Source organism: Methylocella tundrae, assembly GCF_901905185.1.
In the GTDB taxonomy this organism is placed as follows: Bacteria; Pseudomonadota; Alphaproteobacteria; order Rhizobiales; family Beijerinckiaceae; genus Methylocapsa; species Methylocapsa tundrae.
The window spans coordinates 1-55,072 of the sequence record NZ_CABFMQ020000073.1 but is presented as its reverse complement, the minus strand read 5'-3'; the positions used below and the strand labels follow the sequence as shown (position 1 = coordinate 55,072).

Annotated in this window: 58 protein-coding genes, 1 tRNA gene and 4 pseudogenes (1 of these 63 cut by a window edge); 32 read left to right on the top strand and 31 right to left on the bottom strand. The window is 58.7% G+C overall.

Going from position 1 to position 55,072, the window contains the following annotated elements:
* From MPC4_RS06780 to MPC4_RS06765, 4 genes are all read left to right on the top strand, one after another.
* On the top strand, positions 1-1,124 hold the 3' portion of the coding sequence (locus MPC4_RS06780; RefSeq protein ID WP_174511849.1) for a coiled-coil domain-containing protein. 52 nt of this gene lie to the left of the window's left edge; 1,124 of the gene's 1,176 nt are visible here — the last part of the coding sequence; the start codon falls outside the window, past its left edge; the stop codon is at positions 1,122-1,124.
* Between the two features lie 257 nt (positions 1,125-1,381).
* Entirely contained in the window at positions 1,382-3,262 is a 1,881-nt protein-coding gene (locus tag MPC4_RS06775) for a glycoside hydrolase 5 family protein (RefSeq protein WP_174511848.1), read from the top strand.
* 626 nt (positions 3,263-3,888) lie between these two features.
* A complete protein-coding gene (locus MPC4_RS06770; RefSeq protein WP_174511847.1) occupies positions 3,889-5,112 on the top strand; it encodes a hypothetical protein in 1,224 nt (407 codons plus the stop codon).
* 633 nt (positions 5,113-5,745) lie between these two features.
* Positions 5,746-7,110 carry a S53 family peptidase gene (locus tag MPC4_RS06765; RefSeq protein ID WP_174511846.1) on the top strand — a complete coding sequence of 455 codons (1,365 nt, stop codon included), beginning with the start codon at positions 5,746-5,748 and terminating at the stop codon, positions 7,108-7,110.
* 44 nt (positions 7,111-7,154) lie between these two features.
* Here the strand turns inward: MPC4_RS06765 and MPC4_RS06760 are convergent, their stop codons facing one another.
* Positions 7,155-8,027 carry a sulfotransferase gene (locus tag MPC4_RS06760; protein WP_174511845.1) on the bottom strand — a complete coding sequence of 291 codons (873 nt, stop codon included), beginning with the start codon at positions 8,025-8,027 and terminating at the stop codon, positions 7,155-7,157.
* Positions 8,020-9,039, bottom strand: coding sequence for a sulfotransferase family protein (locus MPC4_RS06755; RefSeq protein ID WP_174511844.1), 1,020 nt, complete (start codon positions 9,037-9,039; stop codon positions 8,020-8,022). The genes MPC4_RS06760 and MPC4_RS06755 overlap by 8 nt, the downstream gene beginning before the upstream one ends.
* 51 nt (positions 9,040-9,090) lie before the next feature.
* Between MPC4_RS06755 and MPC4_RS06750 the strand changes: the two genes are divergently transcribed.
* Positions 9,091-9,825 carry a glycosyltransferase family protein gene (locus tag MPC4_RS06750; RefSeq protein ID WP_174511843.1) on the top strand — a complete coding sequence of 245 codons (735 nt, stop codon included), beginning with the start codon at positions 9,091-9,093 and terminating at the stop codon, positions 9,823-9,825.
* A gap of 7 nt (positions 9,826-9,832) precedes the next feature.
* Positions 9,833-10,852 carry a hypothetical protein gene (locus tag MPC4_RS06745; RefSeq protein WP_174511842.1) on the top strand — a complete coding sequence of 340 codons (1,020 nt, stop codon included), beginning with the start codon at positions 9,833-9,835 and terminating at the stop codon, positions 10,850-10,852.
* 151 nt (positions 10,853-11,003) lie between these two features.
* Here the strand turns inward: MPC4_RS06745 and MPC4_RS06740 are convergent, their stop codons facing one another.
* Together MPC4_RS06740 and MPC4_RS06735 are read right to left on the bottom strand one after the other, a co-directional pair.
* Positions 11,004-11,900, bottom strand: coding sequence for a glycosyltransferase family A protein (locus tag MPC4_RS06740; protein WP_280514752.1), 897 nt, complete (start codon positions 11,898-11,900; stop codon positions 11,004-11,006).
* Between the two features lie 399 nt (positions 11,901-12,299).
* A pseudogene (locus tag MPC4_RS06735) lies at positions 12,300-12,607 on the bottom strand (integrase core domain-containing protein); the annotation flags it as partial.
* Between the two features lie 48 nt (positions 12,608-12,655).
* On the opposite strand from MPC4_RS06735, the pseudogene MPC4_RS06730 reads away from it, so the two are divergent.
* A pseudogene (locus tag MPC4_RS06730) lies at positions 12,656-13,849 on the top strand (IS256 family transposase).
* Between the two features lie 18 nt (positions 13,850-13,867).
* Here the strand turns inward: MPC4_RS06730 and MPC4_RS21165 are convergent.
* Positions 13,868-14,748: pseudogene (locus MPC4_RS21165) on the bottom strand (transposase); the annotation flags it as partial.
* A 193-nt stretch (positions 14,749-14,941) separates the two neighbouring features.
* Between MPC4_RS21165 and MPC4_RS06720 the strand changes: the two are divergent.
* Positions 14,942-15,991, top strand: a pseudogene (locus MPC4_RS06720) (IS630 family transposase).
* 73 nt (positions 15,992-16,064) lie between these two features.
* On the opposite strand, the gene MPC4_RS06715 reads toward MPC4_RS06720, so the two are convergent.
* Entirely contained in the window at positions 16,065-16,868 is an 804-nt protein-coding gene (locus MPC4_RS06715; RefSeq protein ID WP_174511840.1) for an ABC transporter permease, read from the bottom strand.
* Positions 16,869-17,371: 503 nt separating this feature from the next.
* Here MPC4_RS06715 and MPC4_RS06710 point away from each other — a divergent pair.
* The 10 genes from MPC4_RS06710 (at position 17,372) to MPC4_RS06665 (ending at position 31,076) form a co-directional block, all read left to right on the top strand.
* Entirely contained in the window at positions 17,372-18,640 is a 1,269-nt protein-coding gene (locus tag MPC4_RS06710) for a class I SAM-dependent methyltransferase (protein ID WP_210253607.1), read from the top strand.
* A gap of 181 nt (positions 18,641-18,821) precedes the next feature.
* Positions 18,822-21,893: a glycosyltransferase family 4 protein gene (locus MPC4_RS06705; RefSeq protein WP_174511838.1), complete on the top strand. Its 3,072-nt coding sequence runs from the start codon at positions 18,822-18,824 to the stop codon at positions 21,891-21,893.
* Positions 21,894-22,018: 125 nt separating this feature from the next.
* Positions 22,019-22,942: an NAD-dependent epimerase/dehydratase family protein gene (locus MPC4_RS06700; RefSeq protein WP_210253606.1), complete on the top strand. Its 924-nt coding sequence runs from the start codon at positions 22,019-22,021 to the stop codon at positions 22,940-22,942.
* Positions 22,943-23,195: 253 nt separating this feature from the next.
* On the top strand, positions 23,196-24,161 hold the full coding sequence (locus MPC4_RS06695; RefSeq protein ID WP_174511836.1) for a UDP-glucuronic acid decarboxylase family protein: 966 nt from the start codon (positions 23,196-23,198) through the stop codon (positions 24,159-24,161).
* A complete protein-coding gene (galE, locus tag MPC4_RS06690) occupies positions 24,158-25,138 on the top strand; it encodes a UDP-glucose 4-epimerase GalE (protein WP_174511835.1) in 981 nt (326 codons plus the stop codon). Before MPC4_RS06695 ends, galE begins: the two co-directional genes overlap by 4 nt.
* 192 nt (positions 25,139-25,330) lie before the next feature.
* Complete coding sequence (locus MPC4_RS06685; RefSeq protein WP_174511834.1) at positions 25,331-26,581, top strand: sulfotransferase; 1,251 nt, start codon at positions 25,331-25,333, stop codon at positions 26,579-26,581.
* A 183-nt stretch (positions 26,582-26,764) separates the two neighbouring features.
* The gene (locus MPC4_RS06680) at positions 26,765-28,654 is read left to right on the top strand and encodes a hypothetical protein (RefSeq protein WP_174511833.1); all 1,890 of its coding nucleotides are present in this window, start codon (positions 26,765-26,767) and stop codon (positions 28,652-28,654) included.
* A gap of 511 nt (positions 28,655-29,165) precedes the next feature.
* On the top strand, positions 29,166-29,420 hold the full coding sequence (locus MPC4_RS06675) for a zinc-finger domain-containing protein (protein WP_174511832.1): 255 nt from the start codon (positions 29,166-29,168) through the stop codon (positions 29,418-29,420).
* 15 nt (positions 29,421-29,435) lie between these two features.
* The gene (locus MPC4_RS06670) at positions 29,436-30,683 is read left to right on the top strand and encodes an FAD-dependent monooxygenase (RefSeq protein ID WP_174511831.1); all 1,248 of its coding nucleotides are present in this window, start codon (positions 29,436-29,438) and stop codon (positions 30,681-30,683) included.
* A 54-nt stretch (positions 30,684-30,737) separates the two neighbouring features.
* Complete coding sequence (locus tag MPC4_RS06665) at positions 30,738-31,076, top strand: hypothetical protein (protein WP_134487427.1); 339 nt, start codon at positions 30,738-30,740, stop codon at positions 31,074-31,076.
* A gap of 78 nt (positions 31,077-31,154) precedes the next feature.
* Here the strand turns inward: MPC4_RS06665 and MPC4_RS06660 are convergent, their stop codons facing one another.
* From MPC4_RS06660 to MPC4_RS06650, 3 genes are read right to left on the bottom strand one after another with little or no spacing between them, the layout of a single operon-like run.
* Positions 31,155-31,889, bottom strand: a complete 735-nt coding sequence (locus MPC4_RS06660; RefSeq protein ID WP_174511830.1) for an NUDIX hydrolase — start codon at positions 31,887-31,889, stop codon at positions 31,155-31,157.
* Positions 31,886-32,458, bottom strand: coding sequence for a DUF2478 domain-containing protein (locus MPC4_RS06655; RefSeq protein ID WP_174511829.1), 573 nt, complete (start codon positions 32,456-32,458; stop codon positions 31,886-31,888). The genes MPC4_RS06660 and MPC4_RS06655 overlap by 4 nt, the downstream gene beginning before the upstream one ends.
* Complete coding sequence (locus tag MPC4_RS06650) at positions 32,455-32,697, bottom strand: sulfurtransferase TusA family protein (protein WP_174511828.1); 243 nt, start codon at positions 32,695-32,697, stop codon at positions 32,455-32,457. The genes MPC4_RS06655 and MPC4_RS06650 overlap by 4 nt, the downstream gene beginning before the upstream one ends.
* A gap of 376 nt (positions 32,698-33,073) precedes the next feature.
* On the opposite strand from MPC4_RS06650, the gene mobB reads away from it, so the two are divergent.
* From mobB to MPC4_RS06630, 4 genes are all read left to right on the top strand, one after another.
* Positions 33,074-33,613 carry a molybdopterin-guanine dinucleotide biosynthesis protein B gene (gene mobB / locus MPC4_RS06645; protein ID WP_210253605.1) on the top strand — a complete coding sequence of 180 codons (540 nt, stop codon included), beginning with the start codon at positions 33,074-33,076 and terminating at the stop codon, positions 33,611-33,613.
* Between the two features lie 11 nt (positions 33,614-33,624).
* Positions 33,625-34,899, top strand: a complete 1,275-nt coding sequence (locus MPC4_RS06640) for a molybdopterin molybdotransferase MoeA (RefSeq protein ID WP_174511827.1) — start codon at positions 33,625-33,627, stop codon at positions 34,897-34,899.
* A gap of 387 nt (positions 34,900-35,286) precedes the next feature.
* Positions 35,287-35,538 (top strand): hypothetical protein, encoded by a 252-nt coding sequence (locus MPC4_RS06635; RefSeq protein ID WP_174511826.1) that lies wholly within the window; start codon positions 35,287-35,289, stop codon positions 35,536-35,538.
* Between the two features lie 62 nt (positions 35,539-35,600).
* On the top strand, positions 35,601-36,119 hold the full coding sequence (locus MPC4_RS06630; RefSeq protein ID WP_174511825.1) for a hypothetical protein: 519 nt from the start codon (positions 35,601-35,603) through the stop codon (positions 36,117-36,119).
* Positions 36,120-36,139: 20 nt separating this feature from the next.
* On the opposite strand, the gene MPC4_RS06625 is transcribed toward MPC4_RS06630, so the two are convergent.
* Positions 36,140-38,023, bottom strand: a complete 1,884-nt coding sequence (locus tag MPC4_RS06625; protein ID WP_174511824.1) for an ABC-F family ATP-binding cassette domain-containing protein — start codon at positions 38,021-38,023, stop codon at positions 36,140-36,142.
* Between the two features lie 419 nt (positions 38,024-38,442).
* Here MPC4_RS06625 and MPC4_RS06620 point away from each other — a divergent pair, with 419 nt between their 5' ends.
* Both MPC4_RS06620 and ahpD read left to right on the top strand, forming a co-directional pair.
* Positions 38,443-38,997 (top strand): peroxiredoxin, encoded by a 555-nt coding sequence (locus tag MPC4_RS06620; RefSeq protein WP_134487453.1) that lies wholly within the window; start codon positions 38,443-38,445, stop codon positions 38,995-38,997.
* A gap of 5 nt (positions 38,998-39,002) precedes the next feature.
* Entirely contained in the window at positions 39,003-39,539 is a 537-nt protein-coding gene (ahpD, locus tag MPC4_RS06615) for an alkylhydroperoxidase, AhpD family (protein WP_174511823.1), read from the top strand.
* A 29-nt stretch (positions 39,540-39,568) separates the two neighbouring features.
* Here the strand turns inward: ahpD and MPC4_RS06610 are convergent, their stop codons facing one another.
* Positions 39,569-40,486, bottom strand: a complete 918-nt coding sequence (locus MPC4_RS06610) for a LysR substrate-binding domain-containing protein (RefSeq protein ID WP_174511822.1) — start codon at positions 40,484-40,486, stop codon at positions 39,569-39,571.
* Between the two features lie 152 nt (positions 40,487-40,638).
* On the opposite strand from MPC4_RS06610, the gene ndk reads away from it, so the two are divergent.
* The gene (gene ndk / locus MPC4_RS06605; protein WP_174511821.1) at positions 40,639-41,061 is read left to right on the top strand and encodes a nucleoside-diphosphate kinase; all 423 of its coding nucleotides are present in this window, start codon (positions 40,639-40,641) and stop codon (positions 41,059-41,061) included.
* A 119-nt stretch (positions 41,062-41,180) separates the two neighbouring features.
* On the opposite strand, the gene purN is transcribed toward ndk, so the two are convergent.
* Both purN and purM read right to left on the bottom strand, forming a co-directional pair.
* Positions 41,181-41,831, bottom strand: a complete 651-nt coding sequence (gene purN / locus MPC4_RS06600; RefSeq protein ID WP_174511882.1) for a phosphoribosylglycinamide formyltransferase — start codon at positions 41,829-41,831, stop codon at positions 41,181-41,183.
* 2 nt (positions 41,832-41,833) lie between these two features.
* The gene (purM, locus tag MPC4_RS06595; RefSeq protein ID WP_174511820.1) at positions 41,834-42,895 is read right to left on the bottom strand and encodes a phosphoribosylformylglycinamidine cyclo-ligase; all 1,062 of its coding nucleotides are present in this window, start codon (positions 42,893-42,895) and stop codon (positions 41,834-41,836) included.
* A gap of 227 nt (positions 42,896-43,122) precedes the next feature.
* Here purM and MPC4_RS06590 point away from each other — a divergent pair, with 227 nt between their 5' ends.
* From MPC4_RS06590 to MPC4_RS06575, 4 genes are all read left to right on the top strand, one after another.
* On the top strand, positions 43,123-43,671 hold the full coding sequence (locus MPC4_RS06590) for a CDP-alcohol phosphatidyltransferase family protein (RefSeq protein ID WP_174511819.1): 549 nt from the start codon (positions 43,123-43,125) through the stop codon (positions 43,669-43,671).
* Positions 43,672-43,794: 123 nt separating this feature from the next.
* On the top strand, positions 43,795-44,943 hold the full coding sequence (locus tag MPC4_RS06585) for an AI-2E family transporter (RefSeq protein WP_174511881.1): 1,149 nt from the start codon (positions 43,795-43,797) through the stop codon (positions 44,941-44,943).
* 1 nt (position 44,944) lies between these two features.
* Complete coding sequence (locus MPC4_RS06580) at positions 44,945-45,679, top strand: P-loop NTPase family protein (RefSeq protein WP_174511818.1); 735 nt, start codon at positions 44,945-44,947, stop codon at positions 45,677-45,679.
* Between the two features lie 132 nt (positions 45,680-45,811).
* A tRNA-Pro gene (locus MPC4_RS06575) sits at positions 45,812-45,889 on the top strand.
* A 128-nt stretch (positions 45,890-46,017) separates the two neighbouring features.
* On the opposite strand, the gene MPC4_RS06570 is transcribed toward MPC4_RS06575, so the two are convergent.
* The 18 genes from MPC4_RS06570 to MPC4_RS06485 all read right to left on the bottom strand — a co-directional run bounded on the left by MPC4_RS06570 (position 46,018) and on the right by MPC4_RS06485 (position 54,249).
* A complete protein-coding gene (locus tag MPC4_RS06570; RefSeq protein WP_244628888.1) occupies positions 46,018-46,980 on the bottom strand; it encodes a tyrosine-type recombinase/integrase in 963 nt (320 codons plus the stop codon).
* Between the two features lie 71 nt (positions 46,981-47,051).
* Positions 47,052-47,378 (bottom strand): helix-turn-helix transcriptional regulator, encoded by a 327-nt coding sequence (locus MPC4_RS06565; RefSeq protein ID WP_166795862.1) that lies wholly within the window; start codon positions 47,376-47,378, stop codon positions 47,052-47,054.
* On the bottom strand, positions 47,371-47,970 hold the full coding sequence (locus tag MPC4_RS06560) for a phospholipase D-like domain-containing protein (RefSeq protein ID WP_244628887.1): 600 nt from the start codon (positions 47,968-47,970) through the stop codon (positions 47,371-47,373). The genes MPC4_RS06565 and MPC4_RS06560 overlap by 8 nt, the downstream gene beginning before the upstream one ends.
* Positions 47,967-48,179 carry a hypothetical protein gene (locus MPC4_RS06555; RefSeq protein ID WP_174511816.1) on the bottom strand — a complete coding sequence of 71 codons (213 nt, stop codon included), beginning with the start codon at positions 48,177-48,179 and terminating at the stop codon, positions 47,967-47,969. The genes MPC4_RS06560 and MPC4_RS06555 overlap by 4 nt, the downstream gene beginning before the upstream one ends.
* Positions 48,176-48,313 carry a hypothetical protein gene (locus MPC4_RS06550; RefSeq protein WP_174511815.1) on the bottom strand — a complete coding sequence of 46 codons (138 nt, stop codon included), beginning with the start codon at positions 48,311-48,313 and terminating at the stop codon, positions 48,176-48,178. The genes MPC4_RS06555 and MPC4_RS06550 overlap by 4 nt, the downstream gene beginning before the upstream one ends.
* 17 nt (positions 48,314-48,330) lie before the next feature.
* On the bottom strand, positions 48,331-48,822 hold the full coding sequence (locus MPC4_RS06545) for a hypothetical protein (RefSeq protein WP_174511814.1): 492 nt from the start codon (positions 48,820-48,822) through the stop codon (positions 48,331-48,333).
* 11 nt (positions 48,823-48,833) lie between these two features.
* On the bottom strand, positions 48,834-49,292 hold the full coding sequence (ssb, locus tag MPC4_RS06540; protein ID WP_174511813.1) for a single-stranded DNA-binding protein: 459 nt from the start codon (positions 49,290-49,292) through the stop codon (positions 48,834-48,836).
* The gene (locus MPC4_RS06535; protein WP_174511812.1) at positions 49,289-49,735 is read right to left on the bottom strand and encodes a hypothetical protein; all 447 of its coding nucleotides are present in this window, start codon (positions 49,733-49,735) and stop codon (positions 49,289-49,291) included. Before MPC4_RS06535 ends, ssb begins: the two co-directional genes overlap by 4 nt.
* A 38-nt stretch (positions 49,736-49,773) precedes the next feature.
* Entirely contained in the window at positions 49,774-50,769 is a 996-nt protein-coding gene (locus MPC4_RS06530) for a DUF2303 family protein (protein ID WP_174511811.1), read from the bottom strand.
* A 21-nt stretch (positions 50,770-50,790) separates the two neighbouring features.
* Positions 50,791-51,132 (bottom strand): hypothetical protein, encoded by a 342-nt coding sequence (locus MPC4_RS06525; protein WP_134487498.1) that lies wholly within the window; start codon positions 51,130-51,132, stop codon positions 50,791-50,793.
* Between the two features lie 4 nt (positions 51,133-51,136).
* Positions 51,137-51,745 (bottom strand): hypothetical protein, encoded by a 609-nt coding sequence (locus tag MPC4_RS06520; RefSeq protein WP_174511810.1) that lies wholly within the window; start codon positions 51,743-51,745, stop codon positions 51,137-51,139.
* The gene (locus MPC4_RS06515) at positions 51,742-52,146 is read right to left on the bottom strand and encodes a hypothetical protein (RefSeq protein ID WP_174511809.1); all 405 of its coding nucleotides are present in this window, start codon (positions 52,144-52,146) and stop codon (positions 51,742-51,744) included. Before MPC4_RS06515 ends, MPC4_RS06520 begins: the two co-directional genes overlap by 4 nt.
* On the bottom strand, positions 52,136-52,387 hold the full coding sequence (locus MPC4_RS06510) for a hypothetical protein (protein ID WP_174511808.1): 252 nt from the start codon (positions 52,385-52,387) through the stop codon (positions 52,136-52,138). Before MPC4_RS06510 ends, MPC4_RS06515 begins: the two co-directional genes overlap by 11 nt.
* Positions 52,384-52,608 carry a hypothetical protein gene (locus MPC4_RS06505; protein ID WP_174511807.1) on the bottom strand — a complete coding sequence of 75 codons (225 nt, stop codon included), beginning with the start codon at positions 52,606-52,608 and terminating at the stop codon, positions 52,384-52,386. Before MPC4_RS06505 ends, MPC4_RS06510 begins: the two co-directional genes overlap by 4 nt.
* The gene (locus MPC4_RS06500; protein WP_174511806.1) at positions 52,608-52,820 is read right to left on the bottom strand and encodes a hypothetical protein; all 213 of its coding nucleotides are present in this window, start codon (positions 52,818-52,820) and stop codon (positions 52,608-52,610) included. Before MPC4_RS06500 ends, MPC4_RS06505 begins: the two co-directional genes overlap by 1 nt.
* Positions 52,820-53,065 carry a hypothetical protein gene (locus MPC4_RS06495; RefSeq protein ID WP_174511805.1) on the bottom strand — a complete coding sequence of 82 codons (246 nt, stop codon included), beginning with the start codon at positions 53,063-53,065 and terminating at the stop codon, positions 52,820-52,822. The genes MPC4_RS06500 and MPC4_RS06495 overlap by 1 nt, the downstream gene beginning before the upstream one ends.
* A 104-nt stretch (positions 53,066-53,169) precedes the next feature.
* On the bottom strand, positions 53,170-53,490 hold the full coding sequence (locus MPC4_RS06490; RefSeq protein WP_174511804.1) for a hypothetical protein: 321 nt from the start codon (positions 53,488-53,490) through the stop codon (positions 53,170-53,172).
* 51 nt (positions 53,491-53,541) lie between these two features.
* The gene (locus tag MPC4_RS06485) at positions 53,542-54,249 is read right to left on the bottom strand and encodes a helix-turn-helix domain-containing protein (protein ID WP_174511803.1); all 708 of its coding nucleotides are present in this window, start codon (positions 54,247-54,249) and stop codon (positions 53,542-53,544) included.
* A gap of 94 nt (positions 54,250-54,343) precedes the next feature.
* Here MPC4_RS06485 and MPC4_RS06480 point away from each other — a divergent pair, with 94 nt between their 5' ends.
* From MPC4_RS06480 to MPC4_RS21465, 3 genes are read left to right on the top strand one after another with little or no spacing between them, the layout of a single operon-like run.
* On the top strand, positions 54,344-54,619 hold the full coding sequence (locus tag MPC4_RS06480) for a helix-turn-helix domain-containing protein (RefSeq protein WP_174511802.1): 276 nt from the start codon (positions 54,344-54,346) through the stop codon (positions 54,617-54,619).
* On the top strand, positions 54,616-54,819 hold the full coding sequence (locus MPC4_RS06475) for a hypothetical protein (RefSeq protein WP_174511801.1): 204 nt from the start codon (positions 54,616-54,618) through the stop codon (positions 54,817-54,819). The genes MPC4_RS06480 and MPC4_RS06475 overlap by 4 nt, the downstream gene beginning before the upstream one ends.
* Positions 54,816-54,950 (top strand): hypothetical protein, encoded by a 135-nt coding sequence (locus MPC4_RS21465; RefSeq protein WP_280514749.1) that lies wholly within the window; start codon positions 54,816-54,818, stop codon positions 54,948-54,950. The genes MPC4_RS06475 and MPC4_RS21465 overlap by 4 nt, the downstream gene beginning before the upstream one ends.
* The last annotated feature ends 122 nt before the right edge of the window (positions 54,951-55,072 follow it).

Genomic DNA, 55,072 nt, shown 5'->3' with positions numbered 1-55,072 from the left:
CGAACAAGGACGCGTCAGGCGGCGAAAAGCTGCCCCGTCACCCGCGTGAAACCGAGCGCAAATCAAAGCAAACGCGTTCAGAAGCCAAGTCGTCTGGTGACGCCAGGAACCATGTAATTGAGATTGAAAATCAACTCGCGCAAATGCGCCAGCGGGTTTTCTCGTTAACCGGCCAGATTGATGAGACCGACGCCTTATTGGGAGAGGTCATACAGGTCTCCGCCGACCTGGAGGCCACGCTCATCGAAATGAAGGAGCGGCAAGCTGAAAGCGACGCAAGAGAAGGGGCGCTGGAGCGAGCGCTGGATCTGGCGGAGAGAGCGAGCCAAGCAGGGAAGCAGCAAATCGCGGACCTCCATCTGGCCCTCTCAAGGGAACGTCAGCGGGCGGCAGAAACAGGCGATATGCTTGCGGCCCTTCAAGATAAGCTAGCGGTCGAGCAGGAGCACAGATCTGCCTTGACAAATCGAGCCGCGGCCGCGGCTGCGCGTTCAACGCGAGATCGCTTACAGCTTGAAAGCTTAACCGCCCATCTGGCCGCGACCGAAGTCAAACTCGCGGAAGAACAAGTTCGTTCGTCGGCTCTGGCGCAAAATCTTGAGACCGCGCGTCAGGCTGAGATGAACCAGAGAATGCTATTGGTGCGTCATGAGCGTGAAATCGATGCTCTGTTGAATAGCATGTCGTGGCGGCTCAGCGCGCCCTGGAGGGCGTTCAAGAGGCAATTGTCACGCATCCGACGGTTGTTGCGCGGCAAGAAGGCCAATCCCTTGTTCAACCGCCGTTGGTATCTGCAACGATATTCAGATGTGAAGGAAGGCGAAATCGATCCTTACGATCACTACCTGAGGCATGGCGCCCTCGAAGGGCGTGACCCTAATCCCTATTTTGACACCGATTGGTATTTACAACAGAACTCGGACGTCAAAAGCAGCGGCATAAATCCGCTCGTTCATTTTTATTTCCACGGCGCCGCCGAAGGTCGCGATCCACATCCCTTATTTTCAAACAGCTGGTTTGTCGAACGGTATTCTGCACTTCGCGCTAAAGGTGCGGTGCGAATGCCGGCTTTGCTGAAAATGAGAAAGGGCCAGGCTGATAAGCAAACAAATCTTTCGGCATGAGAATATCGGGGCGCCGCCACGCAGCCCGGGATCGAACGGCAAGACAGACGGGTGATAAACTCTGGGCCGGTCTGTGACCAAAAAATGCGCCGGGCTTAACGTCCTTGCGTACTCGAAAATTGTGTCATTCCCGCAGTTGGCCCTTGCAAAGCCGTTTCGTTTATATACAAGCTGCTTGGCCCACGCGCGCGACATATGGTATATCGTCGCTGATTATCAATATATTGCAAAAAATAGCTTTTCAAAGGGAGATTGAGTTGTCGCTTCGCAAGGCTTTATACTTCGTAGCATGGCTGCTGGCCGTCGCGCCGCAAACAGGGTTGGCGGCATGTATCGCGCCGGTCTCCAATCCGCCACTCAATGCGGTGAATGGCGTTTATCCCTCTCTGCCGGCGCTGCCCTGGACGGCGCCGTCCGGCTGGACACAGACATCGACGTCCTGGGCGGACAAGGGCGTGGCCATCAAGTTGACAACCGGCGGCGGCGCGCCGCAGACGTTCATTGCTCACGGCGTCAATTACGAGCCGACCCAGATTGGCGGCGGCGCGGGCGTCAGCCCGTCAAACGATTTTTTCTATACCAATGGCTCCAAAACGTGGCTGCCCCTGTGGCAGCGCGATATTCCTCTGTTGCAGGCCCTGCACGTTAACAGCGTTCGCACTTATGGCGTGTGGAAGTGGGAGCCCGGCTTCTTAAGCGCGAGCAGCGGGGCCGACGGAGTCGCCACCTTCTGGAGGCAAGTTGATTTCTCGGTCCAGACGCAGGACAACACGCCTTTCTGCGATCCCGGCAATGGCGCGCTGACATACCCGCATCCAGACCACACCCACTTCCTCAACAAGATGTGGAATAACGGAGTCAACCCGATCTATGTGTGGATTGGCATTGCGCTCCCCGTCGAATTGTTCGACGCAAATTTCGATAAGACGCGGAAGGAAAATCTGCGGCAGTTTTATAAATACACCGCGCGCTGGCTCGCGCAGAAATATGGCAACCATCCCGCGGTGATCGGCTTCGTTATCAGCAATGAAGTCGATAATGGGGTGAACACCACGACTTCGAATTTCTGGAATACGCTCAATGATTTCAACGCGCTAGTCAAAGCGAGCGCACCGACCAAATTGACCATGGCCGTGTTCCACGATGGGCCGAATGCGTTTTCAACCATCACCCATGGTCAGTTCGCCGGGAAGACCGGGCCGCAGGTCTATCAACTCGATGTGCTAGGGGACAACCCGTACAATGATCCGGCGTTGCCGGGCAACCAGTACCAGCGGTTTCATGACGGCTTCGCGACCAACTGCACAACGACGGAGAACCAGCCTTGCATCAAACCGATGCTCCTGACCGAGTTCGGCACGCCGGCTGATACGCATGTCGCGCTAGCCGACGCGACGAAGGCTTATCCGACCACATGGATCGCCCCGAACTTCATCTGGTCGCCTTCGCCCCCCGCTCCTCAATGCTTGTCTGTGGGCAATCTCGGACCGCCGCCGGGATCCGGCAGCGACGGCCCCGAGGCCGAACATGCCGCCCATAGCACTGTAGCGCAGGAGCTGCCAGCGGACCCGACTCTGGCGAAATTCACGATGCCAACCAAACTCGTCCCGTTCTTCCCTAACAGCGGCGTCATGGCCGGGGATCCCCTCGCCGCCGCGCTTCAAGCCACCTGGATTACGAAGTTCTGGAAGCAGGCGGTGGCGCCACACCTCGCCAGCAACGGTCCCGATCGGGACACAAAATTCCTCTATGCGTCGGGCGGATACGTCTTCGAGTTTCGTGACGAATGGTGGAAAGGCAATGAGACTTTCCCCTATTTCCACAGCGCCTCAGGAACGATCTCCTGTCAGCCGGGACAAGGTTGTGGCCAAGCGGCCTGCGCGAATACCGGCGGCGCTAACAACGTATTTCCGGGCGGCTGGGGCGACGAGGAATGGTTCGGCCTCACGTCTGCGAAGGTCAACCCGAATCGTTGTCCTGCAACAAACTTCAATTGCCCGGGAGGCGGAGGCCAAAACAAGTATCCTGTGGTGAACTACAACACCGGAGCGCTGAACGGAGGGCCTGACATTCTCAAGCCGCGCGCGGCGATAGCGGCAATATGCGAAGTGTTCTCGGCGACCGGCGTTTGCGATTGATTGCTTCGCCATCCAGCGCCGCCATCGTCTGATTTGTTCCGCGGATGCGTCTCGGTTGACATGCGGCCTTCGATGCAAGCCAAGGACATTCCCGTGTTGGTCATGACGCCGGCGAGATTAAACATGCGGTTCGCCGGCGCCTTCCAATAAAGGCGCCGGAGGAATCACCAGCAGGTCTGCGCGGGCCGCGGCGGATGAAGAATGTGACGAAGCCGCTTTGTGTTGAGAGGCCAATTGAGCGGCTCTGGATACTCGGCCTGATGAGACAAGCGCGGAAACGCCGAAAACGGGGTGGGGGTAGCTTGATGGCCCAGCGAGTTAGCCCGTCGGCGAGCACGCCTTCGCATGACCGCCGTTGACGGAAGGTTCGTTAAGGATCGGCGCTAGAGTCCTGCTTCCTTGAGGATATATTGAGGAGTGGGCGTTGCTTTGCTGGAGCCTTTTTCGAGGCGGGCACGAGAAGATCGACAGCATGCTTTCGGGTAAAGCTCTCGCTTTTAATGATAAATGTTGATTGCTGATTTTCGTGAATAATGCTAGTCGGACGGAGCTCGGCTGCGGGGTAAATCTGCGCAATTTGCGATATAAGCAGGTTATAGCAGTCGGGCCCCACCGGGGGGATAGCTATGACGCGTTTGACGTTCGCATCTGTATTGTTCTTCGCCTTCGTAATTGCATTCATGTCAATGGAGCCAAGCCAGCGCGAGGCAGCGCTCGGCGTTTCTAGCGCAAAGGCCCAGATCGTTCCGCAGCTTAATCCCTGCGCAGCCCCGAATGCGATCAACCCGACCGATGCCGCGGAGACCGCGTGGCAACTTTGGGTGGCGGCCACTTGTCCCGTTAACACCCGCCAATATCCCTTCGTGGTCTGGGAGGACTGGATCGAGCAGGCGCAGATGTATCCGGCGAATCCGGCTGCCGGTCTCGAGGTCCCAAACGCGAAGGCCGCTGGGCCAAACGCAACACATCTGTTGCACGGCAGCCCGCTCGCAACGTTGAAGAAGCCTAATAGCATCAAGCTGGTGCCTGGGCTGCTCGGCGGAGCGGACCAGAGCTGCAACAAGGCGAGTACGCCGCCGCCCGGGCAGCCTAATCTCGTCATTTGCGAGGAGGTGCGGCTGAACGGAGCGGTCGAGGATTATATCGCTGGAACGAAGCTTTGGAAGCGTGGCGGCCAGACCAAAGCCGCGGCAAATGGAACAGACATCCAGTTTTCGCCACCATCTGTCGAAATCAAAGCGGACTGGATTCAGCTATCAAGCATTGGGCTGGATTGCAGCACCCTGCCAGCCAAATTCTTCCAAAAAATCCACGTAGAAACGATCAACGGCAACTGCTTTGCGTTGGCTGGCATGCACCTGATGTCGAAGCTTCAAAACAAGTGGATATGGGCGACCTTTGAGCCGCAGAGCCCGATCACGAATCCGTACCGCTGCCAAGTTTTGGGTTGCACTGACGATTTTGGATCAACACCAACGGTGACGCACGGAGCGGATACAAGTTTGACGCCTGGGCTGACCGCTTTGATGACGGCGGCTAATTTGGCCCCCGAATTCTTTAACTACCGGTTGGATGGCGTTCAAATCGGATATTTCAAACCACAGCTGTTGGGAAATTCAATCATCGAAGGGGAAAACGCCGGTGTTCCGTTGACTCAGGCTTCATGTATTACGTGCCACAGCGTCTCCTCGATCAAAAACGACGGTACCGATGGGATTACTTTGTTGACCTCTAATCCTGTCGGAGCGCCACCGGCGCTGCCCTCCGATGCTTGGATTCGGCGTGACTTTATTTGGTCTTTGTCGGAGGCCTGCTTCAACAGTCCCCTGCAGGCCTGCACGCAGCAGTAGATTCTCGGCGCGCTGAACCGCTGGAGCGTTCTACCAGGCCCCCCAACCGATCGGTGCGCCGTCTGCGCTTTTCTTGAAGCTTAAGGGCCTGACAATGCTTTGTTTCGTCAGACGAGCGAACCAGCGGTAGGCGCTCGCCGCGTTCATCCTAAATCGCTCCGCCGCCTGGCGGCGCGAAAGACCATCATTCAATGGGGTCCGCCCCACGTGATGGCGTGGATCGAAGGTAAACAGCCTCGACCCCTGCCACGCCAGTCTCCTTCGCCAGCACGGGGCTTTAATCTGAAACGCAGCCATTTGCGCATCCTCTCAGATTCGGCCGCATGAGATAAGACATCAGGCGTAAATGACGCCGCCATGCGAAAGTTTCCGCAAGCCGTTTTTGACGGTTAAAAGCTCCCGTCCCGGTGTGGCGGCGCGATATCACGCGCCGCGCGGTTTCCCATCGGGGTGAGGGGATGCCAAATTGGGCATTCCAGCCGAACGCGGTTAAGATCGCTTTGATTGAGTCAGTCAACGTTAGCGTCGCCGCGCTCCGGCACATCGGCGCGGATGTTCGTACTGGAGCTTTGACAAGGGATCAGCAAACCCTACAGCGCGAGGGCGTAGGATTGGCAGAGCGAGATCTGTGTAATGAACCCGATTGAAATCACGAGGCTTGGACTTACGGTTTTGGCGATTTCCAGTAGCGTGGCGCAGGCGCAGGAGCCTCGCAACATCACGCCGGCCGCGCCTCCCGGGCTTGCTATCTCGGATTTTGCGGTCAGAGACGGTGACTCGCGATTGAAGGGTCAAACAATCATACCAGAAGCAAGCACCGCCAAGCCTGGCGATACAGGCCGCCGCGCGCATAGCAACGTTCGCCTGTTTGTCCCAGCCAAAGCAGAGGAATCGCAAGAGGCGGCGATCGCTGCGCCAAAGGCGGCCGTCGGACCGCCGTTTTCGGGCTTCTACATCGAAACTCCGGCCTCTCTCGCGTGCCTTTACGCCCTGGTCACTCCCATCGGCGGCTGCAACCCCAATGCGGTCACCGCTAACGCCACCGGGGGCAGCAAGGTCGTGGCTATTGTCGACGCTTATGACAATCCATCGATCCTGACCGACCTACAGCGATTTTCCGCACAATTTGGCCTCCCCAGTCCGACCGCCACAAATTTTCAGGTCGTCTTCGCCGCCGGCGCGCGTCCGGCGCTCGACAATGGCTGGGCGCTGGAAGAAGCGCTTGACGTCGAAGTGGTTCATGCACTCGCTCCCGGCGCAAAAATTATCCTGGTCGAAGCTGCATCGAGTTCGTATCCCGATCTTATGCAGGCTGAAGATATCGCAAGCTCAATGGTTACGGCGGCGGGGGGAGGGGAAGTGTCGAATAGCTGGGGCGGAGCTGAATTCTCTCGCGAGCTGTCTTATGCATCTCATTTCAATGGGAAAACTAATGTCGTCTTTTTCGCGTCCACTGGCGACGCGCCGGGCGTGTCTTTTCCATCGACATTGCCGTCGGTGATCGCGGTCGGCGGCACGAGCGTTTCGCGCAACGTCGAAACTGGAAAATTCAGACAGGAGACCACTTGGGCGGACGGGGGCGGGGGGGCGAGCGCTTATGTCCCGCGGCCACCCTACCAGGATGTGATAAGCAGCCGCGTCGGAGATGTGCGCGGAGTGCCTGATATTTCATTCGACGGGAATCCAAACACCGGCGTCTGGGTTTACTGCGGAACAAGTTGCGGCGCTTCGGATCAGGGTGGGTGGTACATTGTTGGGGGTACCAGCGTGGGCTCTCCAGCGATTGCCGCGATGGTGAACAGCGCTGGGGGGTTCGCGGCGAATTCCGACATCGAGCATCAAAAACTATATGCGCATCTTGGGACTGCGAGTTTCTTTAACGTCAACCTCGGTGTGTGCGGCCCCTATGCTGGTTTTTTTACCGTTTCCACTAATGCTGCGAAACTATGGGATTTCTGCACTGGCCTCGGATCTCCTCGCGGTCTCTCAGGCTTGTAACGATGGAGCGCTGCAAGAGCCGCCCGAAAGCGGGTTAAGGCCTGTCAAATCGGATGTGGCGCGTTGATGGACCTGACTGCAGGGCCGTCCTTGGCGTATCCGAGAGCAATAGCGACTTCGCCGCATATCGACCAAATTCGTTCAGGCCTTTCATCGTTGATATCAAACTTGCTGACCCGGGCCCAATCGATGTCGGGGATTTCATTCATCGGAACAACGTTCTTCCCGAGAAATTTGCCAAGTTCACAATGTGTTTCGACCGGATTCGCACAAATTTCCTCATAGCGCAGCTGTAAATGCCGCTCGTCGGCGAGGGTTTTGGAAAGCGCGCGGCAGACATTTCCGACCTGGTAAGTCCACGTGACGGCATTGTGCAAATAAGGTTCGTCGAATTCGATGTTTTTGGGATTGAGCCCGCAAGCTACGTAGGCGGCGGGCAGCACGACTTGACCAACAGGGTTGCTCAAACGCGAGGTCATATGTGTGCGACGCAATGAACTGGTAACCGGATGACGGACGAGGTGAACGACCCGCGCGCGCGGAAAGGCCCGCAACACTTGCGGAAGCGCCAGCATCGTTTCTGGAAGCTTCCATCCCCAAGCAACATCTGACGGCAAACCGGCCGCGGAGAGAATCCGCCCCGCTGTCCCGCGCAGCCGCTCACGCCAGTAAGCATCGCGGGTTGATCCGGCATCGACGCCCACTGTCGTCGACTCGATCGCCAACTCATAGATATCTTGGACCCATTCCACCGAGTCTGCGGTGGCGTTCAGCATATTACCCAAAAAAATCCCGTTTGAGGCGGCAAATGCCGACAGCAGTCGCGTCCCGCTTCCGCCACGTCCGAGCAAGATAATCGGTTCAAGCGGATCCTGTGCAACGTCGCTACGGCTGCGTTGCATTGTCGGGTCAGCCATATCCAAAGCTCCTCGCCGACGCGCCGGCTATATGGATAACATCAGCTTGCTGCGCCTCATCGAGGTCGCTCTGCCAAACGAACAACGATGTAGCATCGATTGGGCGCGTCCGGTCGGTTCCGCCCGGACCTTCCCCTCGATACAAGGCGTGCGAGCGGAGCGCTTCAGCAGAATGTGGCAAATCGCATTCGTCCAGTATCCGTGAAATCATCCGGTCAGGCTCGCAGACCAGATCCTCATATCTAAACTGCGTCACGCAAATGCCCGCCTGGCGGAATGTTGGCGCCATACTTGATTTAATGTTCCAGATCGCGGCCTGCCTTATCCACTGAGGCTGAGCTTCATCTGCGAGGAGCCGGTACTCCGCCGTGAACCGCTCGATGAGCTCTGGTCGATCATTGAGCAAACGAAGCTGGTTTCCGACGAAGTCGATGTGGCTAAGCCGGGCCATCGAAGCGACGACGGCTCTGGGGTCTCGCACGGGGTAGACGACCGATACAGGCGTTCCCAGAGATGAAAACCGGCCGACGTCGTAGGTCAAGTTTGGAGCCTTAAGAACGAGGACCCTCGCGCCTATGTCGCCCGCAGTCACAGCGCCTCCTAGACGGCGCGGCTTATCCATTTGCCGATATTTCGCCTCGGCGCTTTTTACCATTGCCTCAGCAAGCGCCACAGCATTATGGCGCCTATCGGTCTCCGCATGGAACCAGGGATAAAGGCCATCAAACTCGTCTACAAGAAAAGCCTCTGGATGAGCGCCGACGATCTGGCCCGTCAGCGTAGTCCCGCTTCGCTGACACCCTACGATAGCGACGACGCGCTCGATCCCATCCCAAAAGCCGGTTCGCGAAATGTCGTTATATGTACCGTGGTCCTCCAAACCCACTAGCTCCCCCCTCCAAATTCTAAGATATTCGGCTGAACTTGAAGAGGAAGTCAAATATATGCCAAGCGTTGCTTTGGGAGCAAGACACCGTCGTCTACTTCCCTTAACAATTGCATCAATCACCATCGACGCTCGGATCAGGCCTTGCGGCGCTCATTTGACTGAAAGTGAAATTAGATGAATCGCCGCACGATCGTGTTTCTGGCCTGGGGTGACGCCTTCATCAATAATGTTGGACGATGCATTGCGGAAAGTCGCCTTCCAGATTATCCGATTCTTCTTATCACCGACAATGAGACGGATGTCGCCTGTTTACCCTCCCACGTGTCGGTCTTGAGAAGAGATTTGATGTTTCCCGGCAAACTGGCAAAGCTCGAGCTGCTGGCGGCCGTGCCCGATGACCTTGAAACGGTTCTGTTCCTCGATGTCGACACTCGCGTGATAGGGGACATTTCCTTAGGGTTCGAGAAAGCAGAGCGTCATGGGGTAGCGATGGCGGCTGCGCCTCACTATTCGCTCGAGGATTTTCGCTCGTTCCGCAGCGTCATGGTCAGAGAAGGCGTTTCGCCTTGCGGCCAGATGATCTACAATTCCGGAGTTATCTTCTTTGCCGCCAACCGACCGGAAGTGCGAGACATCTTCAGTCTGGCGCGCGCCACTGCAAGCAAGGATGAGATTGCTCCTTGGGGCGATCAACCATACATAAGTCTTGCGATGGAGATGCTTGGTTTCAATCCGTACACGCTGTCTCCGAGCTTCAATCATCGCGCATTTGGAGAATTGATCAGCGGCTCTATCCGGATTTGGCATTCTTACAATCCATTACCTGCGGAAGCGCAGAATCTTTCACCTGGATATCTGCACCGCTATGAGAACGGCGCTCTTGTGAAGGCCGTAAAGGTGCCGTTGTGATTGAGCTATGAACAACATTCCTCGGATCGTTATCCATGTTGGCGCGCCGAAAACGGGTTCGACTTACCTCCAAAAGCGACTGCGCGCCGATCCGGCGCACTTGCGGAGAAACGGGATTTACGTACCCGTCCTACCCTCGGTCGCGCAGATGGCCGGCAATGCTAAACTGCTCGCGACTGTCCTGAGCAAGCGTCCTTCTCTAAGCTTCGAGCGGATATTTCCAAACATCGACGTAACCAGGCTGAGACCGGCCGCGATTGTTTCCGAGTTGCTTCGCGATTGGCGATCGGATGAGGAAGCTATTGTTCTTTCCGCTGAAAATTTCCGCCCGGAGCACGCTGGAGCACTTCGCGAGCTTCTCCCAACGTGCAGGTCCTGCGTCGTTGTTCTGTTCGTGCGCCGACAAGACCAATGGATAGAATCTTACTTCAATCAGTTGACTAAAACAGCAGATGTAGCTGAGGATCTCTCGAGTTTCGTTACGCGGCTCTGCGACACGCAGGGTGAGCGCTTTTGTCGTCCTGACTGGAATACTCATTATGAGGCGTGGCGGCATGCTTTCGGCGCTTGCAACATCATCTTTTACGACGAAGCCCGATCCGATCTGTTCTCTGCATTCTTAAGCGCGGCCGGCCTGCCAATCGTGCCCGACCTCATCGAGGTTCCCCCCGCTCAGGTTTCGCTCAACATCCATGAGCTCGCCTATCTTTTGGCTCTGGAACGACCGTTCTCCCACGCGGACTTCGTCCGGCACCGAGTAGCGGGCGAGGAGGCGTCAAAGCGTCTCGCGTCAGGAGTCCGGAGCATTCTCGGCGAGGCCGAACATGAAAAACTGCGTCAGCGGTTTGAAGCGTCAAACCATAATCTCCTGACCGCGCTCGGACGCGCCAATGAACCAAAACTTTTGCAATTGACGCCTTCCACGCGTCGTTGCGATCTGAATGAAGTATATGCGTCGGACGATTATGTTAGATACAGAAAACTGGCGGATGAAATATTTTCTGCGCGGTCACTCGATTCAGTCTAGGATTTTTTCCAGGATCAATTGCTTCATTCGGACTCTTTGTATCCAACGAAAAGCCTTCTGTGTACTTGCGGATATGATAGGGAACCCGTCAAAGCTCTGGCTGAAAGCGATGAGAAGCCTTCGCGGTCCGGACCGTTGCCGCGCCGTAATTTTACCTCGACGAGGCGCTGCTTGAAAAAAATTCAATATGGCTGGCGCTCTCGGCATTGAAGGCGCCATACAGTAGCGGCCTGCGCACGGGACGCTTATATTCGACGCCCCGGATGGCTCGGTACTCGCGGCTGAATTCTGCCCAAGGTGACTCAAGCGCATTCGTCGCCACGCCGCCGTGGACCTGGTGAAACGTCGCCTCGCCGAGCAACATGATCAAACCCGATGTTGCATCTTCGGCCAGCCGATGCCACAGGTCTAAATTCGCCAGACCTCCGCCGGGCGTCCTGAAGCGGATATCATAGCCGCCATTTAAATCTCGCCAATGCGAACGCTTGAGGAACAATGCGTTTGTTTCTGCTGGCAATTTGAACCACCCCTCGGCTGAGGAACCAGCGAAACTAGAGATCTGGAAGAGCCGATAGCCGTCCTTCTCCCAGTCGCAACGAGCGAGAAGGGTATCTTCGACCTCCTGAGAATATCCCTCAGGGACGCTTTCCATCTGCACCTTGAAACCCAGATGAAAGGCCAAGGTCCCGATTACCGGCTTCGGATGGAGCTGAGACGCGGCCAGAGCATTGACAAGGAGGCCTGGGGACGCCATTCGAGCTCCATCGATGCAAACTCCGATAAGTTCGCCGTTTGCCGCAACCAACCCTTGGTGAATCGCGGCGACAGGCGAGGGAGTGGGATCGGGCGCGTCGAGAACCCTGACGTTTGGCGCAAAGGGCTCCAGCTCCTGCTGGCGAAAAGGGCGTCGAGAGCCGTTATCGACCACGATCAACTCATAATCGTCGACACTCAATCCCTGCTGCATCGCGGGAGAGAATGACTTCAAGGTTCTCGGCAGCTCACGTTCCATGTTGTGAGCTATTAAAATGATACTCAACGCAGGCATAGGTTCGTCTACCATATTATAGACATATTGTATAATAGACATATTGTATAATTGAGGATGTAAATGAAAAGCTACGCAGAGCTGGCTCGGTTTGTCTGGACAACTTTTCCGGTTTGATAAGTCGCGCGTGTGCCCGGTTCCGGTCGCCGCGATGTGCGGCAGCCGGTTGAAATAGGCCTGTTCTGACCTCTGCCAGTCAAGGCTGGATTGGGTCGGCGGGAATTGTGGAAACGAGGATAGTTGGCGAGCGAGGCTGGGCCTCCGCGATGAGCGGCGCAAAGACGCCGTAATAGCGATCAATGCGCGACGGGGCTCAGCCAAAATCAGAGTTATTGGAGGCCTCCTGAGCCGCTCCCGGTTTTTAGGCCAGCCGAGACTGGAATTTCCGCCTGTTTTGGCTTATGACGCGGGGAGCGTCGATAAGCCGTTTGCCAACGATATCGGGGGCTTATTCCCGATCGCGCTATGGGGTCTGACCTCGTTATAGTCTCTACGCCAGACCTCCATTTCCTCCCGGGCGTCCGCAAGGCTCATGAACCAGTGGGCATTGAGGCACTCCGCCCGAAACTTGCCGTTGAACGACTCGATGAAAGCGTTGTCGGTCGGCTTGCCGGCCGTGAAAAGTCGAGCACGACGCCCTTCTGATAGGCCCACAGATCAAGGTCCCGCGAGATGAATTCGGAGCCCTGATCCACCCGGAGGGACTGTCAGGAATCTTGTGTGCTGGGCCATAATGACGCCGATGGAGGGCTCATATGGCAATCAAGAAAGACACCCTGGATCAACTTCTGGCCGGCCGCGATCCGAAAGAGGTTTTCAACAAGGACGGCTTATTCGATGAGCTGAAGAAGGCGCTGGCCGAGCGGGTGCTAAATGCTGAGATTGACGATCATCTTGAGGGCGAGGCGGCCGAGGGCAGGAAAAACCACCGCAATGGCTATTCGAACAAGAACGTGATCACCGAGACGTCGAAGCTCGATATTCGCATACCGCGCGATCGTGAGGGCACTTTCGATCCCAAGCTGATCGCCAGATACCAGCGCCGGTTTCCCGGTTTCGACGAGAAGATCGTGTCGATGTATGCGCGCGGCATGACGGTGCGGTAGATTCAGGGACATCTGCTTGAGATCTATGGGCTGGATGTTTCGTCCGACCTAATCTCGACGGTGGGTTCTGGAGACGGTTGGCGAATGGCGGAACCGCCCTTTGGAGGCGAGCTATCCGCTTGTTTTCTTTGATGCGTTGCGGGTCAAAATCCGGGACGAAGGCCTGGTGCGCAACAAGGCCGTCTATATCGCGCTGAGCGTCCAGGCGGATGGGACGAAGGATATTTTGGGTCTTTGGATCGAAAATACCGAAGCACCAAATTCTGGCTGCGGATGATGAACGAGCTGAAGAACCGGGGCGTCAATGACGTTCTGATCGCCGTCGTCGACGGTTTGAAAGGCTTTCCGGAGGCGATCAACGCCGTCTTTCCACAGACGATCGTTCAAACATGTATCGTCCATCTGATCCGCCATTCAATGGATTTCGCCTCCTGGAAAGACCGCAAAGCCCTCGCCGGCGCATTGAAGATGATTTACCGGGCGAAGGACGCCGATGCGGCCTGGACGGCGCTCGAGGCTTTCGACGCTGGCCATTGGGGGCAAAAATATCCGGCCATCGCGCAAAGCTGGCGGCGCAATTGGGAGCGCGTAATCCCTTTCTTCGCCTCCCCGGAGGCCGTCCGGCGGATCATCTACACCACAAACGCGATTGAGGCGCTTAACGCAAAATTACGCCGCGCCGTGCGCGCGAGAGGTCATTTTCCAACCGATGACGCCGCGACGAAGCTTCTGTTTCTCGTCTTGCGCGAGACCGCCCGAGAATGGAAAATGCCGCCGCGCGAATGGTTCGAGGCAAAGACTCAATTCGCCATCATGTTCGACGAAAGGTTCGTTCAAGCGTGATGGCTCACCGGCCTCGCACACAAAATTTCTGACACTCCCAGCTCGGATCGTCTTCGGATAGCCGACGCTCTTGCAGATCCGCTCCAGCGTCAAGACCACGTCTTCGCCCCGATAGCTGAAACGGGGATCAACAGCCGGAGAGAAGCGGGAAAACGTGTCGACTATGGTCAACACCCGAAGCTTTCGGCCTGTCGCCAACTGGTTATGCACAAAGTCCATCCCCTCCGCTGGCTTCTCCAAGAGGCTGCGCCTGCCGGAGCCTCAAACCAGCTCCGCCCAGGTTTCGTTGTGCTGCATGGCGGCGCATCGGTCGTCCCGCAGTTTGGCCTTCACCCGCCTCTTTGGGGTCTTGTTCTGCAATTGCAGGCCAAGATCCTTGTAAAGCCGATAGATCCGCTGGCGTTCACCGCCCAGCCTTCCCGCCGCAGCAGCACGTGAATGCGCCGATAGCCATAGCGCACGCGCGTCTCCGCGATCTCCTTGATCCGCTGCTTGATATCCGCCTGGCCGCCCCGTTTGGAATTGTAGGCGTACAGCGCCCGGTCGACCCGTAGTGCCGAGCAAAGGCGCGCCGGATCGAGACTTTCCGATCCGATCGCAGCTTGTCGACAAGCTCCCGCTTGCGGCCAGGCGTCAGTGCTTTTTTGCCAGCACTTCCTGAAGCATGGCTTTGTCCAAGGACAGGTCGGCGACAATCCGTTTCAGCTTGGCGTTTTCTTCCTCAAGCTGGCGCAGCCGCTTCATCTCCGACGGCATCAGGCCAGCGTATTTCTTGCGCCAGTTGTAAAAGGTCGCATCCGAAATGCCCGCCTTGCGACAGACCTCGCAACGGCAACGCCATCCTCCGCCTGCTTCAAAACGAAGGCGATCTGCGCCTCCGTGAACTTGCTCGTTTTCATGGAATTTTCCTTAATCAGGGATCATAATTCGAAATCCCAGTTCAAAATGGCCGGTTTTCAGGGAGCAGGTCAAGCCCAAGGGGTAAGGTCATCGCCTACTGAGCTTGTCATACCAACGGCCTCGATATTTGGCTCGTGAGGGATTCCGCTTTCGCGTCTGAGATAATTGCATGGCGCGGGGAGGATTCGCGCGATGGCGTCAGCGGTTAAATTACGGACGGATTTTTCAGCTGGCGAACTTTGGCGGCTTGCGACGGCGGCGAAGAACGCGAACCAGAGCCGGCGTCTATTGGCGCTGGCGGCGGTCCTGGACGGCATGAACCGGACAGATGCGGCGCGGATCGGCGGCATGGATCGCCAGACGCTGCGCGACTGGGCGCATCGGTTTAACGACCATGATCTCGACAACTGGTCGAAGGGCAGGCCGACGCGCCTCTCGGCGGAGCAGCAGGCGAAACTGGCGCAGCTTGGACCGGTCCGGACCGGGCCGTGCATGCGTCGTGCGCTGGCGGCGCGTCGACTTGCAACGCGTCATCGGCGAGCGCTTCGGCGTCGTCTATCACGAGCGTACGGTCGGCAAGCTCCTCAAGGCGCTCGGCTTCTTCCATGTCAGCGCCCGTCGGCGCCACCCGGGGCAGGACGCCCGGACGATCGAGGCGTTTAAAAAAACTTCGCGGCCGCGCTGAACGTCCATCTGGCCGGCGTCAGGAAGGGCAAACCCATCGAGATCTGGTTCCAGGACGAGGCCCGGATCGGCCAGAAGAACGGGATCGTCCGCCAATGGGCAAGACGCGGAACGCGGCCGCGTCAGCCTGCCGACCAGCGCTACGAGAGCGCCTGGCTCTTCGGCGCGATCTGCCCGGCCCGCGGAACCGGCGCGGCGCTCGCACTGCCCTATGCCAACACAGAGGCCATGCAACTTCATCTCGACGAAATCTCACGCATGGTCGCCAAGGGCGCACACGCTGTCCTGCTGCTCGATCGCGCCGGGTGGCATACGACGGGGGCCCTCAACGTCCCAAAGAACATGACGCTGATTTTCCTGCCTTCCCGATCCCCGGAGCTGAACCCGGTCGAGAACATCTGGCAATATCTGCGCGCGAACTGGCTCTCGAACCGCGTCTTCGAAAGCTATGACGCCATCATCGACGCCGCCTGTGAGGCCTGGCGAAACCTCATCGCACAGCCCAAAACAATCACCTCAATCGGCATGCGCGAATGGGCCCACATCGGTCAATCATAAGGGCCGTTGGTATCAATGGGCTTTAATAAAGCCGGGCTGGATCGTATCCAGCAAATCAGGCCCGCGGAGCAACTTATCGAAGCGCGCGCCTTGCAAGCTTCTCGGAAATGAGGCTGATGCCCAAACACGCTGTCGAAAAAGCGAAGAGATAGGGAATGTTGAGAAGCTTATCCGGGTAATCCTCGTAATACGACGAACGGATCCACTCGACGCATTGCAGTAATGGATTCAAAGCGGCCCAGTGATCATAAGGATCCGGGATCGCCGGAGGAAAGAAGATGATGCCTGAGCTGATCCAAAAAAGAGGCATCGAAAGATTAAACAACAGGGCCCATATTGGAACAACTTGTGCAATTAATCCATTCAAGACTCCAAATGAAAATGCGAAATAAATCGTTCCGGCAATCGCAAAAACGAAGCCCGTAGGATCTCGCGGCGAAAACCCATCTGAGAAAAAAACTAATATCAATATCACGACAATTGAAAGAACGATCGAATTTGCCAGTTCCAGAGCGCCTCTTGCAAGCAGAATATCGAAGACCTTTACTCTACTAAAATAAAGAAGCTGCCGGTTTATGACAAGCGCCATAACAAGCTGTCGGGCAGCGTAAACATAAATCACAAATGGAAGTATGGATACGCCGTAATAGACAAGCTGGTCCGTTCCTACCGCCGGTAACCGGCCGAAAGTTTTGAAGACGATCACCACGGCGAGAAGATGCCCGAGGGGCATCAGCAAGAGAACAATCAAGCCTGTGCCGTAGGGTCCGGTTTGGACGCTGATATCGCGCAACAAAATCGCGCGGACGACTGCCAGATTGACCGCAAGCGCGGACGAGGCGGGCCGCGATGGCTTAATCGTCATGTCTGATTGCATCGCTGCGCCTCAATGTTTCGTTCCCGCAACTCAATTCGCGTCATCGTTTTGGGAGCCTGCCGATTTCTTGTGCTTTCAGGACGGATTTCGCGGAGTGTCCACTAATTGCGGACTGAGGCGCAACCCCGCTGTAGATGTTTGATCGCCGCCAAGGCTGCGACGCAGCTGCGCATCAATGGTTCACATCTTTAATGAGAACTCCGAGCGGAATTGCGGCAGAGCGCCAGGACCCGGTTTATGCCGCCGCCCTCGCCATCGTTTGACGGCGCCGACGCCGTCCCGGTGATGATCAATGATTGCCCGGCGATGACCCGGAAAAAGCGCATTTCTGACGATAATCCTGTGCGGAAGAGGAAAATGGTTCCGGAATTAAGCCGGCGGCTCGAAAGGCGAGCGAGGCCGAATCGCATCAGATCCATTCTGACCGACGATCCCATGACAGTGAGCGCTTTGGTTGACAGCACGTCGAAGAAGGGTACTTTGCCCCCCATGTGATTATGGTCTTGCGACGTGGCGGGCGCGCCCGGTTAGTCTGTTTTGTTGGCCGTCCCCGTGATGGATATTCGCACCCGGGAGAAATAATGCTGGATTTGCTAAAAGGTATTTATAGCAAGGTTCCGTCCTGGGTTTCAACAGGAACGATAACATCGGCAGAGGCTGCTGTTCTTTCCAGCATGGTTCAACGGTTGCGACCGCGTGTTCTGGTCGAAGTCGGAACGGCTTCTGGAGTTTCGACAGCCGTGCTCGCCGCCGCCGCGGACGCGGCCGACCAGCAATGGGAACTGCACACTTTCGACATTATGGAAGTCTGTTACTTCGATGAAACGAAGATCGTCGGACAGGCTGCTCTCGACATCCTCGGCGAGCGTCCGAATGTACATTTTCATCGGTCGTCGACTGCGCTCGACATCAAGGCGACGCTGGGCGACCGGCAAGTGGATTTCGTCTTCATCGACGCGTCTCATTCGTCGCCCTGGGCTGCGATCGACCTGCTCAGCATTCTGCCGAACTTAAGGGAAGGGGCCGTTATCGCTTTGCATGACGTTCTGTTGCCTTTCCACGAGGGCTATTCGCACCAAAATGCGGCGCGTGACATTTTCCGGGTTTGGCGCGGTCAAAAATGGACGGAGGCGAGCGCGCCGAATCTCGGGATTTTGCGCTTCACCGATCTCAAGCAGACGCTCACCGATATCGCGACATTGCTGCAGGCCGATTGGGACATTGCGCGCAACGCCGAGGTCATAGACGACTTTGTTTCTCTGCTATCGCCCTTTGCGGAGATCGACTATCCGGGCGAGGCGCAGTGCCGAATGTTTTTCGCCAAATGCGTTCCCGAGGTCATTAACGGCAACCAACATACCAAGCCAGCTCCTTTTCCGTTTGCTTGCGGCTCCCAGGTCCATCCAAATCACACCGGCGACGCCCTCCGCGTGATCTGGAAGGGATTGCCAACTTCATCAGGGACCCATTTGCTGTTTTCCGCCTATGCCAGCAACGGCGCGGCTGACAACCCCGGCGCCGTGGTTAGCGTTCGCGACCTCAATCGGAAGCCCGATGAAATTCACAGCATCTCGGTGGAGCCTCGCACGCGGACGTTCATAGACTTTGAAACTGGTAATTGTGATTATCTTGATCTGGAGATTGCTGTCACCCCCACACCAGGATTGCACGCCTATTATGCAGGAATCGAACTCTCGCCGTTCACAGTCAAAGGAGCCGGGAGCTCCCGGAAAATTGACGTGGCTCTTTCGCAATTTCTCTATGACGAATGAGATGAGACCCCGCCCGGAACTCCATAAAAGCAGAGTTGCGTTCGAAGCGCTGCGTCACGAGCAAAAGCGGATGTCTTTCGATAAGCGCGATCGACGGCGCGCCGGTTGAGAACCTCGCTTTTCTGTCTAAGAATGCTCTCTGATTTTGGCTTGATAAGGAAATAGGTGGGGGCGCCTAAACATGGGGCAATTTATAGAAAGCGTCGATGTCAACATTGACGAATCTCTATTGAAGATAATCCGGTCAAGTGGATTATTTGATATTGAATGGATCTATCTGACGGCTCCTTTCGTCCGCGGGGACGTGGACGAATTGATCAAGCAATATCTTAGGGGTGAAGAGCCTAAATTTAGCGCAAATTCTCTTTTCGATGAGGAGTGGTATTCGAAGCACAATTCGGATGTCGTGGATGCGGGTATTCATCCCCTCGTGCATTACATTTTGTTCGGCGCCAAAGAGCGGCGCGCGCCTAGCCCACTCTTTGATCCGGAATGGTACGAGGAGACCTATCCCGAGTCCAGCCAAGCGGATGAAGGGACCTTTAGCTTCCACTTGACCGCCGGAAGGGTGCTGGGAAATAGCCCGAACCGGCTTTTCGATGTCGCGTGGTATTTAATACAGAATCCGGATGTTGCGGCTTCGGGGATCGATCCGGTCGATCATTATATCGCCTTCGGCGCCGCGGAAGGACGCAACCCCCATGCTGAGTTTGAGACCCGCTGGTATATCAGCCGGCATCCAGACCTGCTGCGTCTGGGCGTGAATCCCCTTGCTCACTTTCTTGAGTTTGGAGCGCCCCGCCAGGAACGAACGCGCTATAAGCCCCTTTCCGGCGGCTCGGTGAACGCCGATCTTCCACCCGGATGGGCGAAGCTCAAATACTATAATGTGGTGAAGCCAAGGCTCGGCGAAAGCATCAAACTCAACGACCCGCGGCCGAGAATCTTGTTCGTAACCCACGATATGTCCCGGACCGGGGCTCCTCTGATCATTCTGACGCTAATAAAATTCTTTGCTCAGCTCAACCAATACAGCTTAATTACATTCACTGATCAACCGGGCGATCTCGAGAGAGACTTTCGTAGATATAGCCACGTGTTTGATTCATCACGGCATTCGATAAATGACAAGGAGCTGAACCTCAGCGATCTGGTGAGCGAACTGGGGTTAGGCGGCCCTGTGATTCTCGCCCTATGTAACACCGCCAACACAAACCACTACTCCGGACCGTTCCACGCACTTGGCATTCCGGTCATCTCGCTTGTTCATGAAATGCTGTATTTGTACCCAGAGAACTACATCAGGGACCTGTACGAGTTCTCGGACCAAATCATTTTTCCTGCCCAATTTGTCCGTGATGTGGCCGACGCTAAAGTGCCGCTTCCGCCGGGGCTCTCGAAAGTTTTGCCGCAGGGCCTACTCGACGCTCATTTTGGCGACGGTTCTCGAGAAGAAGCGCGATTGTCGGTTCGTCGCGAACTCGGAGTTTCGGCGGACGCGCTTCTTGTTCTTGGATGCGGGACGGTCAATATCCGCAAGGGCGTCGATATTTTTATTAGCGTCGCCCAGCGTATTTTTCAGACCCTCGGAGATCGTGCGCACTTCGTCTGGCTGGGTTCAGACACGATGGACAAAAATTTCGCGTATTGGATGAAAAAAGATGTCGACAGCTCTAATATTCGCGACGTCTTCCATTTTGTCGGATTGAAAGACGATCCGGCTCCTTACTATCAGGCAGCGGATGTTTTTGCCATGACGTCGCGGGAAGACCCTTTCCCGTGCGTCATACACGAGGCGATGGCTTGCTCTCTCGCCACAGTCGCCTTTGCCGACGCCGGCGGAGCCCCCGAGGCGCTGGCGGAAGACAGCGGTATTGTCGTGCCTTACGGCGACGTATCGGCGATGGCTACTGAAATTGAAAAACTGCTTACGCGTTCGGATGAGCGTGCACGCATCGGTGCAAATGCGTTACGCAGAGTCGAGACGCGCTACCGTTTCGAAGATTACTTCCTCAGCGTCGCTTCTCTGGCTCGAGAAACGCTAGGCGCTCCTCTGATCGAGACCAAGAGCCGGGCCAAAGTGCCCGTCAAGCCCCGCGTTCTTTTCTTCGGGCGCGATTGGTGGATAAGCGGCGTCAATTCGTTCACAGAAACGCTGATGCATGACCTGATCGATCGCGGCGTTGATTGCGAACTTGTCTTTCCAAGCTTCAACGATTCAAACCGCAAGTTTCTCCCGCAATTGCCGATGCGCTTTCTTAATCTTATCGGCCCGCAGGAGGATGAATGGCAGCGGTTGATCGATTTTGCCAATGAAAACGCGCCGTGCATCCTAGTCCCCAACTATGACTATCTGACCTCGGCGATAACTCCGGCGCTTTCGAGCCGGATTGGCGTCGTGGGCATCGTGCATAGCGACGACATCGAGCATTATGATCATGTGTATAGGCTCGCGCGTTACTGGAACAAGATCGTCTGCAGCAATCGGCATCTTCTGGACAAGGTGGTGGACATAAATCCCTCCCTGGCCGACCGAACCCTCGTCATACCTTATGGCGTTTCAGTGAAAGGCGGGGTAGCGCGAATCGCAAACCGGGCGGCGGACCAACCGATTCGTATCGTCTTTTGCGGACGCCTCATGCAACACCAGAAGCGTGTGAGAGATCTTGTGGCGATCACGAGGAGCCTCGATCGCGAAGCCGTTCCATATCGTTTGACTGTCATCGGCGAAGGCGACGAACGGGAGTGGCTGGCGAAATCATGGAATGAGAAAATCAAGAACGGCGTCGTCAGCATGGTTGGCCGCCTCACCCGTGAAGAAATGTACGAGGTTTTTCGTGAAAGCGATGTGTTCCTGCTGGTATCGTCTTTCGAAGGCATGCCGATCTCCCTGATCGAGGCCATGGCCTGCGGATGCGCGCCCGTCGTGAGCGATCTACCCAGTGGAATTCCAGATCTCGTCTCGAGGGATGTAGGAGATCGACTGCCGATCGGCGACGTTCACGCCTTCGCTCAGTCCATCGCCGGACTCCAGCGCAATCCAGCGCGACTGGCCTCCATGTCCGCTGCGGCGATAAAGCGTGTCAGCGAGGGCGGGTTTCGGACGAGCGACATGGGCGAGCATTATCTCGCGGTCTTTGAGGAGATCTGGAACGATCTTTTGTCTGGCCGCTATGTTCGACCGCAATCGCTGGTCTGGCGTGGCCCGCTTTCCAGCGTTTCGCCCCCAAGTTACCTTTTTAAGGGGCTATGAATGAGTCTGGGGCCTTGTACGATTCGTCAATTCGACGCTCGCCCCTGGGACTTAGATCCATAGCGATGACCGAAGCCACAAAAGAGAGCCTCTGCCTGCCGCAGTTCCGCGACGCACGATGTACGGTGCTTGGCGCGGGCGGTTTCTTTGGCGTCAATCTGTGCCGCGGCCTGGCCGCGCAAGGCGCGCAGGTGACCGCGATCGGTCGCGTCCTGAATTATCCAAATGCTTTCCCGGAAAACGTGCGCTGGACCAGCGCCGAGCTGGATGACCGCAATGTCTTACGTCATGCTGTCGATGGAGCCGATTTTGTTTTCTACCTCCTGAGCGCTTCCGTTCCAGGAACGCCCACGCGGGAGATCGTGACCGATCTGACTAACGACTGTTCGCCGGCTCTAAACTTGCTCGAAGTGTGTCGCGAGGGTTCCGTCGGCAAGATCGTCTTCGCGTCTTCCGGCGGCACCGTTTACGGAATTCCTCACAGCACGCCTATCCGGGAAGATCATCCCACCAATCCGATCTCGCCCTACGGCGTCAACAAGCTCCTCATCGAGAAATACCTTTACTTTTATGCCCATGCATATGGCGTCGACTATCAGGTGCTGCGCGTTTCCAATCCCTATGGACCGTTTCAGCGCTCCACTAAGCGCCAGGGGCTGGTCGCCGAAGTCATCCACAGGGTCCTTCATCGCAAGCCAATCGATATTTGGGGGGATGGAGGAACCGTTCGGGACTACATCTATATCGAGGATGTTGTCGATGCGTTTTTGCTCGCCGCTCTCTACAGCGGGCCTCATAAAGTCATGAACGTGGCGAGTGGAATCGGGCGCAGCATCGTTGAGGTTATCTCAGATATTGCGCGGTGCATCGGCGAGCTGAAGCCCGAGATTCGCTTCCAGGAAGGGCGCAAGGCGGACGTTCCCGCCAATGTGCTCGACGCCTCCCTGATCGCCAACGAAACCGGCTGGCGGCCCAAAATCTGCTGGAAACAAGGTCTGCACGCAACAGTCGCTTTCAATGCCAGGCAAGATGGATTCAAGGCGCTTTGACGCCGGCCTCGATCCAATATGGAGCGCGGTGATCGTCGTCGAGCGCCTCGGCGCATTTTCAAGGCGTGTCCTCGCGTTCATTTGCGGCCGGCGAAACGGGACGCACTTTTATCATGCTATCTCATAAAGTTTTCCGTTGATGCTTCAATTACGCTATAGCGGCTCTTCAGTGTCGATTGCGCCTAAACTATTTGTGGGGTCTTTCAGCGCAGCGTCTACTTGAAACAGCATTTGTTATGAGGAACGAAGCCGCATGCGCTATGGCAAGATGAAAAAAATCATGGTCACGGGAGGCGCTGGCTTTCTTGGATCCCATCTTTGCGAGAGGCTCCTGGCGCAAGGACACGAGGTCTTATGCGTTGACAATTTTTTCACCGGAACGCGACGAAACATTGCTCATCTGACAGCGAATCCGAACTTCGAATTGCTCCGGCACGACATCACGCATCCGCTCTACGTCGAGGTCGACGAGATCTACAATCTGGCATGCCCGGCCTCGCCTGTGCATTATCAATTTGATCCCGTCCAGACGACAAAAACGAGCGTGCATGGCGCTATCAACGTGCTCGGTCTCGCGAAGCGTCTGCGAGCGAAAGTGTTGCAGGCGTCGACCAGCGAGGTCTACGGCGATCCTGAGGTGCATCCGCAGACTGAAGCTTACTGGGGGCGGGTCAATCCGATCGGCTATCGAGCCTGTTACGATGAGGGGAAGCGTTGCGCCGAAACCTTGTTCTTCGACTACCATCGCCAACACGGATTGCAGATCAAGGTCGTGCGCATATTCAATACGTATGGGCCGCGCATGCATCCAAACGATGGACGAGTGGTCTCAAATTTCCTGGTTCAGGCGTTGAAAAATGATGACATCACCATCTACGGAGATGGGTCGCAGACACGCGCCTTCTGTTATGTTGATGATCTCATTGAAGGGTTCCTGCGTTTGATGGCGACAGGACCGGATTTCACCGGACCCGTTAATATCGGCAATCCAAAGGAATTCACCATGAATGAACTCGCGCACCAGATCATCGAACTGACTGGCTCTCGATCCAAGATCGTTTATCGCGGATTACCCCCGGACGATCCCAAACAGCGCAGGCCAGACATCACGCTGGCTAGAGATAAGCTTCAATGGCAACCCACGGTGGAATTGCGGGAAGGGTTGTCGCGCACCGCCAAGTACTTTGAAGACTTTCTGCGCGAGGAGGCCAGCCGATGACTGCGATCGACCGCGTAATCGTTACAGGCGGCGCCGGATATATCGGGAGCCATACCTGCAAGGAGCTGGCTTCGGCGGGGATCGAGCCTATCGTCTACGATAATTTGCTCTACGGTCATCGTCACAACGTCAAGTGGGGACCTCTCGTTGTCGGCGATATCCTCGATCACGAACAACTCGCGATGGCCTTCAAGAAATACCGTCCCCAGGCCTGCATCCATTTTGCCGCGCTTGCCTATGTCGGAGAATCGGTTGAAAGGCCCTCTGCCTATTATCGGACAAACGTCACAGGCACGCTCACCCTGTTGTCGGAGATGCTCAGGGCGGACGTCCGCACGATCGTTTTCTCCAGCACTTGCGCAACTTATGGGGTGCCTGACGTTCTGCCAATCGTCGAGACCACCCTACAAAATCCGATAAATCCCTACGGCGCCTCCAAGCTGATGGTGGAGCGGATCCTCGCCGATTACCGGACTGCCTATGGCCTGCGATACGCGTGTCTGCGATACTTCAACGCCTGCGGGGCGGATCTCGATGCTGAGTTGCGCGAAGAGCACGATCCCGAAACTCATCTCATTCCGCGCTGCCTGATGGCGGTCGCCGGACGAATTCCGAAGGTCGACATTTATGGCGACGATTATCCGACGCCGGACGGAACGTGCGTTCGCGATTATATTCATGTCACGGATCTTGCCCGTGGACACGTCGCGGCCCTATCGGAGCTTGCCCGAGAAGATCTCGCGCTTCGGCTGAATTTAGGAACAGGCCAGGGCTTTTCAATCCGGCAGATTTTGGCCGGGATCGAAGCAATGACGGGGCGCCCGGTTCCGCATGAATTTCAACCTCGCAGGGCCGGCGATCCGCCTTCCTTGCTGGCCGATGTTGGCGAAGCCAAGCGTCGGATCGGTTTCGTCGCGAAGCATTCTGATCTCGAAACCATCCTGCGCACGGCGTGGCGTCAATATCGAGTGGATTGAGTTCGCGCGCCACACCAAGCCGCTGCGCGCGCTGTCTCTTGCGTGTGGGAAACTTGACCGTTGTTTCAGAGCGATGGAGGAACTAGGCGAACATAGTTCGCCGCGCCGAGGCATCGGCTCCAATTTACTTGCGTTTATCATCAGGCGTCGCTACGCTAAATTCTTTTTTAGCAATCACACTAGGACAAGAAAGTGAATTCCACTGCGGCGCCGAATAATTATGGACCTATTTTTGTGTTGGGCGCAGCTCGTTCAGGCACCACGATTGTTTCATCAGCGCTTGAGAAAATGACCGGATTTCGTTCATTAGGGGAGGGCCACATTTGGCCTCTCGTTTTGGCGTTAAGCCGCTTATCCCAAAGATATTATGCAGGACTCTCTGCGATAATCGACGACAGCCATCAATGTTTATTGTTTGAGCATAATTCTGAAGAATTGACGGCCGGCATTATTCAAGCAGTACTTGATCTTTATGGAATTTCCAGAACAGATTTTATCGACAAAACTCCCGGCGTTGAAATGATTTCATGCACGGACATGTTGTCTCATGTTTATAAAAATGCATTTTTCATATTCGTAAAAAGAGGGCCGATCGCGACGATCCGATCAAAACTAAAAAAATTTCCAGATGTTGAATTCTCGAACCACTGTTTAGATTGGGTTAACTGCCTCAATGCGTGGGACGATATAAAACAGCATGTTGCCAATAGTTATTACGAAATAAATCACGCTGATTTAGTCGAAAGACCGGAAACAATTGCAACTGAATTGGCTGAGCGGTTGGGCTATGAACCACATGCCGCATCGCAATTTGTGCGTGAGATCACTGTCAATACGCAAGTTGAGCGCACCTCCGCGGATCACAGCGTGAACGACAATGATGTTGCAAACACTGAATGGGACGAAAAAGAGAAATCGGATTTTCGTCGCATCTGCGAGGGGACGGCGGCCAAGTTTGGCTTTGACATATTCGGGAACAGCAGCGGGGAAGGAAAGATCGGAAAGATCGCCCTGTTCTTTCCCATGCATGAAAGCGAAGAAGCTTACGTAGTCAACCGCAACGCGTTTTGCTATCCCGTGTCACACGGATTTCAGCTGTGCCCGAACTCATCGGGCGAAGGCGTGCTTGCTTTGCATTTTAAAAACGTTTGTCTGAAGGAACGGCGCCAATTCAGCCTTACGGTGAGGCGAGAGTTCCTCCACGGCCCAGACGTCATGCTCAGGATCGCCATCGTGGAGACTACGGATGGAAGCATAAGAAATGTCGTCGAAGAATTAATCGACACAATAACTCCAAAAAAGATCGCGTTTGCCATTGATCGCGCGGCAGAGATTGTCGACATTGAAATAGGCGTCCATATTCTTGGTCACTCAAATAATCATTATGCAACAATTATCATCAACAGCCCGACCATTTCGGAATTGCTGTCATCACCGGCTTGAGAAAGGCAATCCACGAAAAAAGAATGTTAGAGGTGGCGTGTGAATCAGATGCAGGCGAATAGACATCGCCTCAGATTCACGAAATCTTGAGGAAAGTCGCGTCTCAATCTTCGGACCCCGGCGCCCGGATCATCGTTATAGAGCGTGCGACCGTTACACGAGAAGAGCTGGGGGCGCCATTTGATGTCGATCATTAAGTTGAAGAGAAGGACGAAAGGCGCTCGCGGCGCCATCAAAAGGGGCTTTGGATTACGGATTGCATGTTTGTGCCTTTCGGTAGGCGGGGCCAACGCTGCGGAGACCGACCGCTTGCGCACCGTGGACGCCGCTGCTCGAGCGGTCCCGGCGCCCGAAGAGGAGCATTCGGTCTATACGCTCACGCCCGACATGACGACGGAGCAGATGAATGCCGTCATCGTGACCGCCATTCAGAAAAATGCGGCCGGCGTCACGCTTGAGCCGAATGCCGTCTACGATCTGAAGGCTGTCCCCGGAGCTTCCATCGGCGGTGCGGCCGCCGCTTTGCTGATCAGGAAGGCCAGAAATTTCGCCCTGGACTGCCAGGGTTCGACACTGGTCTTGAATGGGTCGGACAAGTCGAGCTATGGAGACATCCTTCGAATGGAATATGACGAAGGAATAACGCTCCGCAACTGCGACTTCGACTATGCTCAACTACCGTTTACGCAGGCCGTTTTGACCTCAGTCGGGAGTGATGGAGCCGTTTTTAGAGTCGACCCGGCATTACCGATTGCATGGTCGAGTGTGCAGCGCATTTCACAATTCGATCCAACCAGCAAGGCTTGGCTAGCGACGAACCTCGAATGGAGTAATTCTGAGGCGGGCAGCCGCGCGCTAACCAGCCTTGGCGAAGGCTCGTACCAAGTTTCGCTTCGGGGAAAAGACAAGGCGGCGCTGGATAGCCTAATCGTGGGCGGCTCATACCTCCTGGAAAATCAAGTCTACGGTGCGAACGCTGTCAGTTGGTATAGCGTCAAAGGCCTCACTTTCGACCACACCCGCGTGTTTGCGGCCGCAGGTCAGGGATTCAAGGGCCAAGTCTCCTCCGACGTCAGATTTACCAGCGGTTCTGGCGTCCGAATCAGACCCGACACAACCCGCGTCCAATCGACCAACGCAGATGGCGTCAATATCGCTAATCAACGAGGCGTATTTACAGTTAACGATGGCGTCTTCGAAGGATCGCAGGACGATGCAATCAATGTCTATGGGACGCAGACCACCATTAAGGCGCTTGCGGATTCCACCCACCTAACGCTCGCCGGGAAACCCACCGCCTGGTCTGTCGGCGATATGCTTGAGTTCATTGATGCTGCTGGCGCGGTCAGGGGCACAGCAATCGTTGGCGCGCTGGCGTTCGACTCCAACACCACAAATGTCACGCTCGCGTCTCCTGCCCCAAGCGGCGCTGAGCCCGCCTGGATCGTTGCAGACCAGACTGATTCGCCAACCCTGTTCAGCGTCAATGGAACAACATTTCAAAAGCTTCGCGGAAGAGGCGTGGTTGCCAACGCGCAGAAGATTGACGTGACGGCCAACCACTTTAGCGATCTTCCGAGTAATGGCGCGATGACGTTCTATAGCGACTATTCCTATTTCGCGCAGGGTCCAATGCCGAAGCACATCAGCATCGTCGGAAATAGCCTCGAGCGGGTAAACACCAGAGGCGGCGACCCGGGGGCGATTTCAATCTATGCATTCAGCAAAGATGGAAAAACAACCGCTCCCGCTGGACAGATTGCCGACGTGTCAATCAAAGACAACCATTTTCGAGAGACGCGAAATATGTGCGTTTATGTGGCGGGCGCCGACAACGTGCATATCGTGGGCAACACGGCAGCGGAATGGGCGACCAGCTCTAATAGAGCTTCATTCCGTGGATTAGCCAATTTTTGCTACGGCATTGACAATGTTTCGAGTGGCGAGATCGGGCCGAATACATATCTCACGACGAACGGAGGACGGGCCGCTGCGGTTGGCGCCTCATCGGTGGATCTCGCGCCGGATTTGCAGCGTAAACGGTCGCCTGCGAAGAACTCGTCCACACGGTAGATCAGGCGTATTTTGCTTTTCGGTGATCCGTGAGCCAGGAAAGAACCCAGGTAGGGAAATGATCGCGAACTATCTTGACCTGCTGCCTTTTGCTTTCCGGAGGCCCAACCCGCGAACTGTCGGTCAGGGCCTCCGCTGGAGAGCCACCTGCGCATCAATCCATGCTGACCAAAACGCCTCGCGCCGCCCCGCGTCTTCTTTGGAGCATCGATGTCAGGCGCATCGATCCGGCGTCTGCTGGATTTGAGGACCCAAGGGCGGCACGCCTTAAGCGGAATGGCATTTTCCTCTTTAAGCCTTTGTTTTAATGCATGATATGATGTCGGAAAGTCTGCAACTTTTCGGCATCATGCTGTAAACAGCGCCGCTGATCCACGCGGCGATCGTGAGCCTGCCGGAGCACTTCAGCCGTTCAAGACCGGCTCCTTTCCGGCAATGATCCTTTGCGGGGGCTACCCAAAATCCGGCGAGGCGCTTATGGTTCGGCGGTTTTCACAATAGGGATGAGATCATGGCCGCCCATGCCACGCCGCATTTTCACAATCAGCCAGGCGTTCCCCGCGTGCGCGTCGGCGCAAAGGAATTCATGTGCGTCGGCGCGCTGCCGCCCTTCGATCATCCCCATATCTTCATTGACATGGGTGATGCGGACGAAGCCATCTGCCCGTATTGCTCCACGCATTATGTCTTTGATGCGACGCTGCATGGCGGCTGCGTTCCGCCGGAATGCGTTTTTGATCCGGAATCAACGAACGCCGCGATCTGAGCCGCGCGCCTTTCGATGAGCCGTCCTCACGCATTGATCGCCGGCGCTGGCATTGGCGGCCTTAGCGCCGCCCTCTGCCTCGTCCGGGCAGGGTGGCAGGTCAGCATCTTTGATTGTGCGCCCGCGCTTGAAGAGGTCGGCGCCGGTTTGCAGCTGTCGCCAAACGCCACCGCGATCCTGCGGCGGCTCGATATCATCGAGCGCCTCGCCCCATCGTGCCTGACGCCCGAGGCGATCCGGGTACGCCGAGCCAGCGACGGCGCAACCCTTGCCCTGATGAAGCTCGGCGACGCCGAAAGCCGCTGGGGGGCGCCCTATCTTCTGGCTCATCGCGCCGATCTGCAGCGGGCGCTTCTCGACGCCGCCGCGAAGGAAGACGCCATCAGAATTCACACCGGGGTCGCGGTCGCCGGTTTCGCGGCGGGCGCGGACGGCGTCGTCGCGGCGTTGCGACAGGGCGTCGTGCGGGTTGAGGCGGCGGGCGATTGCCTGATCGGCGCGGACGGATCGCGCTCTCTCATTCGCGCGAAACTGCTGGGCGGCGCACCCGACGCTTTGCAATTTTCGAAGCGGACGGCCTGGCGGGCTCTCGTTCCGGCTGGTCGCACGGGAGCGGAGGCGCTACGCCGAGAATCCTGCCTCTGGCTTGGACGCAAGGCGCATCTCGTGCATTACCCCTTGCGCGGCGGTTCAGTGGTGAATGTCGTCGCCATCGTCGAGGAAGATGAAGGTCCCACGGCCCTCGATTCCGGTTGGTCGAACCAAGGCGATTCGGATTTCCTCAAGGCGCGTTTTTCAACTTGGCACGACGCGGCCCGCAGCCTGATCGGCGGCGCGGCCGATTGGCGGAAATGGCGCCTCATCGATCGTGATCCGCTGCCCGCCTGGTCAGCCGGACGCGTCGCGCTGCTCGGCGACGCCGCCCATCCGATGTTGCCGTTTCTGGCGCAGGGCGCGGCGCAAGCGATCGAGGATGCAGGCGCGCTTGGCGACGCCTTGCAACAAACGGCAGGACGAGACGAGGGCGCGGTATCGCGCGCGCTTGCCGCCTATGCCGCCGCGCGGCTCGACCGGGCGAGCAGGGTGCAAAGAGAATCGCGCGCCCAGGCCAAAATCTATCACCTCGATGGGGCCGCCGCTTTTGCGCGCGACATGGCGATTCGCGCCCTTGGCGGCGAGCGCATGCTTGCCCGCTACGACTGGCTTTATGACGCAAGAAGCCAGAGCGCGGCGCCCGCGCGAGATCGTCGCATCCGGGCTTGACAGAGACAGGCTCCGAATGAGATGGGGGCGCAGCCTTCTCTTGCGGAGTCCAGAATGCACCGGATTTTATTGTCGATCGCGCTTGTCGGCGCTTCTGTGGCGCTTGCCGGCTGCAATCAGTCTTCCGGCGCTCCGGGGCCCGTGGCCGCGGCGCCGGGACCTCGCTTGCCGAACTGGCCTGCCTTGCCGGAGAACGCCGCCTGCACGGAAAGCCTCAACAACTATCAGAAGGTTCTTACCGCGGACGTCGCGACCGGCAATCTCAACCAGTCCGTCTACGATAAAATCGAAGCGGATCTGGCGCGCGCGGCCAATGCCTGCGCGGCCGGCAGGGAGGGTGAGGCGGCGGCCATTATCCGCTCGACCAAGGTGAATCATGGCTATCGCGCGTGAATTGGAGCCGTTCCCCGCCAAGGAAACGCCGTTCGCCTGAACAAGGATCAATCCAACCGGCTCGATGATCCGCCGACGTTACGACGCCCGATATCGTTCGAGCGCATGACGCAAATAGCGCAGCGTGAAATCGGGCATCCGTTCCTCGTCGAGGTCGCACACCGAAAAAACAGGGTGCAGCGCGACGAGTTCGGGCTCCGCCTGCAGCGCGATGAAGGCCTGAAATCGCGCCTCTATTTCAGCCGCGCGCAGTCGGGAGCGGGTCAGCTTCATGCAGGCGATGCGCGGACCCTCGAAGACGACGGTCCATCCCGGCGCGAAATCAACCTCATCGGCGCCGAGGCCGGTTTCCTCCAGCAACTCACGCGAGACGCTGCCTTCGAGATCGAGCGCTCCGTCCCTGACGTCGCTGGGGTCGGGCGTCCCTGCTGGAAAATAGATTTTTCCGCTGTTTGCGGTCAGGTCGTTCATTCGTCCGAGCAAGAAGGCGCCGTCAGCCGAGCGCAACGCCGCCATGGCGAAGCAATTGCGCACATTTGAATCGGGAAAGCCGAAATCGCGCCAGGCCAGAAACGCCTTGTAGTCGACGGCGGCCGCGGCGCCTCGCAGGGTGCGCCGGACGCCCACGGTCTCTTCACGCCTCTCAAAGTTGAGAAAGACGCGGCCATTGAACAGGCGCGGATTCTTCGCGCGCAATTTGTCCCAATGACGGTCGATCGCCTCGCTCTCGTCGATGGCGAAGGGCCAGAGCCGCTCCCGCACCTCGATAGCGATGTCTTCGATGTCTTCGATCCGGGGCCCGCCAGAGCTCATCCGGAAGACGCATCAATGCTGACTGGCGTGGGAGCGGAGCGCTGTTTCACCGCGCTCCACCATTGCTGCAAAGCCTCGGCGGAACAGGGCAGTTCCTCGTCGAAGCCCATGGTGAACCGACGCCAGGCTTCAAGAAAGCGCGCCGGTACGCAGACCAGCGTCGGAATTCCAGCGACGGCCGCCGCGCCAATTTCCGAAAGGAGACCGTTGCCCTCGATTTCCAGCTTGCCGAAACGATTGATGAACAAAAGGTCAGGCGATCTTTCGAGCGCCGTCGCGATCAGATGGGCGGCATGTGCGATCGCCGATGTGTCGACGCGGCAGGATTGTGACTGACGGCCAAGATCCTGCAGGATCGAGACGCGCTCGCCGGTCTCGACGTCATAGAGAAGCGTGTCGCGGCAATCGCAGGCTTGCGTGGCGTCGGCGATCTGGATCACGCCGCCGATGCGATGGCCGGCGAGGGAAACATCGCGCGCGAAAGCCTCGACGATGCCGTTCGCCGCTTCGCTATCCTCAAACACCAGCGCCGCCAGGGTGTTGACGTCGGAAGAAACGCGTCCGCTCATAAATGCTTCCGCCTGATATGAAAAATCGTCGCCCCGCCGATATTTTCCTGGCGCTCCAGGAGGTCGCCAGTCTCCCGCAAGAGGTGAGGGATATCGATGGCCGCGAGCGGATCGGTGCATTCGACGACCAGCAGATCGCCGCCGCTCAGCCCGCGCAAAGCTTTTCGCGTGCGCAGCGCCGGCAGCGGACAGAGCAGCCCGCGCAGATCAAGAGCCGTCGAAGTCGATTGGATCGTCATGCGTTAAGCTATGAGAGGTCCTGTGGCGCGAATATGACGGCGCGGATGGTAAGCGATGCCGCCGCAATTTTCCAGAGGAAGCGCAGGCGTTGAGCGGAAATGACGCGCCACAGGCGGAGCAGGGGAAATCAGCGCGTCGGGGCAGCGCGGGCGGCCTCTTTCTCCAAGCCCCGCATCCGCTGGCCGATCCGCGCTCGGAGGGCTATGCTCCCGGGGCGTTGGTTCTTTTTCGGGTTTCTTTGGTGATAGTTCAAAGCAGAGGTTCTCGGCATCAGATGACCAAACCGATCTCTCCAGCTGGCGCGGGCAAAGGCCGAGCCTTGGCTCAGGAGCGCGTGGTCGACCCGTTCTCGCGGGAAGAATTGGCGCGCCTCTGATGCGCGTCATTGGCCTCGCCGGATGGAGCAGCGCGGGCAAGACGACCTTGATCGTCAAGCTCATCCCTTGCCTGATCGCGCGCGGCTTTTCGGTCTCGACGCTGAAACATGCGCATCATGGCTTCGATGTCGATCAGCCGGGCAAGGATTCCTATGCGCACCGCGAGGCGGGCGCGAGCGAGGTTCTCGTCGCCTCCGCCAATCGCTGGGCTTTGATGCATGAACTGCGCGGCGGCGATGAGCCGCGGCTCGGCGCTTTGCTCGCGCATATGAGCCCCGTCGATTTCGTTTTGGTCGAGGGTTACAAGCGCGACCCCCTTGGCAAGATCGAGGTGCATAGACTGGCCAACGGCAAAGCTCTGCTCTATCCAGATGATCCCAGCATCAAGGCCTTCGTAAGCGATGCGGGCGGCGAGGGCTTGCTTCTTCCCTATGCCGATCTCAACGACGTCGAGGCGGTGGCGACGCTCGTCGAGCGTTTGGCCGCGCCGCTCGACGAAACGATTGCAAGGCTCGAGCGCGGCGCTCTGGATTTCTAAGGTTCGACCTTATGGCTCAACTCAGCAAGGATAGCTTTGCGGCCGACGACAGGCTGATGACGGTCGACGAGGCTGTGGCGGCCATATTCGCGCGCATGCCGTGCATTGAGGACGTCGAACCTGTTTCCCTGATCGAAGCTGAGGGCCGGGTGCTGGCGCAAGATCTCATCGCGCCGAGGGATTTGCCAGGCTTCGACAATTCGGCCGTGGACGGCTTCGCCGTGTGCTTCGACGATTTGGCGCCAGCGGTTGAGACCGTGCTCGATCTCGGAGGAAGGGCGGCGGCGGGCCATGCGCTTGCGATTACCGATTGCCGGACGGCTGCGGGTTTCGCAGGAAAGGCGGTGCGGATCTTCACAGGCGCCGCCATGCCGGAAGGGATGGACACGGTTTTCATGCAGGAAGACTGCCGACGCATCAGCGATGGGCGCGTCAGCCTGCCGCCCGGCCTTTCGCGCGGCGCCAACCGCCGCCTGCGTGGCGAAGACATCAGCGTCGGCGAGACCGCGCTTCGGGCGGGCAGGCGTCTGCGTCCGGAAGATCTGGGCCTTGCCGCCGCGCTCGGCTTCGACCGCCTTGGCGTCCGACGCAGACTGAAGGTTGCGATTTTTTCCACCGGCGATGAAATCGTTTCGCCCGGCGAGCCATTGAAGCCGTCCGCCGTTTATGACGCCAATCGCTTTCTGCTGCAGGGCTTGCTGCGCCGCCAAGGGGTGTCGGTCACCGACCTTGGCGTTCTCGCCGATGACACAGCGGAAATCCGCGCGGCGATCCGCGCCGCTGCGCGCGAGCATGATCTCGTGCTGACTTCGGGCGGCGTCTCCATGGGCGAAGAAGATCACGTCAAGGCGGCGATTTGCGACGAGGGCGCGTTGGTGTTCTGGCGGCTCGCCATCAAACCGGGACGCCCCGTCGCAATGGGCGTCATCGAAGGCGTCCCCTTCGTCGGACTGCCGGGCAATCCGGTTGCGGTTTTCATCGCCTTCGCCTTTATCGCGCGTCCCCTGATCGCGGCTCTATCTGGCGCTGAATTCGAGCCGGAGCGCAGGTTTCCGGTGAAGTCGGGTTTCGCTTACAAGAAGAAAGCCGGCCGGCGCGAATATGTCCGTGTTGTCGTGCTCACGGATTCGACGGGAGCGCTGGTGGCGGAGAAATATGGCGTCGAAGGCGCGGCGGTTTTGACCTCGCTGACGCGCACGCATGGGCTTGTCGAGTTGCCGGAGGACGTCGTCAAAGTCGCCCCCGGAGACGTTATCAACTTCATCGACTACGATCTGATCCGCTGAAGCCGGACCTTATCTGAAAAGCTCAGACGTCCCGATGCCTTCGCCGAGTGAGAGGGATCGGAGTGCCGCGATTTTGCATAGCTGCCGATCAACTTTGGCGTAGCGATGGGCCGAGGCGCCCAAGACCGCATTGGCCTCGCGGCGGTTGCCAGAGGTTTGCTGGAACCAGCCAGACGGCGTCGACAAAGTCTGGCCGAGCGGGTTCGTTCCGGGAGTGCTCCCGCGAGGCGCTCGCAAGAGCCGGGACAAACCAGCCGGGGCGGGTTGATGTCTGCTTCGCGAACGTCAAAAGTCCAATATCGAAATAGAATAGATAAGAAACATGTGTCTTGCAGCCAAATAAGCATCCGTTTAAATATAATACCCGCAACATACGCGGAGGATGCTATGTGTGACCTGTTAAATGAAAGAATTAGAATAAATAAAATCTTGCAACAGGCGATCGATGACGGCTTTGGTGAATGGTCGATAAAGACCGATGAACTGGTGCAACACTGCTTTCTTGCGCTGCAGGCCTATTACGACGGATCTTGCGTCGAAGAATGCTTGAAGAAGAAAGCCGAGGAGTTTGTATCTTCCCATCTCGCACGAGCTAGCACGAACGATCGGCCCTCGGCGAGGAAGCAGGCGGCCGGCTGAACGCACAGTCCAGCAACATGTCTCGACCCTTGAAATCGATCCATGACCAGACGGATGGCGCAATGGTTCAGAATCAAAAACATGCAACGGAAGTCGCCGGCGTTCATGCCGACGCCCCGGCCGAACATCTCTTCTTCGCGCAATACCGCTATTGGATGGCGGGCTATACAACACGAGACATGTTCTGCTGGGACTGCGCCTGGGACGTTTTGCTGCGTTACGTTTCACTCGACGCCGGCAAAGCGCTCTATGCCGAATTTCATCTTTTCACGCGGGTCCTGAACCAGCGTTCGCAAAGGCCGATCGGTTGGCTGCCCGACGTTTGCCGCTGCCTGTGCCGGGACGAATATTGGGTTCTCAATCTCGTCGGCGCGTCGCAGCAGAATAATTCGCATGAGGAATTGCTCGCCGCCGCCGAACTCGTCGGCATCGACGAGGCGCGCATCCTGCTCGCCGCCAGCCGCTCTCTCGGCCGGGCGCTCATGGCGGAAAACTTCGTGCTGGCCCCCTTCGGTGGCGTGCTGACGAGGACCATCGCGCAGGCGCCGTCTACTGGCGCGTGGCCTGGCACACGGCATTGAGAGTTTGGCGCGCGGCGCGCCTACCCGGTCTGCGCCGCCTCAAACTGGCCGGTGAGCTCCAGCCATTCTTCCTCGGCGAGCAGCAGGGTTTTTTCGAGTTCGCTGCGCTGCGCGGAAAGCTGGGCGGCCTTCGCGGGGTCTTTGGCGAAGCTCGCGGGATGGGCGAGAGCCTTGTCCACGCGCTCGATAAGGTCCTGGAATTTCCGCATTCTCTCTTCGACCGCCCAGATGCGCTTCTTCAGCGGCGCTGACTCTTTGCGGCTTGGCGCGCTCTGCCGTTGCGGCGCCCGCTCCAACTCCAGCGCCCGTTCTTTCTTGCCTGCTTTGCCGTTGCCGCCGCCGGCGCGATCGAGCACATATTTCCGGTAATCGTCCATGTCGCCGTCGAACGCCTTGACCGTGCCGTCCCCGACGAGCCAAAGCCGGTCCGCGCAGGCCTCGAGCAGATGGCGATCATGCGAGACGAGGATGATGGCGCCCTCGAAATCATTGATCGCCTCGATCAGCGCGGCGCGGCTGTCGATGTCGAGATGGTTGGTAGGCTCATCGAGAATAAGAAGATGCGGTCCGTTGAAGGCTGCGAGGCCCATCAGGAGCCGCGCCTTCTCGCCGCCGGATAATTGCGCGATCTTTGTGTCGGCCTTGATGTTCGGAAAGCCGAACTGCGCGCATTTTCCGCGAATTTTGGCTTCGGTCGAATCGCGCATGAGTTCGGCGACGCATTGATAGGGCGTCGCCTTTTCATCGAGATCATCGACCTGATGCTGCGCGAAAAATCCGACATCGAGTTTCGACGAGCGGCGCAGGACGCCGCCCTGCGCCGTAAGCCGGCCCGCGACGAGCTTGGCGAAGGTCGATTTGCCATTGCCGTTCGACCCAAGAAGGCCGATGCGGTCGTCCTCGGCGATGTTCAGGGAGAGACGCTTCAGCACCGGAACTTCGCCGTAACCAACGCTGGCGTCATCCATCGCGACGATTGGCGGACTTAAAGGTTTGGCCGGCGAGGGCAGGCGGAACGGCAGAATATGGCCGTCGACGATGGCCGCGATCGGCTCCATCTTCGCGAGCATTTTGAGCCGCGATTGCGCCTGCGCCGCTTTGGTCGCCTTCGCCCGGAAGCGGTCAACAAATGATTGCAGGTGCTTGCGCTGATCGTCCTGCTTCTTCTTGTGCTTCAGCAAAATTGCCTGCTGTTCGCGGCGCTGCTTTTCGAAGCTCGAATAATTGCCGCGCCAGAGCGTTAGCTTCGCCGTATCGAGATGCAGGATATGGTCGGATACGGCGTCGAGCAGGTCGCGGTCGTGGCTGATGACAAGGATCGTCGCTGGATAGCGCTGCAGATAGTCGATCAGCCAGAGCGTGCCTTCGAGATCGAGATAGTTGGTCGGCTCGTCGAGCAGCAGCAGATCGGGGGCGGAAAACAGCACAGCGGCGAGAGCGACGCGCATGCGCCAGCCGCCGGAAAACTCCGACAGCGAGCGATTTTGCGCCGCCTCGTCAAAGCCGAGGCCGGCGAGAATGCCGGCGGCGCGGGCGGGCGCGGCATGAGCGCCGATATCGACAAGCCGCATCTGAATATCGGCGATGCGGGAGGGGTCCGTCGCCGTCTCGGCCTCGCGCATCAAGGCGGCCCGTTCGAGGTCGGCCTCGAGCACGAAATCGATCAGCGTCTGCGCGCCGCCGGGCGCTTCCTGCTCGACGCGGCCAAGCCGCATCTGGCGCGGGTAGGATATTGTTCCTGATTCGGGAGCAAGCTCGCCCGAAATCATACGGAATAAAGTTGTCTTCCCGGCGCCATTGCGGCCGACGAAGCCAATCCGCGCATTGTCGGGCAGGGCGGCGGTCGCCTTGTCGAACAGAATCCTCGGACCCAGCCGAAGCGTGACATCGTTGATATGAAGCATGAAGGCTTGTCGCCCGAGTTGTGTTGCATTGCAAGAGATCGGCGAAGAATTGGCCTTATCAACCCGCGAAAGCGCGTCGGGCGGCATAGCGCCAGCTTTAGCTGCGACTTAATGTCGCGTGGAGCGCGGACTGTTGGGGGCTTACTTTAGCGTTGGTGTTAGAGGAATTCTAAGTGAAGCTTCCTCTGACCAGGATCAATTTTCAGCGCAAGCCGCGAAGCACAGGCGTTTTGCCCCCTGCGATGCTGCGCGTCAGGGCCCGCTGCCGCCGGAGTTACGGCTCGGTCGGTCGAAAAGGCTGATAATCGGCACGATAGGGCCAGGCTATCTTTTCGATTTACATAAGCGATTAGACGCGCTTTTGGTCAACTAATATAGGTTCACAACGGCTACATCAGCTGTTCAAGAGGAGAGTATACATGGCTGGAATTGGCGAAACAATCCCGAGTTTTTCTGTAACTGGCGTCAAGCCCGGCTTTGAAAAGCACGAAGAAAACGGCGAGAGCGCTTTCGAGACGCTCACCGAACTGAGCTTCCCTGGAAAATGGAAAATCATTTTCTTTTATCCCAAGGATTTTACCTTCGTCTGCCCGACCGAGATCGCCGAATTTGCGCGCCTGAACGAGGAATTTTCCGACCGTGACGCGGTCGTTCTCGGCGGATCGACGGATAATGAATTCGTCAAGCTCGCCTGGCGGCGCGACCATAAGGACCTCGCCAAGCTGCCGATCTGGCAATTCGCCGACACCAATGGCTCGCTGACCGACGGCCTCGGCGTCCGCTCTCCAGCCGGCGTCGCCTATCGCTATACCTTCATTGTCGATCCCGACAATGTGATCCAGCATATCTACGCGACCAATCTCAATGTCGGACGCGCGCCGAAGGATACGCTGCGCGTGCTCGACGCCTTGCAGACGGATGAACTCTGCCCCTGCAATCGCGAGGTCGGCGGCGACGTTCTCAAGGCGGCGTAAGGCGTATGTCGATCGACAGCCTGAAATCGCAGCTGCCCGACTTCGCCAAGGATGTACGCCTGAACCTCGGCGCGATCGCGAACGACGACAGCCTCGGCGAGCAGACCAAATATGGTCTGCTTCTCGCCTGCGCCATCGCGACGCGCAACGCGGATGTCGCGGCGGCTTTCGATCGCGAGGCGACGTCGCATCTAAAGCCCGAGGCGCGCGACGCCGCGCGCTCGGCTGCGGCGATCATGGCGATGAACAATGTCTATTATCGCTTTGTTCATCTGGCCTCGAACGCCTCGTACCGGACCTTGCCCGCCAAGCTCCGCATGTCGGTGATCGGCGCTCCGGGCGTGCCAAAGACCGATTTTGAACTGTGGTGCCTTGCCGTCTCGGCCATCAACGGCTGCGGCGCCTGCATAGACTCGCACGAAAAAGTGTTGATCGAGGCAGGCGTTACGGAAGAGGCCATTCAGACGGCGGTTCGTTTCGCCGCCATCGTTCAGTCGGCCGCGGTGGCAATCGAAGCCGCGCGGCTGCCGGTGCTGGCTTAACGGCTCTCAAGATCCACGCACGACAACATTCATTCCGGAGGCTTTGAGAGGGCCTCCGGAATGCTCTTTTTGATGAGTTGCGACAACGCCTCGATCGCTGGGCGGCGCGGGTTCGTCGGCCGCGAGATAAGGCGGATCAGCCGCGAAGTGTGCGGTCCACGCAGCCGGCGCGCCGCAAGATTTCCCGGCAGGCGCGGCTCATCGAGCAGGGCAAGGCCCGGCATCAGCGTCATCCCGTAACCAGCCGCCGCCATATGCAGCAGAGTTTGCAGACTCGTCGCGCGCATATCCGCCATATCGCCCTCGCCACGCCGCGTATGCTGACAAAGCTCGAGAGCCTGGTCGCGCAGGCAATGGCCGTCGGCGAGCAGCAATAGCTGCTGCGGATCGATGGCGCTCGCCTCCACAATGTTGCCGGCGGCCAGCGGGTGGTCTTGCGGCAGAACCAGGAGAAACGGTTCGTCGAACAGGGGCGTAATCTCGAGCGCGTCCGTTTCGGGATCGGACGCGATGAGCGCGGCGTCGAGTTCGCCTTGCAGCACCGGGTCGATCAGCCGCGCGGTCAGATCTTCAACGAGCGCGAGCGGCGTTTTCGGCATCTGCGCGCGCGCGTTCGGAAGGACAAACGGCATGAGATAGGGGGCGAGCGTCGGAATGACGCCGAGGCGCAGCGGCCCCAGCATCGGATCGCGGCTGGCCTTGGCGCAGGCAATGATGTCGTCGGCGGCGGCGACCGCGCGTCGCGCGTGTGACAGAATGAGGTTGCCGGCGGCGGTCGTCGTCAATGATTTGCCGACGCGCTCAAAAATGGCGACGCCGAGCTCTTCCTCGAGCTTGAGAATCTGTCCGCTCAGGGTCGGCTGGCTCACATGGCACGCCATCGCGGCGCGACCAAAATGCCTGAGATCGGCCACTTTAATAATGTAGCGGAGGTCGCGCAGGTTCATGCCGCCACGAATATCAATCCTCTATAACCAATACAACCAGAGCTTGATGGTCCAGCCGCCCGGCGTGAGCGTTGCGGCGGGTTGCGGGCGTCGGCGCGCGCCTCTATAAGCGGCGTGATTTTAGCCCCTCCCTGCGCAAAGGACGACCGCAAATGGCGATCGAACGCACTTTCTCTATTCTCAAGCCGGATGCAACGCGGCGCAATCTCACCGGCGCTATCAACGCCCTCATCGAAAAGGCGGGCCTTCGCATCGTCGCACAGAAGCGCGTGCAGATCACGCGCGCCCAGGCCGAGACCTTTTACGCCGTGCACAAGGAGCGTCCGTTCTTTGGCGAACTCGTCGAGACGATGATCGGCGGTCCGGTCGTGGTGCAGGTGCTCGAAGGCGAAGACGCGATCAGGAAATACCGCGACGTTTTGGGCGCCACCGATCCGTCAAAAGCAGCGCCGGGCACCATTCGTAAGGAATTTGCGCTGTCGGTGGGAGAAAATTCCGCGCATGGCTCGGACGCGCCGGAGACCGCCGCGATCGAGATCGCGCAGTGGTTTTCCGGAAACGAGATCGTCGGCTGAAACTTCACGACTTCATAGGGCGTCTTAATTTGACGCCCTATTCCATTGAATTTGCTGTGCTGGATCAATTAAACCAAAATACTCGTCATTCGCGACTGACCGCTGCATTGGCGGCACGCTCAGGCAGGCGGATTGCGTAGCGAGGCCGGCGCGGCTGCGCAGTCATTCGAAAACACGCGATTGCCATCGACGCGAAGCATTCCGGCGGCAAGACGTTCGAGCGAGGCCGGATAGATAATGTGCTCCTGCTCTAGCACGCGCGCCGCCAAAGATTCCGGCGTATCATCGTCGAGCACCGCTACCGCCGCCTGCGCGATGATAGGGCCTTCATCCATGGCGGGAACGACGAAATGGGTCGTGCAGCCATGAATTTTGACGCCATCGGCGAGAGCGCGCTCATGCGTGTCGAGGCCCCGATAGGCGGGCAGCAGGGCGGGGTGGACATTCAGCATCCGGCCCTGCCATTGCGCGATAAACCACGGGGTCAGCAAGCGCATAAATCCCGCAAGGCAGATAATCTCGATGCGATGCAGTTCGAGGAGAGCCTGCATCGAGCGCTCGAATTCCTCGCGTCCGGCATAGATTTTATGGTCGACGGCGGCGCAGGCGATGCCATTGGCTTTGGCGAAGGCGAGACCCGGCGCGTCAGGCCGGTTCGACAGCACGAGTGCGATCTCCGCCGGAAAAGCCGGAGCCCGCGCGCGCCTGACCAACGCCTGCATGTTCGAGCCGCGACCTGAGATCAAAACCGCGGTGCGCTTGCGCCGGATGGTCAAAGCGCAAGCCGACCGGTGAAGGCGACGCGTTCGCCGGAGGCCTCGATGATGCGGCCAAGAGCGATCGGCTCGTCGCCGGCCGCGCGCAACGCGGCGACGATGGCTTCGGCCTCCGCAGCGGCGGCGACGAGAACCATGCCGACGCCGCAGTTGAAGGTGCGCAGCAATTCCGCCTCGCTGACGCCCCCAGCGCTCGAAAGCCAGGCAAAAACGGGTAAGACCGGGATCGCTGCGAGATCAATTTCCGCGCAAACGCCGGGGGGTAAAACGCGTGGAATATTGTCGGGAAAGCCCCCGCCGGTGATATGGGCCAATGCCTTGACGCCGCTATGAGCCGCGAGAACAGGCAAGATCGTCTTGACATAGATGCGGGTCGGCGTCAGCAGCGCTTCGCCGAGACTTTTCTCCGGCGCAAAGGGAGCGGGCGCGGAAAAGCTAAGGCCGCTCGCTGCGATGATCTTGCGGATCAGCGAAAAGCCGTTCGAATGCGCGCCGGATGAGCGCAAGCCGATGAGCAGGTCGCCAGCCTTGACGTCGCCTCTTGGCAGGAGTTTTCCGCGTTCGACCGCGCCGACCGAAAAACCGGCGAGATCATAGTCTGCGCCGGCGTAAAGGCCCGGCATTTCGGCGGTCTCGCCGCCGATCAGCGCGGCGCCAGCCTCGACGCAGCCCCGCGCTATGCCTTTGACGACGGCGGCCGCGACGCCGCCGTCGAGCTTGCCGCTGGCGTAGTAGTCAAGGAAGAAGAGCGGCTCGGCGCCCTGAACGATGAGATCGTTGACGCACATGGCGACGAGATCGACGCCGATCGTATCGTGAATGCCTGTCTCGATCGCGATTCTGACCTTGGTGCCGACGCCGTCGTTGGCGGCGACGAGGATCGGATCATTGAAGCCTGCCGCCTTGAGGTCGAAGAGGCCGCCGAAGCCGCCGATTTCGGCGTCGGCGCCGGGGCGTCGCGTCGCCCGCACGAGGGGTTTGATGGTCTCGACCATGGCGTTGCCGGCGTCGATGTCAACGCCCGCGTCTGCATAGGTGAGGTTGATTTTCTTGGTCATCTGGCGTCCCGCGTCGATCGTTCAGGGCTAGCGTTTCCCGCGCTGCAAAGCAAGGTCGCGCCGCGCCTTCGCAAAGGGCCTTGATTGCGCGGCCGAGCCATCGGCATTCGGCCATGGAAAAGCGCTGCGCCATCCGTTGAAGTTGCGCATCAGGCTGGGATTTATCCGCGGCCATGCTAGTTTGACGGAGCTTTCAACGTTTTAGACGCCTTGAACTGACAAAACGAATGAAGTTTTTCAAAATTGGCAGCCTTCCCAATTTGATTTCGCTGGGCCGCCTCATTCTGGTCCCGGCCATCATTTCGCTCATCGCGGCGCATCGCTGGAAAGAAGCCTTCATCTGCTTCATTATTGCCGGCGCCTCCGACGCGCTCGACGGCTGGATCGCGAAAACCTTCGATCTTCGCACGCAGCTTGGCGCCTATCTCGATCCGCTCGCCGACAAGGCGCTGATCGTCTCGATCTATGTCGCCCTCGCGATCACAGACGTCATTCCCGCGACCATCGCTATCCTCGTCGTCGCGCGGGACGTGATGATTATTGGCGCTTTTATCGTGTCGCGGCTTCTCGATAAACGACTCGAAGTCAGGCCGCTTTTGATCTCGAAACTCAACACTCTGATTCAAATCCTGTTTGCCGCTCTGGTTCTTAGCGTCGAGGCCTTCGGCGTACACAAAGGCGCCTGGTTCGATGTGTCGCTCTATGCCGTCGCCGGCCTCGCGCTCGCCTCGCTCGGCGCTTATCTTAGCCAATGGATCCGGCATATGAGCGCTTGACGTCGGCCTCATGGTAGAAGCGCGCTACGGGCCGGCGTCTGCTATTCTTTTGCTAGCGGCCGGGCGAGCCGCCGCGCCTCATCGCGCGGCGGCTCGCATGCGAAGGTAAACGGAACACGAATGATGCGGCTTGAATGGCAGATCGGCTTCTGGATCGGCGCGCTGGTATTGCTCGTCCTGCTGCTTTGGCTGTTCAGCGGCGTGCTGCTGCCTTTCGCCGCGGCGATGGCGCTGAGCTATCTGCTCAATCCCGTGGCGGACCGTCTTGAACGGCTCGGTTTCAGCCGCCTTGGCGCAACGCTGCTCATTATGGCCGGGTTCGTCCTCGTTCTCGGCCTTTTCCTCGTTCTCGTCATGCCGGCGTTCTGGCGCCAGCTCGCGAGCTTTTTGCAGGCGCTGCCTTCCTATGTCGTCAAGCTCGAGGACTTGATTACCGATCTCAGCGTGCGCCTCGCCCAGGATCACGGCGCCACCATGCTTGAAAAGCTCGGCTTCGGCAAACAGGCGTCGACAGACCTGCGCAATTCGACAAGCGATCTCGTCAATCAGGCGGCGCAATGGGCCGGGACATTCGTCAAGTCGATATGGAGCAGCGGCGCCGCACTGATCGGCCTCTTGTCGCTCCTGGTGCTGACGCCGGTTGTCACTTTCTACATGCTGCTCGACTGGGACAAGATGATCGCAACGGTCGATAGCCTCGTGCCCTTGCGCCATCGCCAGACCGTACGCGAATTGGCGCGCGAGATCGACGCCGCCATGGCCGGCTTTCTGCGCGGCCAATCCCTTGTCTGTCTGTTTCTTGGCCTCTGGTACGGAGTCGGACTGTCCCTTGTCGGCCTCAATTTCGGGCTTCTCATCGGCATATCGGCGGGGCTTTTAAGCTTCATCCCCTATGTAGGTTCGCTGACTGCATTGGTGCTTTCCTCGGTGGTGGCGCTCGTCCAGGGCTGGCCGGAGTGGAAATTGCTGGCCATGGCGCTCGCGGTCGTTCTCTCCGGTCAATTCCTGGAAGGCAATGTTCTCTCGCCAAAGCTCGTCGGCGAATCTGTCGGCCTGCATCCGGTCTGGCTGATTTTCGCCTTGCTGGGGTTTGGCAGCCTGTTCGGCTTCACGGGGCTCATCACCGCGGTGCCCCTCGCCGCCGCCGCGGGCGTGATCCTGCGCTTCGCGGTCAGGCGCTACCGCGAGAGCAAGCTCTACAAGGGAATCGATGCAGCGCCTGCGAAGATTATGATCGAGGCCTCGTCCGTGCCGGTCGAAAAGCGTGGCTGACATGACCGCCGAAGAAAAAGTCCCGCTTCGCTCCCGGCAACTGACGCTGGAGCTTCCGCTCGCGCCCGGCTTCGGACCTGAAGATTTTTTTGTCTCGGGCTCAAACGAGAGCGCCTATGCGATGGTCGAGCGCTGGCCTGCCTGGCCTGACCATGTGCTTATCATCAAGGGGCCGCGAGGCTCGGGCAAAAGCCACCTTGGCGCGATCTGGGCGGCGAATGCCGGCGCTAGAATCCTTCCCGCCGCATCATTGGGGAACGCCGAGATCGAGGCGCTCGCCAGTTCTGGGCCTCTGCTTCTGGAGGATCTTGAGGCTCTCGGCTCCGCGCAGACGCAGCTTTTTCATCTCATTAATCTCATACGCGAGAGCGGCGCCGCTCTGGTTCTGACCGCGGAGCGTCCGCCCGACGCCTGGGGTCTCGGCATCGCGGATCTTCTGTCGCGCCTGCGTCTTGCGCCCTGCGTCGAAATCGGCGCGCCGGACGACGCCCTGATGCGCGCTGTTCTCGTCAAGCTTCTCATCGACCGGCAGCTCGTCGTCGACATCCGCGTCGTCGATTATGCGGCCCTGCATCTCGAGCGCTCACTCGACGCCGCGCGCATCTTCATCGAAGCGCTGGACCGGGAGGCGCTGGCTCGCAAATCCCGGATTACGCGGCAGATGGCGGCAGATGTGCTGCGCGCACTTTTGAAGGCCGACGCCGACGATCTTACCGCCATCGATGAAAAAGAATGACGTCTTGGGTCTCCAGTCGGCTTGCGCCCCCCGCGGGGGGAGGCGGTGCGCGCCCGGGGGCGCTCGTGAGTTCATTTATCCGTCGCTTCAAGCGTTGCGCGCGGCGAAGCCTTTATCTATAAGGGCCGCAGTCGGAGTGTAGCGCAGCCCGGTTAGCGCACTAGTCTGGGGGACTAGGGGTCGTGGGTTCGAATCCCGCCACTCCGACCATCTATCTGCCTGATCTATAATTACTTTCAGTTCTATACGAGGTCGTGACAAAACGGTCGACAATAGAACATAACGGCATCAAACGCATAGGCTGGAGCAGAAAGTCCCGAAGAAAGTCCCGAAGTTGTTCATGTTTCGGACGTTCCCAGCCGGCGCCTGCTCGCCGCCTCCATTCCTGCCAGGACTTCCTCATCCAAGACGTGCGCATATTTCGTCGTCGTCTCGATCTTCGAGTGATGCAACGCTTTTTGCACGAGCTTGAGGTTCTTGGTCTCGCGCAGCAGTTTGGTGGCGAAATCATGCCTCAAATCGTGAAAGCGCAGATCCGCGGGGATGCTCGGCCCGCCGCCCCGATTCTTTGCGCGCCGCCACATCGTCTTTAAGCCCGATGCCGTGATCGGTTTCCGCGCCCCCCTGGCGTGGCCTTCCTTGCCCGGCTTGGCGCGCGCCGCCGCATAGGTGAAGACATAGTCGGTCGGATTGGCCATCTCCGACATAAGAATCGCGCGCATCTCAAACGTAATGGGATGGTCGATCAGCTTGCCGCCCTTGCCGATCGTCCTGATTCGACCGCCGGCCAGGTCCACGCTGTCTTTTCTCAAAAGGCATTCCGACAACCTGAGGCCGGCCGCGCGTGCAAAGCAGACCAGCGGCAAAAAATCGCGTCTGACAGCTTCGCGAACCGCGCCTTCCTCCGCCGCGCGCACCTCGCGGACACGCTCGGACGGCTCTTTGAGCAAGTGCTTCCGCCAGTCCGGCTCGTTCTTGAGGGGGATGCGCCAGACGCGCGCCGCCCGATTGAACAGCTTCTGCAAGGGCTCAATGGTCGAGCGATTAACTGTCGCCGCGGCGATCGTCGGGGGCGCGATGCGCTTTTTAGGATTCTGGGGATCGCGAACCAGCTTGCGGCCGCGCGCGGTTTGAGCGCGCCGCCAAGCGACGAGCTTTGCAACATCGTCGTCCGAAATCTGGTCCAGCCGCATCGTGTTGCCGAAGTAATTGCAAAGCCGGTTGAGATTGGTGAGGGTCGTTTCGGCGCCGGAATGGTGTTGGCCGACCTCAGTCCAGTAGCGCTGCGCTGCGACGCCCATCGTCAGCGGACCGCCGGCGACAGACTCTTGTGCCTTGAGCGCGGCCTTCGCCTTCTCTTTTTGGTCTTTTTCTACCGCTTCCGCTTCTCTTCGCGAAGTTTGGCCCGTAGAGCCTGAAAATCGAACACGTCGGAACTGGAAGTCAAATTGGTAGACCGCCGAGTTTTTCGGCTTGTAGACTGACACGACCGCCCTCCGAATTCCTTGCGCTCGCGCTTGAAAGCTTCAATGTCGGCCGGATCGAAAGCATAATGCTTACGCATCTTGCCGCGTCCCGTTAAAATACGGGGCAGCGTGCCATCCTTGACATGCTCTTGCAACATCCTTGGCGAAATGCAGAGGATTCGCGCGACATCCTTAGCCCGCAGCAGCTGGCCATCGTTGGCGGATTCATCCATGGCCGCCTCCGTTGGCCCATATCGCCTCAAAATTGCGCTTGAACGCCGCCGCGGCCTCGGCGCTTTCGAGGATGATGAGGTCATTATCCTGGCGTTTGAGGCCCGACGCGGAGAAATTTGCGGCGCCAGAGCGGAGCAGCCGGCCGTCGATGGCGTAGCTTTTGAGATGCATCAGCGGAGTTGACGCCGGTTTTACCCGGATCTCGACGCCCGGGGTAGCGCGCAGCTCCTGCAGCGCCTCATAGGGCCTGCCATGGTCGAGCAACTGCCCCTCGTAGAGATAGATGCGAATTGCGACGCCGCGATCGGCGGCTCGCGTCAACGCCTCGATCACCGCGACATCGGTCAAGACGTAACCAGCGAGGTCGATTTTCGTCCCCGCCTGGTCGATCAGCGCGACGTCGAGATGCTCGAGGTTTTCCGCCGGCGCATAGTGGATCATCGCCGCGCCGGAAGCGGCGGCTGACGCCGGCGGCAAGTGTCGGCCGATCAGGATGCCGCCGAAGAAGGCGATAACCAGCGCGCCGAGGGCGACAGGCAGGTCGGTAATGATCCGACCCGTTATTAGACGCAGGCGGACGCGGCGGGTCATTGCAGCGCTTGTTTTGCGTTGAGGGCGAAATGCCCTTCTGCGGCGGCGCGGACGTCGCTGAGGTTCTCGTCGATATTGGTGCAGGGACAATCCAGGCTCATCGAAGAGATGATGAAGCCGAAGGCGCGCAAGATGTCGGCCTTTTGCTTGCCAATCAAAAGCGGGTCGAGGGACTTCGCGATGGTATCGGCGATGTCTTCGTCGGTCATCGTATCACCTCCGGAAAATCATTGTGCTCGCGGCCGTCGAGGAGGCGGCCGGCGCTCATCGGGCCGAAGCCATCTGCAAGCATCGCCTCTCGGCTTTCTTCTCCTGAAAGGATGTTGGGCGCGCGGGCTTCCATATTCATCGCCATTCCTTTCAGGCTGCGAGATCGGCGGCGTCGAGACTGACGCCTTCATAATAGCCGAGCCAGTTGAGGCGCTTGAGCAGGCGAACCGCCTGCTTTTCGGCGGAGCGGTTCAGCGCCGGCTCATTGGCCGCCGGCTGCAAGGCCGGCATGATTAGATCCATGCCACGCGCCATGGCGCTCCCTTCGTGCAGGACGAGGTAATCCTGCGCCACGATCCTTTGCAGCGCGTAGAACCATACGAGGCCGGCCTTGGCGACCAGTGCGCCTTCCTGCCGGTGCTGGCGCATCACATCCTCGAAGAGGCGTTCGGCGCGGCGCTCGAGGCTGCGGCGTTTTGGCGGCAGCAGATCGGCAAACGGCTCCTCGGCGGCCTGCGCGAAAAGGTCGATCGCCTCCCGCGCCTCGGGACTCGCCGGATCATCGACGCCCGCCGTCATGACGTCGAACATCACAAGGGCGGGGAGGGCGAGCTCTACGCGGGCTTTGTCGGTCAGGCGCATATCCGTCTCGGCTAAAATGGAATGTCATCATTGATCGCCTCGGCGATCGATTTGCTGGCCTCGGCCCGCGTCGACGTGGTTCCGTAGGCGTCCGCGTCTTCGGCTGGCGGCGGCCTGTTGGATTGGCTGGTCAGCATCTGCAGCTCGCCACGGAAGCGTTCGAGCACGATCTCCGTCGCGCGGCGCTTGATCCCGTCCTTGCCGTCATATTCCCGCGTGCGGATCTTGCCTTCGAGATAGACGAGCGAGCCTTTCTTCAGATATTGCTCGACCACCTTGCAGATGTTCTCATCGAACACGACGACATTGTGCCATTCGGTTCTATCCTTGCGCTCGCCCGTCGCCTTGTCGCGCCAGCTTTCGCTGGTCGCGAGCGAGAATGTGGCGATCTGATCGCCGGCCCTGTTGTGCCGGATGTCCGGATTGCGGCCTAAATGGCCGATGAGGACAGCTTTGTTGACGCCGGTCATTGCCGCGCCTCACAGCGATGCGCGCTGACGGAAAGGGGAGCCGGCGGCATGGCTTCCTCGAGCTCTTCCTCGATCACGCGCAGGCGCTTCAGGAGCTCCGCGCGCTCTTTGCCGAGCTGGTAGCGGAGGGGTTCTGACATTTCCTCGCTCAACACCCGCGCGTCGATCTGCACGATGCGCCCGTGCAGAGTGTGGGCCTGGCGGATTGGATCATCCTGCGGCCATTCGCCGGCCTCATATCTGGCGCGCTTCCATTCCTCCCGGATTTCCTGCTGCCGTTCGGGAGACAGAAACTCGAAGATGGCGAGCGCCTCGCTCTTGCGCCGCGCCGCTGGCCCCTGCGACGGCGCGGGCCACATAGCGAGCCGCAACAGGACCGGGATGGTGAAGGCGGCGAACACGACGACAGCTATTGCGGCCGTCAGCAAATGTGCAATCGGCATGGCTTTGGGCTCCTCGATTTAGAGTCGGGCGGAAGGCTCTATTGCTCTGGCGCGCCTTCGAATGTCGGGAGTCCGGTCAGCGCCGCGGCGGTCGCAAGATCGTCCTGCACCTGGCACCGCAGCCAATATTCCGGGCGATAGAGCGCATAGGACCATTTGATCTCGCCGCCGCCGCTGCGGTAGCGCAGCCGGGCCGGAATGCGGACCGGATCGCCATCAACGAAGGCGCGGACCGAAACCATGAAGATGCCGGGAATATCGACAGGCTCGCCCTTGGCGTCGGAGTGCTGCGTCTCGAACACAACCGTCCGTTCGCCGGTCTGAAGACGCTCGGCGCGCTTGATCTTCTGGCCGACATAGATTTCGAGATTGCGCGAGAGGTTGATGACCTCGATCGGCGCGGCGAAACGCTCTTTGAACAGCAGCTCATATTCTGTGCGCTCGGCGTCCAGCGGCGCGGAGAGCTCGGCGGCGTGCTCCTCGAGGAAGAGCGCGAAGTCGCCTTGCGCCATCGCCAGGCCGTTGCCTCTCATCCAGGTCTTGAATTCATCCGTGAGCGGGAAGGCGTAATGGATGCGGTGGCAGCCAAAACGCGCTGTCTTGTCGGTTTGGTGATAGTCGATAAGCGCGGTAAGGCTGGGATCGGGCCAGCTCGTTTTCGCGAAGATCGCGGAGTGCTCGTCCTTGTGGCGATTGACGAGATCGCAGAAGCTGGCCAGCGTGGTGACCTCGGCGGTTCCGGCGCGCCGCTGTGGCGCCGTGCGGTGTGCGCTGAAGAAATTATCCAGCGCGACGATTTCCGGCTTCTCGCCATATTTGATCAGCGCCGGGACTTTTGACGGGATGCCGACACTGCCTTCGGGCGCAAGCAATTCGACGAGCTCGACCTCGCGGCTCTCGCGGGCGAGTTCGGTCAGCCGATCCAGCACATCCCGCCGGGAAACGAGGAGCGCCGCCGCGGCAGCCGGCGTCAACAGCGCCTCGCCTTGGGTGTGTTGGATCGGCGTGGCCGTAGTCTCGTTTTTCTCAACCATGGTATTCTCCTTAGTGAGGGTTTAGCCGGCGTCGCGATCGCGCTCAGTGACGCGCGGCCCGGCGAACATGTCGATCTGGCTTGGGTGCTGAACGGAAAGCGCGCCTTCATGCGTCCAGAACGGCGTGCCGGAGAAGGCCTTTTCTTCCGGCAATTTTGATTTGATCGACGGTTTGATTTCGAGACGGCCGCTATCGTAATGCACCGTCACGGCGAGGTTGATGGTGACCGTTCCTTTTTGGTCCGGCAGCGCCTCAAGCGTCTCGATCGCTTTTTCAAGATGCTCATCGCATTTCTCGATGAAGCGGCCGCGATTGAGGAGTTCAAGCATGCTGACGAAGCGGCGGATGACAGGTGATGACATTGGCTCAGGCTCCAATCGATGCGTTTGCGAGCGCCGGCAGGTAGGCGCGGAACAGCGCGTAAAGCTCATCGGCGACGTCGAAAGCCGCGCGCAGGCGGTAGACCTTGCGCAGGGGCGTCGCGGCCTCGATGTCGGGCGCCCAGGCCTTCGCGCAGGGGCTTAGAAAATCGCGGCGCTCCGTGCGTAGGGCGATGATATCGGCGCGCTTGATCTCGTCATGCTGCGCGGATGTCGGGAGAGGGAGGCCAGCCGCCGTGTGGATGGCGCGGTCGTGCCGCCGCGCGATCTCGAAAAGCGCCTGTGTCATCAAGGCGCGGCCGCCCGGATACATGCCGGCGATCTCGCACAGCGCCAGTTTGGTCGGCGTGGTGATGTCGCCAATGCGCGCCTCATGCGCGTCATGCAACAGCACGAGAGGCTTGACCTCTTCGCGCGCGGCCTCGAAAGCGATGATGGTGTGCAGGGCGACGGAGACCGGCTTCAACGCCGCGCCGCAATAGCGGTTGACGGTCGAGAGCGTGTCGGCGATCTCGCGGAAATCGACCTCGGCCGGCACGGGGTCGACCATATCGATCGGACGGCCGCGAAGGGTTTGCATCCAGATCCCGCTCATGCGAGGCCGCCCGAGTAATCGACGGATTCCTGTACGAAGGGGCTGCCAAATTCACCCGCCAGCCCCTTGGCCGCGGCGTCGAAGATCACCTCGCAAATCGTGCCGAGGGCGACGATCTCATCCTCTTTATCGACGCTGTTGCTGACGAGGTTGATGAGGAGAACGGACATTGAGCCGGCAAGGCCCTTGACCAGTTCAATCGCTGGCGATCCTTTCGCCATCGCGCGCCGCTTTTCATGCATGTAGCAGAGCGTGAACGCCTCCATCAGAAGCGGCGTCACGCGCGCCTGGACGCCGACGGCGCCGTCCTCCTTCTCGTGTTGCCTGAAGTCGTTGGCGCGCTTGTCGAGATAGGCGACAATCTCCGGCGGCGCGCTGGCGCGCAGATCCTCAAGCGTCATGGGTTTCTCCTGATAAAAAAGGCGTTTTTGAAACGGGATCGAAACGCACAAAAGCCCGGCCCGCATGGGGAAGAATGTTGCGGGCCGGGGAGTACGCGGACGGGCAGGAGGAAGACGCCCGGCCGGATGCGAAAGTGAGAAGGGCGAGCGCGAAGCCAGCGAGCAACGCCAGAGTGAGCAGCGCGCAAAAGGCGATCATGAAGGCCTCGCGCAAGATTTCGAAGACGCCGTCCGCGCTCATGAGCGGGTCCTCGCGAGCTGGCGCGCTTTGAATGCGTCGAGCTGCGAGCGCATCCAGCCGCGCCGCAGCAGATCCTCGAAGTAGACGACGCCGGCGCTGGCGAAGATTTCGAGGATGTCGAGCTTCATGAGCTCGTCGATGACGACAAAGTCCGTGATGAAGCGCCGCGGCGCGAGCGTCACGCCGATGGGGCTTTGCGGCGGATCGTAGAAGGTAGGCATCAGGCGGCCTCCTCACGGTCATCTTCGATGATGATTTGAAACGTCTTTGCGCCGCGCAGATCCGTGCGCTCGAAGAGGCTGAGGATGCCGCACGTGGTTATCTTGCCCGTGATGGACTTTTCGCCGGCGACGGCTCGTTCCGCCGCCTCGATGGCGAGCGCGAGACCACCGACTCCATCGAATCCCCAAGAGAAGAGCAATTTTCTCGTCATCACGCGGCCTCGCTGACGCGAGCGCTGATGGCGCGGCGGCGGATGCGCTCGACTTCGAGCGCGCCGGCGTCGAAGCGGCCGATGGCGGATGCGTCGAGGCCGAGCTCGGCGCGATAGCGCGCGGCGCGGCGGTCATAAATGGCAAGATCGGCGTCCGGCAGCGCGCTCAGCACGAAGCGCATGGCGCTGATCAGGATCTCGTCAGCGAGATCGCGTCGGGAAAGATTGGGAGAAAGGGCGCACATGGGCGGCTCCATCGGGTTCGATGGAGCTACTATTTTCTAAAATAGAAACTTCGTCAATATGTAGTTTGCGAAAAACGAAACTTTATTTCAGTCTCGCGGTCTGCTCAGTTCCTGTCCATCAACCATTTTACAAAACTGCCGTTTGGGCCGTAGAAGTTCTCGGCGTCCACGCAGGCAGCGGCCTCGCCGGCGCGCTGGATCTTCGGCTTGATCGTGCCGGCGATCTTCATGAACAGGTCGTGGTATTTGCCGCCGTCGCTGTAATCATCGTCGCTGATCTTGAAGGTTTTGAGCAGCAGCGCTGCCCGAGATATATCGACTTTCCATGTGGGGCATTCCGCGGCCAGCCCGATTGCATGGACATACCAAAAGGTCGCCGTCTCGACCAGGCCGGCGTCTTCGGCGCGGGCGCCGGTCGCCGCCATTGCCGCGCAGAGGAGAATGATCTTTCGCAAAGGGCTGCCGCCTTTCCAGAATTATCCAGAATATTTTGCAACAATGGGATAGGCGTTGGCCCAGATGGATTTAGAAAGCGTAATTTGCTTTGGGGCGCCTTGTTGCGGGTTGATGCGATCCGACTCCCAGTTTTCCTCGGTCTCACCGAGATGGCGAGCAATGATAGCCTTGAAAGAGCGCGAGACCGCCTTCGTCGTATAGAGCGCCGTCCTTCCCGTTCTGGGAGCGAGCAGGGGGTTGACGATGACAGTGTCGCCGATCTCATAGATCGGCGACATGACGTCGCTTGAAATGATGAGGCCGAAGCCCTCCCTGGAATTGCGCAGGAACCACGGTCGGGGGACCCGATCGAATGGCTCCCTTGAGACCTGCATGTTGCTGTCGGGCCCCGGCTTCGCGGCGAGGATCTCCATGCTTTCCGCCGCCGGGAAAAAGCGCAGAAAATCCGGCGCCTCCGAAATCGCATTCGCCGGAGAAGGCGGTTGGTTGTCGGCGACAAGTCTCGACACCGGAACCGCCGGCGGCGCATTTCCGAAATAGCGGGCCATTGCGGGAAGCTCGGCGGCGGCGATTTCGCGCTCGCCCTTCAGGATCTTCGATACGACCGGATCTGACACGCCCATCTCATCAGCGAGAGCGCGTTGCGTCTTGCCGGGCTCGTCGAGGTTGAGTCTCATCCATTCGATGAGGGCGGATTTATAGGCCGCGTAAGTCGATTGATCAGTCATTCCTGAATTATTTTCGAAAATCTCAAAAATGAATAGCTGATAAAAACGAAACTTTTTAGCTTGACGAAGTTTCGAAAATAGAAAACATTGAGGCATGGACAGCCAAGCACGATACGTCATCGACAAATGCGGCGGACCGAAAGCGGTCGCGACGATGCTCGGGATCAAGCTCGCGAGCGTTTACAAATGGACTTATCCGAAAGAACGCGGTGGCACGAACGGCCTGATCCCATCGACCCATCAAGGCGAGCTGCTGAACAGGGCGCGCGCGGCGGGCATTGAACTAACCCCCGACGACTTTTTCCAGTTTGCCGAAATCGTCGCGCCGGCGGAGGCGCCCCCTTTTTCCACAGCAGGAGGCGTCTCATGACGTCCGAACGTCTGGCTGAAGCTGAGCCGCCGGTCATCGAGGAGATCGAGGGCGGCCATGTGATCGGCGAGGGCGGTCTTGTGCATATCGAGATCGGGCCGCTGAGCCTTTCCCTGACCGGCGATGAAGCCGATGAGATCGCCGCCGCGATCGAGCGCGTCCGGGCGCAGCAGCGCGCGGCGGAAGGCGGCGAGTCATGAGCACCGCCGCCGCAGCATCACTCTTTGGCGAATGGGATGGCCCCGGCCTGCCGCCCACATTAGGCGAGGCTATCGTCCTCGATGAAATCGATATCGCTTTCCTGCGTCTCTATTTTCCCGACTACCTGTAATGGACCGCAATCATCCGCGGCCGGGATCGCAATCATCGCAAGTTCCGGCCCACAATCATTGCAACTAGCCTCGGCGCTCGGGACCACAATCATTGCAACTGGACCCACATTGATTGCAACCG

Coding starts and splice junctions, on each gene's coding strand:
- MPC4_RS06675 (WP_174511832.1), top strand. CDS start 29,166: ATGGCCGCCCATGCCACGCCGCATTTTCACAATCAGCCAGGCGTTCCC.
- MPC4_RS06570 (WP_244628888.1), bottom strand. CDS start 46,980: ATGGGCGTCGCAGCGCAGCGCTACTGGACTGAGGTCGGCCAACACCAT.
- MPC4_RS06655 (WP_174511829.1), bottom strand. CDS start 32,458: ATGAGCGGACGCGTTTCTTCCGACGTCAACACCCTGGCGGCGCTGGTG.
- MPC4_RS06515 (WP_174511809.1), bottom strand. CDS start 52,146: ATGACGCTTGAGGATCTGCGCGCCAGCGCGCCGCCGGAGATTGTCGCC.
- MPC4_RS06660 (WP_174511830.1), bottom strand. CDS start 31,889: ATGAGCTCTGGCGGGCCCCGGATCGAAGACATCGAAGACATCGCTATC.
- MPC4_RS06630 (WP_174511825.1), top strand. CDS start 35,601: ATGGTTCAGAATCAAAAACATGCAACGGAAGTCGCCGGCGTTCATGCC.
- MPC4_RS06635 (WP_174511826.1), top strand. CDS start 35,287: ATGTGTGACCTGTTAAATGAAAGAATTAGAATAAATAAAATCTTGCAA.
- MPC4_RS06650 (WP_174511828.1), bottom strand. CDS start 32,697: ATGACGATCCAATCGACTTCGACGGCTCTTGATCTGCGCGGGCTGCTC.
- MPC4_RS06705 (WP_174511838.1), top strand. CDS start 18,822: ATGGGGCAATTTATAGAAAGCGTCGATGTCAACATTGACGAATCTCTA.
- MPC4_RS06490 (WP_174511804.1), bottom strand. CDS start 53,490: ATGGCGGCGACCGGCGCCCGCGCCGAAGACGCCGGCCTGGTCGAGACG.
- purM (WP_174511820.1), bottom strand. CDS start 42,895: ATGACCAAGAAAATCAACCTCACCTATGCAGACGCGGGCGTTGACATC.
- MPC4_RS06525 (WP_134487498.1), bottom strand. CDS start 51,132: ATGTCATCACCTGTCATCCGCCGCTTCGTCAGCATGCTTGAACTCCTC.
- MPC4_RS06640 (WP_174511827.1), top strand. CDS start 33,625: ATGGCTCAACTCAGCAAGGATAGCTTTGCGGCCGACGACAGGCTGATG.
- MPC4_RS06480 (WP_174511802.1), top strand. CDS start 54,344: ATGGACAGCCAAGCACGATACGTCATCGACAAATGCGGCGGACCGAAA.
- MPC4_RS06740 (WP_280514752.1), bottom strand. CDS start 11,900: ATGCCTGCGTTGAGTATCATTTTAATAGCTCACAACATGGAACGTGAG.
- MPC4_RS06495 (WP_174511805.1), bottom strand. CDS start 53,065: ATGTGCGCCCTTTCTCCCAATCTTTCCCGACGCGATCTCGCTGACGAG.
- MPC4_RS06520 (WP_174511810.1), bottom strand. CDS start 51,745: ATGAGCGGGATCTGGATGCAAACCCTTCGCGGCCGTCCGATCGATATG.
- MPC4_RS06610 (WP_174511822.1), bottom strand. CDS start 40,486: ATGAACCTGCGCGACCTCCGCTACATTATTAAAGTGGCCGATCTCAGG.
- MPC4_RS06565 (WP_166795862.1), bottom strand. CDS start 47,378: ATGGATGAATCCGCCAACGATGGCCAGCTGCTGCGGGCTAAGGATGTC.
- MPC4_RS06535 (WP_174511812.1), bottom strand. CDS start 49,735: ATGCCGATTGCACATTTGCTGACGGCCGCAATAGCTGTCGTCGTGTTC.
- MPC4_RS06715 (WP_174511840.1), bottom strand. CDS start 16,868: ATGCAATCAGACATGACGATTAAGCCATCGCGGCCCGCCTCGTCCGCG.
- MPC4_RS06545 (WP_174511814.1), bottom strand. CDS start 48,822: ATGCGCCTGACCGACAAAGCCCGCGTAGAGCTCGCCCTCCCCGCCCTT.
- MPC4_RS06510 (WP_174511808.1), bottom strand. CDS start 52,387: ATGAGCGCGGACGGCGTCTTCGAAATCTTGCGCGAGGCCTTCATGATC.
- MPC4_RS06505 (WP_174511807.1), bottom strand. CDS start 52,608: ATGCCTACCTTCTACGATCCGCCGCAAAGCCCCATCGGCGTGACGCTC.
- MPC4_RS06755 (WP_174511844.1), bottom strand. CDS start 9,039: ATGGTGATTGATGCAATTGTTAAGGGAAGTAGACGACGGTGTCTTGCT.
- MPC4_RS06750 (WP_174511843.1), top strand. CDS start 9,091: ATGAATCGCCGCACGATCGTGTTTCTGGCCTGGGGTGACGCCTTCATC.
- MPC4_RS06620 (WP_134487453.1), top strand. CDS start 38,443: ATGGCTGGAATTGGCGAAACAATCCCGAGTTTTTCTGTAACTGGCGTC.
- MPC4_RS06530 (WP_174511811.1), bottom strand. CDS start 50,769: ATGGTTGAGAAAAACGAGACTACGGCCACGCCGATCCAACACACCCAA.
- MPC4_RS06550 (WP_174511815.1), bottom strand. CDS start 48,313: ATGGAAGCCCGCGCGCCCAACATCCTTTCAGGAGAAGAAAGCCGAGAG.
- MPC4_RS06770 (WP_174511847.1), top strand. CDS start 3,889: ATGACGCGTTTGACGTTCGCATCTGTATTGTTCTTCGCCTTCGTAATT.
- MPC4_RS06745 (WP_174511842.1), top strand. CDS start 9,833: ATGAACAACATTCCTCGGATCGTTATCCATGTTGGCGCGCCGAAAACG.
- ahpD (WP_174511823.1), top strand. CDS start 39,003: ATGTCGATCGACAGCCTGAAATCGCAGCTGCCCGACTTCGCCAAGGAT.
- MPC4_RS21465 (WP_280514749.1), top strand. CDS start 54,816: ATGAGCACCGCCGCCGCAGCATCACTCTTTGGCGAATGGGATGGCCCC.
- MPC4_RS06625 (WP_174511824.1), bottom strand. CDS start 38,023: ATGCTTCATATCAACGATGTCACGCTTCGGCTGGGTCCGAGGATTCTG.
- MPC4_RS06555 (WP_174511816.1), bottom strand. CDS start 48,179: ATGACCGACGAAGACATCGCCGATACCATCGCGAAGTCCCTCGACCCG.
- ndk (WP_174511821.1), top strand. CDS start 40,639: ATGGCGATCGAACGCACTTTCTCTATTCTCAAGCCGGATGCAACGCGG.
- MPC4_RS06580 (WP_174511818.1), top strand. CDS start 44,945: ATGACCGCCGAAGAAAAAGTCCCGCTTCGCTCCCGGCAACTGACGCTG.
- MPC4_RS06760 (WP_174511845.1), bottom strand. CDS start 8,027: ATGGCTGACCCGACAATGCAACGCAGCCGTAGCGACGTTGCACAGGAT.
- MPC4_RS06670 (WP_174511831.1), top strand. CDS start 29,436: ATGAGCCGTCCTCACGCATTGATCGCCGGCGCTGGCATTGGCGGCCTT.
- mobB (WP_210253605.1), top strand. CDS start 33,074: ATGCGCGTCATTGGCCTCGCCGGATGGAGCAGCGCGGGCAAGACGACC.
- MPC4_RS06585 (WP_174511881.1), top strand. CDS start 43,795: ATGCGGCTTGAATGGCAGATCGGCTTCTGGATCGGCGCGCTGGTATTG.
- MPC4_RS06560 (WP_244628887.1), bottom strand. CDS start 47,970: ATGACCCGCCGCGTCCGCCTGCGTCTAATAACGGGTCGGATCATTACC.
- MPC4_RS06485 (WP_174511803.1), bottom strand. CDS start 54,249: ATGACTGATCAATCGACTTACGCGGCCTATAAATCCGCCCTCATCGAA.
- MPC4_RS06500 (WP_174511806.1), bottom strand. CDS start 52,820: ATGACGAGAAAATTGCTCTTCTCTTGGGGATTCGATGGAGTCGGTGGT.
- MPC4_RS06665 (WP_134487427.1), top strand. CDS start 30,738: ATGCACCGGATTTTATTGTCGATCGCGCTTGTCGGCGCTTCTGTGGCG.
- MPC4_RS06590 (WP_174511819.1), top strand. CDS start 43,123: ATGAAGTTTTTCAAAATTGGCAGCCTTCCCAATTTGATTTCGCTGGGC.
- MPC4_RS06680 (WP_174511833.1), top strand. CDS start 26,765: ATGTCGATCATTAAGTTGAAGAGAAGGACGAAAGGCGCTCGCGGCGCC.
- MPC4_RS06765 (WP_174511846.1), top strand. CDS start 5,746: ATGAACCCGATTGAAATCACGAGGCTTGGACTTACGGTTTTGGCGATT.
- MPC4_RS06695 (WP_174511836.1), top strand. CDS start 23,196: ATGCGCTATGGCAAGATGAAAAAAATCATGGTCACGGGAGGCGCTGGC.
- galE (WP_174511835.1), top strand. CDS start 24,158: ATGACTGCGATCGACCGCGTAATCGTTACAGGCGGCGCCGGATATATC.
- ssb (WP_174511813.1), bottom strand. CDS start 49,292: ATGACCGGCGTCAACAAAGCTGTCCTCATCGGCCATTTAGGCCGCAAT.
- MPC4_RS06475 (WP_174511801.1), top strand. CDS start 54,616: ATGACGTCCGAACGTCTGGCTGAAGCTGAGCCGCCGGTCATCGAGGAG.